Origin of the sequence: Rhizobium sophoriradicis (assembly GCF_003939025.1) — a bacterium.
In the GTDB taxonomy this organism is placed as follows: Bacteria; Pseudomonadota; Alphaproteobacteria; order Rhizobiales; family Rhizobiaceae; genus Rhizobium; species Rhizobium sophoriradicis.
In genome coordinates, this window is sequence record NZ_RQIH01000006.1 from 283,330 (window position 1) to 339,550 (window position 56,221).

Below are 56,221 nucleotides of genomic sequence, written 5' to 3' on the forward strand. Positions count from 1 at the left end.
GGCTGCTGGAAGCCTGTCCGATCGACCAAGTGAAGCAGTCGAAATCCGTGACGCTCTGCATCGGCTCGACTGCGATCTTTGATGCGGCCGGCTTCGAGACTGTGGCTAGGCGCAAGGACGGGCGGCCGCTCATGCGGCTGGAATTGCGCGACTGAGCGTGCCGGCGAGGAAATGCGCCTCGATCAGCTCAGCGGCATGCGCCCAGTCGATGGCGCGGGTAATGTCGTCGGCCGCTGCCGGCGCGAAACGATGGACCGGTGAGTCCGGCATCAGATGAATGAGCAGGCAATCGGCCACATGTTCCCTGACGGAATGCAGATTGTGCGCCATATCATCGATGAAGGCGACGGGAAAGGAGCGGCTGGCATGCAGCGCGTGAACGATCGGCCCCTTGGGCTGCTCGCAGGCAAGCAGCGGAAAGAGCAGCCCGGCGCTGTCCAGCAGGCGGCGGCGCTGATCCTGGAACCGTGGCGGCATCGCCGTCAGGAAAAGGATATCGGCCGCCTGCGAAAGCCGGTCGAGCGTTTCGATGACGTGGTCGACCGGCGTCTGCCACAGTTCCTGCGCTTCGAAAAACTCTTCGATCAGCCGGCTGACCTGGTTGCCCTCGATCTCCGCACCGTCCGCCGTGGAGACGATGTTGCCGTGCAGCCGGAACGATCGCGGCAGGAACTCATGACCCAGGCTTTGAAGAAAAAGCTGGAACGGATCGATGAACTGCAGCACCACATCGTCGACGTCACAGACGATCAGCGGCCGCTCGCCGAGGCGGATATGGGAAATATCGAGATCGGTCACGCTCAGTATTCCCCGGAATCGAGACCCGGCGAGGAGAAATGCCGCCAGGCTGCGGTCACCGTCTCCGGGCTGAGGCCGCTCGCCGCGCAGAAGGCCATCGCCGTCGGCTCGTGGTTCATCAGGAAATCCATCATGCCGGCGAGAAAGCCCGGATCGTTGACGGCGTTGCGCACCTGCCCAGGGGCCACGCCCGTGAGCGCGAGGAAGCGGCCGAACATCTCGGGATCGTCGGCAAGCCAGCCGAGCACGGCGATCGCCGTCTCGTGCGGGTCGGCCGCCAGTTGTTTCGAAGTCTTGAAGTTGCTTTGCATTTCGAGGGGTAAGTTACCTTTTCTTCAACCAAATACCGCTAGCGTGCGCTATCGGTTTCACGGAGCTCTTCATCCGCATGTGCCTTTCTCATGGGACGAACCGCTGCGCGAACGGACGTAGGGACAGCTTGTCATGCCCAAACAGGTGATGATTGTAGAAGATAACGAGCTCAACATGAAGCTCTTTCGCGACCTCATCGAGGCGTCCGGCTATACCACGATCCAGACGAGAAACGGCATGGAGGCGCTCGATCTGGCGCGCAAGCATCGCCCCGACCTCATCCTCATGGATATCCAGCTTCCCGAAGTCTCCGGCCTGGAAGTCACCAAATGGCTGAAGGAAGACGACGAACTGCACGTGATTCCCGTCATCGCCGTCACGGCTTTCGCAATGAAGGGCGACGAGGAACGGATCCGCCAGGGCGGATGCGAGGCCTATGTTTCCAAGCCGATCTCGGTTCCGAAATTCATCGAGACGATCAAGACCTATCTGGGCGATGCCTGACGCATCGGAAAGACGCTTATGACTGCGCGAATACTGGTGGTTGACGATATTCCGGCCAACGTGAAGCTGCTCGAAGCGCGGCTGCTCGCGGAGTATTTCGACGTGATGACAGCCGCCGATGGCCACGAGGCGCTGGCAATCTGCGAGCGCAACCAGGTCGATCTGATCCTGCTCGACATCATGATGCCCGGTATCGATGGTTTCGAGGTCTGCGAGCGGCTGAAGGCCAGCCAGAAGACCGCCCATATCCCCGTCGTCATGGTCACAGCGCTCGACCAGCCGGCCGATCGCGTGCGTGGCCTGAAGGCCGGCGCGGACGATTTCCTCACCAAACCGGTCAATGATCTGCAGCTGATCTCGCGGGTAAAGAGCCTGCTGCGGCTGAAAACATTGAGCGATGAGCTGCGCATCCGCGCCGACACCGCCCATACGATGGGCATGGGCGACCTGATGCGGGCAGGCGAGGGCCGCGCCGACGAGGCCGGCCAGGTGCTGCTGGTCGATGGCCGCGCCAATTCGCAGGAACGCATCGTCAGGGCGCTGAAGCCCGTCGCCGACGTGCTTGCCCTCTCCGATCCGCAGGCAGCCCTCTTCGAAGCAGCCGAGCACGCCTTCGACCTCGTCATCGTCAACGCCAATTTCGACGATTACGATCCGCTTCGCCTCTGCTCGCAATTGCGATCGCTGGAGCGCACACGCTTCCTGCCGATCCTGATCATCACCGAGCAGGGGGCTGACGAGATGGTCGTGCGTGCGCTTGATCTCGGCGTCAACGATTATATCATCCGTCCCGTCGATCCGAACGAGCTGGTCGCCCGCAGCCTGACGCAGATCCGCCGCAAGCGCTACAATGATCGGCTGCGCGCCAGCGTCAAGCAGACGATCGAGCTTGCCGTGACCGATCCGCTGACCGGACTTAACAACAGGCGTTATCTCGACAATCACCTCACCGTGCTCTTCAACCGGTCGATGGCGCGGGGGCGTCCGCTTTCGGTGCTGATCACCGATATCGACCGTTTCAAGCAGGTGAACGACACCTACGGCCATGACGGCGGCGACGAAGTCCTGCGCGAATTCGCAAACCGCGTCCGTTCGACCATCCGCGGCGCCGATCTCGCCTGCCGCTACGGCGGGGAGGAGTTCGTCGTAGCCATGCCGGACACGTCGCCGGAAGTGGCCGCCGCTGTCGCCGAGCGCCTGCGCGCGGCAGTCGAAAGCGCTCCCTTCATGCTGAAGCACTCCGGCGAAGCGCTCAACGTCACCGCCTCCTTCGGTATCGCCTCACGGATCGGCTCGGTGCTGACCCCCGACCAGCTGATGAAGCAGGCCGATCTTGCGCTTTACGAGGCCAAGAATACCGGCCGCAATCGCGTGGTTGCCGCAGCTGCCTGACGAATCACCCGGCCTCTTGCGGGGCTTTGTGGGTTTTTCCACTGTCGTAAGCCAATTATTACCGATTTTTAACGTTCGCCCATGCGACGCAGGGCGAAAAATCTGCAACTTGATAGCCCAAAAATGGACGCCAGGCGTTGCTGTGGATAACGGCGGCGTGCGACATTTTCTGGAATGCCGGACGGCGCGCGGAATGAAATGGGGACTATAAAAGAATGTCTGCTGACAACAGGGTCAAATAGAGTGCGGCGGCGTCACCTCACGTAAGGGGAGGGGCGGCTTAAGTTATTAAGTTATATTGTCGAATTTCTTCTAACCCTTCACCGCTAGGCTTTGGGTGCAAGCAGAGACGTCAAATCTTTGTGTGTGCCAATCCTGGACTTTTAACCATAAAATCAAGCTGAGAAAATTCATCATTAAGAATTTGTTGATTTTCTTTCATTTCTGCGCAAATTATCGGCTCATAAGAGAAGAGCTCCCGAAGAGGAGCTGTCCATACCCCATGATGCTCAGGTCCGCCGCATCTCCTGGGTCGTGGGGTTGGTCGGCTGGTAGGCAAGTCATAACGGTTCCTCGTGCCGTTTTGCATGCTGGCCGACCCCCTTTCAGGAAAACGCCGTCGCTTCCCGAAGATGGAAGGGCGGCGTTTCTTGTTTGCGCTATCATTTCTCAAAGGAGACCGTTCCGGACAATAAAAAACGCGCAACCCAAGGGCGCGCGCTTTTTTGAAATCCGTCAGGCCAAGTGATTACTTGATCTTGGTTTCCTTGAACTCGACATGCTTCTTAGCAATCGGGTCATACTTCGTCTTCGTCATCTTGTCCGTCATCGTACGGCTGTTCTTCGTCGTGACGTAGAAGAAACCGGTGTCGGCTGTCGACAGCAGCTTGATCTTGATTGTTGTAGCCTTGGCCATGGTCGTCCTGCCTTTAAGAAAATGAAAGCCGTGGAAGCCGGATGGGGCTCCACGGCAAATTCTGGCGCGAAACTACGAATCCCGCCCGAAAAGTCAAGTCCGTTTTCGAATGAACATCAATCTGATGCCGGAAAGTAGGGCGTAAAAGCCGAAGAAGGCGGCAATCGCCCAGGCGAAACCGCTATTTCCGGCGACATCGATCGCTGCGCCGATCGCCTGCGGCCCGGCCACGGTTCCCACCGCATAACAGAAGACGAAGGCGGCATTGGCCGCCGCAAGGTCGGAACCGGTCAGACGCGAGCCGAGATGGCTGAGGCCGACCGTATAGAGGCCGGAGACGCAGCCACCCCAGAACAGCAGGAGTCCGGCCATCAGCAGCCAGTTGTCGACCAACAACGGCAGCATCATCGAGCCGACGAAGCCCATCAGCGCCATGCCGGCGAGAAGCGGCCGCTTGTCGGAGATGCGGTCGGAAAGCAGGCCGAGCGGGATCTGAAAGATGACGTTGCCGACCCCCATCATAGTGAGCAGCAGTGCCGCCTGCGATTCGGTGAAATGGGCGCGCACGGCAAAGATCGGGAAAAGCGACAAGCCGCCGGCTTCGACGGCGCCGAAGATGAAGACCGCTGCCGTCGCCGTCGGCACCAGGAAGACGTAGCGCATGAAATGCAGCTCCGGCTTTTCCTCGAGCGCCGGGCTTTCGTAGCGGGCGATGAAGATCGGAATTGCGGCGAGCAGGATGGCGCCGGCGCCGACCAGGAAGGGGAAGATCCCGTCGCTGCCGAGCAGCGAAAACAGCAGCGGCCCGGCGGCAAAGCCCAGCGAAAGCACGGTCGCATAAATGCCGAGAACAAATCCGCGCTTGGACGGCGGCGAGGCGGCGTTGATCCAGAATTCGGAGAGGATGAACAGCGTCGTCGTTGCGCCGTGGAAGGCGAAACGCAGGGGAAACCACATCCAGAAATCCTGGGCATAGTAGAAACCGAGCGCGCTCAGCGCTGAAATCACCACAGCCCAGAGCATGGTCGGCGCCACACCGTATATGTGAGCGAGCTTGGTTGTAACGGGCGCGGCGGCCATCGCCGCAATGCCTGCCATCGCGGTATTGAGCCCGATCAGGGTCGATGAGATGCCGCGTTTTTCGAGGATGATGCTGAGCAGCGGAAGTCCGAGACCGATTGCGATGCCGACGGCTGATATCGACGAGATGGCTGCCACCAGAGAAGGCCAATGGATTTCTTCGAGATCGCCCGGTGTGCCGTTTCTCGGCTGAGACATTTATCCATCCTTAGAAAGCTTCGCGAGCGAATCGGCCGGTCGCTTCGCATAGAAAGACACGGACGTGCCAAATCCCGGTGACGAGCAGCGTTTCGCAGTATTTCCGATGTGAGTGACCGCCTGCGGAATGTAAAGCCTGTTCAGACAAGAAAAGCTTACCATGTCAACTCGTTGAGGATCGACGACGCCCGCGTCCGATAGTGGTCGGTGGATGGCAGCCACTACACGTTAAATATGTCTGGAAGGTGAAGGCATTCAATCCGGCCGCCGGGGAAGATCGTAATCATCGGGGCCATCGCTCTCCCCGCCGAAACCGTGCATGCGTAGCGCCCATTGCAGCCCGATGACGCCGCCTTTGATCGGCTGGATCGAGGCAAGGGCGGTGACGACGGTGATCGGGGCCCAGATGGCGAGATGAACCCATACCGGCAGAACGAAGGTCATGTCGGTCAACATGTAACCACCGACGAGGACATGGCCGAGGACGAGGATGACGATATAGGGCGGCAGGTCGTCGGCGCGGTGATGATGCATCGGCTCGCCGCAGGCAGCGCAGTGATCGACCGGTTTCAGGAAAGCGCGAAAGAGCTTGCCGTCGCCGCAGGCCGGACAGCGGTTCATCAGCCCGCGCAGGATCGAGCGCCGGAGCGGACGTTCGACCTCGGGCGTGCCCCCGTAGCGGACCGTCGGATCGGTCTGTGTGCCCATCGCATGTTCCTTTTCAGCCCGAAAGCGTAGGGCTCCTGAATCAGGCTCGATGTCGTGAGATGCTTTAGCGCCGCCCGCGCGGCGGCCTCGTCCCCGGTTTCTTGCGAACCTGGCCCTTGTCGCGGCGGCCGGCCTTATGGAAGGAGCGCACCGCCGTCGGCATCTCGCGCCCCTCGCTCAGCATTTCGAAACGCAGCGCGCCGGCAAGCGGAATCGCTTCGGCAAGTTTCACGGTGACGCTGTCGCCGAGGCGATAGCCGAGCCCCGTGCGTTCACCCGAGAGTGCCTGATGCGCCTCGTCATAGATGAAATAATCGCTGCCAAGCGTCGATATAGGGATGAAACCATCGGCGCCATAGTCCGGCAGAGCGATAAAAAGCCCGGATTTCGTCACCCCCGAGACCCGGCCGGCAAATTCCTCGCCGACCCGGGTGCTCAAGTGATGGGCGATCAGCCGATCGATGGTCTCGCGCTCGGCCGCCATTGCCCGGCGCTCGAATGTCGAGATTTCGGCGGCGATATCGTCGAGGGCGGCTTCTTCGTCCGGCGTGATGCCGCCTTCGCCGAAGCCGAGCGAGCCGACGAGCGCGCGATGCACGATGAGGTCGGCGTAGCGGCGAATCGGTGAGGTGAAGTGGGCGTACTTCATCAGGTTGAGACCGAAATGGCCGATATTCTCAGGGCTGTAGATCGCCTGGCTTTGCGAGCGCAGCACCATCTCGTTGACCATGGTCTGGTGCGCCGTGCCTTCCGCCTTGGCCAGAATGCCGTTGAAGCTATTGGCGCGCACATTGCCGCCCTTGGCGAGCGAGATGCCGAGGGTCGCCAGGAACTCGCGCAGGACTTCCTGCTTGGCAAGCGTCGGGCCGTCATGGATGCGGTAGACCAGGACCTGGCGCTTCTTTTCCAGCGTTTCGGCGGCGGCGACGTTCGCTTGGATCATCATCTCCTCGATCAGCTTGTGCGCGTCGAGCCGCGGCGGCACGAAGACACGATCGACCGTGCCGTCGGGCTTCAGCAGGATCTTGCGCTCCGGCATGTCGAGTTCCAGCGGCTGACGCCGGTCGCGGCCGCGTTTCATCACCGCATAGGCGTGCCAGAGCGGCTTCAGGATCGGCTCGAGCATCGGTCCGGTCTTGTCGTCGGCGTTGCCGTCGATCGCCGCCTGCGCCTGCTGGTAGGAAAGCTTGGCGGCGCTCTTCATCATGATGCGATGAAACGTATGGCCGATCTTGCGGCCTTCGCTGGAGAAGCTCATGCGCACCGCGAGCGCTGGACGGTCGAGGCCTTCCTTCAGCGAGCAGAGATCATTGGAGATGCGCTCCGGCAGCATCGGTACCACCCGATCCGGGAAATAGACGGAATTGCCGCGTTTCAGCGCCTCGCGGTCGAGCGGCGAATTGGGCCGGACATACCAGGAGACGTCGGCGATCGCGACGGTGACGATGACGCCGCCGGGATTGTCGGGGGAGGGGTCGAGCTCGGCATAGACGGCGTCGTCATGATCCTTGGCGTCGGCCGGATCGATGGTGATCAGCGGCACGTCGCGCCAGTCCTCACGATGCGACATCGTCGCCGGTTTCGCCGCCTCCGCCTCTGCCATGACGGCGGGCGGAAAGACATGCGGGATGCCATGGGCATGGATGGCGATCATCGAGATCGCCTTTTCCGAGCCGACGGAGCCGACGACGGACAGAACCTTGGCGCGTGGCAGGCCGAAGCGGCCGAGCCGGGCGACTTCGATCTCGACCAGGTCGCCATCCGCAGCGCCGCCGGTGAAGTCGGGATCGATCACCATCTCCTCGCCGCGCCGCTCGATCGGCAGCAGCCGGCCGCCGCCGCCGGGCGCGGTGCGGAAAACCCCCATGGCGGCGCCGCGGCGCCTGTCGATCACCTTGATGATCCGCGCCGTATAGGCCGGCCCGCCGCGGTCGACGGCCGGGAAGATCTTCGCCAGGATACGGTCGCCGAGGCCGGCAACGGGTGCCTTGCCCTTGCCCTGGCGGCCTGCCGGCGATTGCTGGCGGATAGCGACGGCAGGGGCGACACCCTGATCTTCCGGCCATTCCGCCGGTCGGCCGATCAGATCGCCGTCCTTGTCGCGCGTGGTGATATCGAGAACGGTGACGGGCGGAAGGGCGCCGGGACGGATGAGCGACTTGCGGCTCTTCTGCAGCATGCCTTCCTGTTCGAGCTCCTGCAGCAGATGCTTGAGCTCGACGCGGCTGTCGCCCTTCAGCCCGAAGGCCTTGGCGAGCTCACGCTTCGAGGCCTTCTGCGGATGATCGGCGATGAAGCGCAGGATCACCTCGCGCGAAGGCAGCGCGCCGTGGACGATGTTCAGCGGTTCGACGGCGGGAGCATCCTTGCCGGCACGGCCGATCTTGCCCGGGCGTTTGCCCGTGAGGTCCGTTCTGTCGCGCGGTGTCCTGCTCACTTCAGCCCTTTTTCGATTTCGCCGGCGCTTTCGCCTTCGTTGCCTTCGGCTTGGCGGCCGTCTTCGTGGTCTTGGCTTCGGTCGCAGCCGCCTTCGGCTTGGCTTTCGCCCTTGCCGGCTTTCCGGCGGGTGCCTTGCCGGCCTTTTCGGTGATCAGCGCCAGCGCTTCCTCGATGGTGATCGCCTGCGGATCCTTGCCCTTCGGCAGGGTGGCGTTGACCTTGCCCCAGTTGACATAGGGACCGTATTTTCCGTCACGAACGGTGATGGCGCCGCCGTCGGGATGATCGCCGAGCGACTTCAGCGCCGCCGGCGTGCCGCGCGCACCCCGGCCCGGCGCCTTGTTCGCCTTTTCGGCGATGACGGTCACGGCGCGGTTGAGGCCGACCGAGAACACGTCCTCGACGGTATCCAGATTGGCGTAGGAACCGTCATGTAAAAGGAAGGGGCCGTAGCGGCCGATGCCCGATGAAATCATCTTGCCGGTTTCGGGATGTTTGCCGATATCGCGCGGCAACGAGATCAAAGCCATCGCCTTTTCATAGTCGATGTCTTCGGGCTTCCAGCCTTTCGGCAGCGAAGCGCGTTTGGCTTCCTTGCCGTCGCCACGCTGGATATAGGGGCCGAAGCGGCCCGAGCGCAGCGTCAGTTCTTCTCCGGTCGTCGGATCGGTGCCGAGGTTCTTCGGCTCGTTGAGGGCGACACCTTCCGCTTCTCCGCCGTTTTCGGAGGAGAGCTGACGGGTGTAGTTGCATTCCGGATAATTCGAGCAGCCGACGAAGGCGCCGTATTTACCGAGCTTCAGCGACAGGTTGCCTGTGCCGCAGACCTGGCAGATCCTGGGGTCGCTGCCATCTTCGCGCTTCGGGAAGACCAGCGGCGCCAGCGCCTCGTTCAGCGAATCGAGCACGTTGGTGACGCGCAGTTCCTTGGTGTCCTCGATCTGCGCGAAGAAATCCTTCCAGAAATCGCGCAGCACCTGCTTCCAGTTCAACTCGCCTGCCGAAATCCGGTCGAGCTTTTCCTCGAGGTCGGCCGTGAAGTCGTATTCGACATATTTGGTGAAGAAGCTCTCGAGGAAGGCGGTCACCAGCCGGCCCTTGGCCTGCGGGATCAGCTTGCGCTTGTCGATCGTCACATAGTCGCGGTCGCGCAGCGTCGCCAGCGTCGCCGCATAGGTGGAGGGCCGACCGATGCCGAGCTCTTCCATCTTCTTGATCAGCGAGGCTTCCGAATAACGCGGCGGCGGTTCGGTGAAATGCTGCGTCGAATTGATCTTCTGCTTGGCGAGCGTCTCACGCGCATTGATCTCCGGCAGGCGGCCATCCTCGTCGCCGTCGTCGCTCTGCTCGCCGTCCTCTTTCTGGTCGGTATAGGCGGCGATGAAACCGTCGAAGCGGATGACCGAACCGACGGCGCGCAGGCCGGCCTTCTCGCCCTTGTTGTCGGCGGTGATTTCAGCCGTCGTGCGTTCGATCTCGGCCGACGCCATCTGGCTGGCGATGCCGCGCTTCCAGATCAGCTCGTAGAGCCGGATCTGATCGGCGTCGAGGAATTTGCGCAGACGATCGGGCGAGCGGTAGAAATCGGTCGGACGGATCGCCTCGTGTGCCTCCTGGGCGTTTTTCGCTTTGGTCGAATAGAAGCGCGCTTTTTCGGGCAGATAGCGTTCGCCGAACTGATCGAGGATGGCGCGCCGGGCCGCGTCAATCGCCTCGGGCGCCATCTGCACGCCGTCGGTTCGCATATAGGTGATGAGACCGACCGTCTCGCCGCCGATATCGACGCCTTCATAGAGTTTTTGGGCGATCTGCATGGTGCGCGAGGCGGAGAAACCGAGATTGGAGGAGGCGGCCTGTTGCAGTGTCGAGGTCGTAAACGGAGGTCCCGGATTGCGCTTGACCGGCTTCGCCTCGACCGTGTCGACGATATAGCTCGCGCCTTCGAGTAATGCCTTCAGGCGGCCGGCATCTTCGCCGTTGCCGATGGCGCGCGGCGGCAGCCGTTTGCCGTTCGCCGAAACCAGTCTTGCCTCGAACTCGTCGCCGCGCGGCGTCTTCAGAAGTGCGGAGAGATTCCAATATTCTTCCGAAATGAAGCGCTCGATCTCGGATTCACGGTCGCAGACCAGACGAAGCGCCACCGACTGGACACGTCCGGCCGAACGCGCGCCGGGCAGCTTGCGCCATAGGACAGGCGAAAGATTGAAGCCGACGAGATAGTCGAGCGCACGGCGCGCCAGATAGGCGTCGACCAGCGGCACGTCGATGTCGCGGGGATCGGCCATCGCGTCGAGCACCGCCTTCTTGGTGATCGCGTTGAAGACGACCCGCTTGACCGACTTGCCGTTCAGCACCCGCTTCTTGTTCAGCATGTCGAGGACGTGCCAGGAAATCGCTTCGCCTTCGCGATCCGGGTCGGTCGCCAGAAAAAGCCCGTCGGAGGATTTCACCGCCTCGGCAATATCCTTCATCCGCTTGGCCGAGGCCCCGTCGACCTCCCAGAGCATTTCGAAATCCTGATCGGGGAGGACCGAGCCATCCTTGGCAGGCAGATCGCGCACATGGCCGAAGGAGGCGAGCACTTTGTATCCCGAACCCAGATACTTATTGATCGTCTTGGCCTTGGCAGGCGATTCCACCACTACAACATTCATGATGATTCTCTAAAAAAGACTCCGCGCCGGCGTGGAAGCCAGCGCAACACGCAGCGCAACTTGGATACTGGCCCTCCGACATGGACAGGGAAATCGCTGCGGTCAAGGGGTTTGCTACAATTTTACTTCTTGCGTACGGTGCAATCGAGGGGAGATTGTGTGCTGAATACAATTTTAAGACGGCGCACCTATTGAATTCGACACGCGGCTCCTGCAACTCCCGAGGCGGCTCTCTTATATCGCGCAAAGCTCAAACGGAAAGCGAAACGAGGCCGCCCTGATGCCGATGCAGCCTGCCTGATATGTCGAGTTCCAGAAGAATGAGATAGACGGCCGAGGCCGAAAGGCCGGTGTGGCGGATGACGTCGTCGATCTCGACCGGCGTCGGCCCGAGCGCATCGATGATGCGCATCCGGTCTGAATCGCCGGGCGGCATCGTTATTGGCCTGCTCTCGCCTGCCGGTTCCTCTGCCCTCGACGAGGGGAACAGCTCGAACTGCGCCAGCGGCGCCAGCGCCTCGATAACATCGCCAGGTTCGGTAACGATCGAAGCGCCGTCCTTCAGCAGGCCGTTGGTGCCGTGACAGCGCGGATCGAGCGGCGAGCCGGGCACGGCAAACACCAGCCGGCCGAACTCGCCGGCAAGGCGGGCGGTGATCAGTGAGCCCGAGCGCGTCGCTGCTTCGACGACCACGAGACCGAGCGCGATGCCGGCAATCAGCCGGTTCCGGCGCGGAAAATCGCGGGCGCGGGGCTCCCAGCCGAAGGGCATTTCGCTCACGGCCAAGCCGTTGCCGCCAGCTATCTCCTCGATGAGGCCGAGATTCTCCGGCGGGTAGGGCTTGTCGAGGCCGCCGGCAAGGGCCGCGATCGTGCCCGTCTCGAGGCTTGCCCGGTGCGCGGCCGTGTCGATGCCGCGCGCCAGGCCGGAAACCACCGTGTAACCCGCCCGGCCGCAGTCGCGCGCCACCATCGCCGCAAATTTGGCGCCGGCGATCGAGGCGTTGCGCGAGCCGACGATGCCGACGGCCGGCCGCTTGGCGGCGGCAAGCGCGCCTTTGACGGCTAGAAGCGGCGGCGCGCCGTCGATCTGCTTCAGCGCCTGCGGATAGTCCGGCTCGCCGATGCCGACGAAGCGGGCGCCGAAACGATGCGCCGCCTCCAATTCCCGGTGCGCCTCGGCTTCGCTGGCAATGCGGATCGCCCGCGTTGCGCCGCCGCGCGCCGAAAGCTCCGGCAGCGCCGCAAGCGCTGCCTCGGCCGAACCGAAATGATTGATGAGGTCGCGAAAGGTCGCAGGGCCCACATTGTCGGAGCGGATCAGGCGCAGCCAGGCAATTCTCTGCCGTTCGCTCAGCACCGTACCTTTTGATCCCGCGCTCGGCGCGTCCATTATCCCTTCGCCCCGATCTTGTTTTCCGTCCCGCCCATCAGCCGGGAGATATTGGCCCTATGCTTCCAGTAGGAGATGACAGTCATGATCGCCATGACCGCCGCAACCTTTTCATTGCCGAGGATCAACAGGGCGACCGGAATGACGAGCATGGCGACGAGCGCCGACAGCGAGGAATAGCGGGTGGTGACGGCGACCGCCAGCCAGACGGCGGCGAAGAGCACGACCATGATCGGTGCGACGCCGAGAAGGGTGCCGATATAGGTGGCGACGCCCTTGCCGCCCTTGAAGCCGATCCAGACCGGGAAGAGATGGCCGATGAAGGCGAAGAAGCCGGCGATGATCGCGGCCTCTTCACCGAGGAAATAGCCGACGATCCAGGCTGCCGCCGATGCCTTCAGCGCGTCGAGCAACAGCGTCGCCGCGGCGAGCTTCCGGTTTCCGGTTCTCAGTACATTGGTGGCGCCGATATTGCCGGAGCCGATGCTGCGCACATCGCCGAGGCCGGCCGCGCGCGTGAGGATCAGACCAAAAGGAATGGAGCCGAGGAGATAGCCGATGACGGCGGCGGCAAGCGCGATCGGCAGCGTGATCTGCCATGACATGAGATTGGATAACATATGCCCCCTCGGCCCTCCGATGGCCCGTCCTCAGTCCAGCCGGTCCCTAAAGTGTGTGGACAAGCCTTCCCGAGACGTATGTCGCGACCGCCCGCCCGCTGAAGCGCGCATCCTCGAACGGCGTGTTCTTCGAGCGGGAGAGAAGCATGTCTTTGGCGACAAGCCAAGGCTCATCGAGATCGATCAGCGTGATATCGGCGGCAGCACCCGGCTTCAGCGTGCCGGCATCCAGGCCGAAAATCTCCGCCGGCCGGGTGGACATGGCGTCGATCAGGCGCATCAGGCTGACCTGGCCGCCATGGTGAAGCCTGAGGGCAGCCGCCAGCATGGTTTCGAGGCCGACCGCGCCGTCCGCCGCTTCGCCAAAGGGCAGGCGCTTCGTATCGACGTCCTGCGGGTCATGCGCGGAGACGATGATGTCGATGGCGCCGCGCGCCAGCGCGTCGACCATGGCGACCCGGTCGTCCTCCGGGCGCAGCGGCGGATAGAGCTTGAAGAAGGTGCGGTATTCGCCGATATCGTTCTCGTTGAGCGCCAGATTGTTGATCGAGATGCCGGAGGTCACCTTGGCGCCGCGGCTGCGGGCAAGCTCGATCGCCTCGACCGATTGCGGCACGGAAATCATCGCGGCATGATAACGGCCCCGCGTCAGCGCTGCGATCCGAAGATCGCGTTCGAGCGGGATGAGTTCGGCTTCTCGCGGAATGCCGGAGAGCCCAAGCCAGCTGGCGAAAAGCCCCTCATGCATGACGCCGTTGGCGCCGAGATATTTGTCGCGTGTTTCGCAGCAGATGACGGCGCCGAATTCACGTGCATAGGTCATGATCCGGCGCAGAACCTGCGTGTCGTGGACGCTGGAATGGGCATCGGTGAAGGCGACGGCGCCCGCCTGCATCAACAGGCCGATCTCGGTCATCTCCTCGCCGGAAAGACCTTTGGTGATGGCGGCGGCCGGATAGACGTTGACGGCGGCGGTATCGCGCGCCGTCTTCTTGACGAATTCGACGAGTGCGATGTCGTCGATGACGGGATCGGTGTCCGGCATGACGATAATCGAGGTGACGCCGCCGGCCGCCGCTGCCCGGCTTGCCGAGGCGATAGTCTCGCGGTGTTCGCCGCCGGGTTCGCCGATATGGACGCGCGCATCGACGAGGCCCGGTGTGGCCACGAGACCGGCGCAGTCGCGCACGACGGCGCCGTCCGGCGTGCCCTGGTTCTGAGCTGCGCTGCCGGCGGCAAGAATGACGCCGTTTTCGGCGACGATCGTGCCGATTTCGTCGAGATTGCGCGAGGGATCGACGATGCGGACGTTCTTAAGGACGATCGGGTTGCTCATGCCTTCATTCCGCCGGTTCGGGGGCCCTGGTTCTGAGAGACGAGCAGCGTCTCCATGACGGCCATGCGTACCGCGACCCCCATTTCCACCTGTTCGGCAATCACGCTCTGCGGGCCGTCTGCCACCTCGGAGGCGATTTCGACGCCGCGGTTCATCGGGCCTGGATGCATGACCAGCGCATCCTCTTTCGCCGCCTTCAGCGTTTCGGCGTCGAGTCCGTAGAAGCGATAATATTCCCGCACCGACGGCACGAAGGCGCCCGACATGCGCTCGCGCTGCAGCCGCAGCATCATCACCACGTCGGCGTCCTTCAACCCTTCCTTCATCGAGTGGAAGACCTCGACGCCCATCTCGGCGATGCCGGAGGGCAGGAGGGTGGCCGGCGCGACGACGCGCACGCGTGCGCCCATCGCATTGAGCAGCAGGATATTGGAGCGCGCCACCCGCGAATGCAGTACGTCACCGCAGATTGCCACGATGATGCGCGAGAGCTTGCCCTTGGCGCGGCGGATCGTCAGCGCGTCGAGCAGCGCCTGGGTCGGATGTTCGTGCTGGCCGTCGCCGGCATTGACCACCGAGCAGGAGACCTTCTGGGCGAGCAGCGCGGCCGCACCCGCGCTCGAATGGCGGATGACAAGAACGTCGGGGCGCATCGCATTCAGCGTCATCGCCGTATCGATCAGCGTTTCGCCCTTCTTCACCGAGGAATTGCCGACCGACATGTTCATGACGTCGGCGCCGAGCCGTTTGCCGGCAAGTTCGAAGGAGGCCTGCGTGCGGGTCGATGCCTCGAAGAAGAGGTTGATCTGCGTCAGCCCGCGGAGTGTCGACGTCTTCTTTTCTCTCTGGCGGCTGATCTTGACGGCTTCGTCGGCCTTGTCGAGAAGATAGGTGATATCCTGCTCGGTGAGGCCCTTGATGCCGATGAGGTGGCGGTGGGGGAAAAAGACCATGACCCTGCCTCTTGCTGTCTCTGGCGGGTCTATAAAGAGTGCGGCCCGCCGGGGCAAGCATGCGCTGTGGGCAAAGGCTTATGTCCCCATGCATTTTCGCCAGAATTCCGATAGAGCAGAATGAACCGAATCATAACTTCCGGTTTCCCTTTGCCGGGTTCTTACACTAGAAGCGAATTATGACCTCCGCCAACCGGACTGACGACAAACTCGCAGAACTCAACCAGCCGAGCCTGTGGTCCGGCATCAACGCCTACCGGTCCGATCCGCTGATCGTCGATCTGACGGCGGCCCTGCCGCGCGGCATCCGCGAGGATCTGGAAAACATGGGCCGCTACGTCACCTCGCCGGAGGCGCAGGAACTGGCGCGCATGGCCAATCAGGGCGCGCCGCAGCTGCGCACCCACGGTCCGCGCGGCGAGCGCCTCGACGTCGTCGAGTTCCATCCGGCCTGGCACGCGCTGATGCGCCGCTCCATGTCGGTCGGCCTGCATTCCTCCGTCTGGGATCCGCAGGCCGATACCGACGCCAAGGACGAGGCCCACAAGGTTCGCGCCGCCCGCTTCTATCTGACGGCACAGCTGGAATCCGGCCATCTCTGCCCGCTGACGATGACGAGCGCCTCCGTTGCCGCGCTCTCGGCCTCGCCCGCGGTGCAGAAGGACTGGGCGCCGAAGATTCTCTCGCGCAAATATGATTCGTCCAACCGCCCCGCCATGCAGAAGTCCGCGGTGACCATCGGCATGGGCATGACGGAAAAGCAGGGCGGCACCGATGTCAGGGCCAATCGAAGCGCCGCCGAAAAGGTCAGCGAAGGCATCTACCGGCTTTCCGGCCACAAATGGTTCATGTCCGCCCCGATGAGCGATGCTTTCATCATGCTGGCGCAGACCAAGGAAGGCATGGGCTGCTTCCTCGTGCCGCGCCTTCTGGAGGACGGTTCGGCCAACGGCCTGCAGTTCCAGCGGCTGAAGGACAAGGTCGGCAATCGCTCCAATGCCTCTTGCGAGGTCGAATTCACCGACACGTTCGGATTCCTGCTCGGCGGCTCCGATGCCGGCATCCGCACCATCCTCGACATGGTGACGTTGACCCGTCTCGATTGCGCGCTGGCCTCGTCGGGCATCATGCGCGCCTCGCTCGCCGAGGCCGTGCACCACACGCGCGGCCGCAGCGTTTTCGGCAAGATGCTCGTCAACCAGCCGATCATGACGCGCGTACTTGCCGACATGGCGCTCGACGTTGCCGCCGCCACCGCGCTGTCCTTCCGTCTTGCCGATGCCTTCGACAAGGCGCGTGGCAATGCCGAGGAGGCGGCCTATGCCCGCGTCATGACGCCGGTCGCCAAATACTGGTGCTGCAAGATAGCGCCCGCCTTGATCTATGAAGCGATGGAATGCATCGGCGGCAATGGCTACATCGAGGAACGTCCGATCGCCCGCCACTATCGCGAGGCTCCCGTCAATGCGATCTGGGAAGGCTCCGGCAACGTCATGGCGCTCGACGTTCTGCGTGTGCTCAACCGCGGCAAGGACCTGTTCGAGACGGTTTTTGCCGGCCTCGCCCGCGATCTCGGACCCGCCGGCAAGAAGACGATCGACGTGCTGCGCGCCGCAATCGCGCTCTGCGAACAGGATGAGGGTGCGGCGCGCCTGCTCGTCGAGCAGCTGGCGCTTGCGGCCGGTGCCGCCGAACTCTATCGGCTCGGGGCAGGGCGCATTGCCGATGCCTTCATCGAGACCCGCCTTGCCGGCGGCTGGCGCTCCACCTACGGCATGCTCGATTCCCGCTTCGACGCCAGCTACATCGTCGATCTTCTCTATCCGCCGGCGGGCTGACCGCAGGCGGGGACAGCTCGAGCCGGAGCACCGCCCCTCATCCGCCTGCCGGCACCTTCTCCCCGTAAAACGGGGCGAAGGGGACATGCCGCAAGCTCTCGGTCTCTCGCCAACGTCTCGCAGGGCACGTTCCCTCTTCCCGTCAGAACGGGGGTCCGCAGGACGGGTCGAGACCAGCGGCTTGACCCCGGCAAGGTTAGGGTGAGGGGCAGCCGTCGACGCACCGCATTGCTATCGCTCGGCTCGATTGGGCACCGCGACCACCTGGGACAATCACCGTCTGCCGTCCGGCTGGTCGCGACGTATCTCGTCCAGCTCGCCTTCCCAGCCTAATCCAGCGAGATCTGCGATCGCATTTTTCCGGCGGTACCTCTCGACGAGATTTCGTAAAGCCAGTTCTACCATGGTCTCTCTTGTCGCCAATCCCGTGGCGATCATTGCGGCGTCGAGCAAGCCATCATCGATATCGATCGTCATCCGCATGATCACCCCGCGTATACCAATATTGTCAAGGTACACGCCCAGCCTCCAGGGTTCAACTTTGCTAAACAAGCACCACAATAAACAAAAATCCGGCCGCGTCGCCGCGGCCGGATTTTCTCATTTACGTCCGAAAATCAGCGTTCAGAAGAAGCCACGGCGCTGCCACCAGCCGGCTTTCTTCGGCTTGCCGTCGTCGCTTTCGCCATTTTCGCTGCGGGTTGATTTCACCGTCGGCTCGGACGAGGCGATGTTGGATTCGCGGTTGGCGCGAACCGGCTTTGCCTCTTCCTGGGCAGGCGTTTGAAGGTCGGCGGAGGCCTCGGTCAACTCCGGCTCGGCTTCGGAGGCGGGTGCTGCTTCGGCTTCGACCACAAGCGCCTCGACCGGCGATGCGGCGGGCTTGCGGCGGCCGCGACCACGGGCGGGCTTCACTTCCTCGCTGACGACGGCCGCACCCTCGACGGCGGCCGCTGCGGCCTGGTCTTCGCCGGGCTGTTCGGGAACTGTCTCGACGATTGCAGCTTCGGCAGGAGCGACGTCGTTCGAAACATCGTCGCTTTCGTCCTCATCGCTGCCGTTGCCTTCGCCGGCTTCACCGGCGGTCAGTTCGGAACCGTCCTCGGCGCGGTTGCGGCGACCGCCACGCTTACCGCGACGACGGCGCTTGCGGCGCTGTGAGTCGTCGTTTTCGGCACGGTCCTCGGGCGCAGCGCCGGTGGTTTCATCGCCTTCGGCGCCTTCGTCGTCGCCGTCCTCGTCCTCATCGCCGGCTTCGCCCGCAGCCGATACAGGCTGTTCGGCATTGCCGTTGCGGCCGCGGCGGCGCCTGCGGCGCTTGCGCTTGCGATTGCCGTCACCATCGCCTTCCGAGCGTGCCGTGGCGGCGCGTTCGGCAGCAGCCGGCTTTTCCTCGAGTTCCTCGTCTTCGTCCTCATCCGCCTCGATGATGATATCGTCGTCGTCATCCTCGGGAATAGCTGCGAAGTTGAAGAGCGTTTCGATCTTGACCGGATTTTCTACGGCCTCGCCGCGATCGATGGCGAAATGCTGCGCGCCAACCGAGCCGTCCGCATCGATGACGATCGCCACGCCGAAGCGGCTCTCATAATCGACGATCGTCTGGCGCTTGTGGTTGAGCAGGTAGAGCGCGATGTCGGGGGTGGTCCGCACGGTGATGTTGTGCGTCGTATTCTTGAGCAGATACTCTTCGATGCCGCGCAGGACATGCAGCGCGACGGAGGACTGCGAACGGACGTGACCGGTGCCGGCGCAATGCGAGCAGACCTGCGTGGTCGATTCGAGAACCGAAGCGCGAATACGCTGGCGCGACATTTCGAGCAGGCCGAAATGCGAGATCCGGCCGACCTGGATGCGGGCACGGTCGTTCTTCAGGCATTCTTTCAGCTTCTTCTCGACGGCGCGATTGTTGCGCTTTTCTTCCATGTCGATGAAGTCGATGACGATCAGGCCGGCGAGGTCGCGCAGGCGAAGCTGACGGGCGATTTCTTCCGCCGCTTCGAGGTTCGTCTGCAGCGCCGTGTCCTCGATCGAGTGTTCGCGCGTCGAGCGGCCGGAGTTGACGTCGATCGAAACCAGCGCTTCCGTCTGGTTCATGATCAGATAGCCGCCGGAGCGCAACGTCACCTGCGGCTGCAGCATGCGGTCGAGCTGGGCTTCGATGCCCGAACGCGAGAAGATCGGGTGGATGTCGCGATAGGGCTGAACCACCTTGGCGTGGCTCGGCATCAGCATCTTCATGAAGTCTTTCGCTTCACGATAGCCTTCTTCGCCGGCAACGATGATCTCACCGATATCCTTATTGTAGAGATCGCGGATCGAACGCTTGATCAGCGAGCCTTCCTCATACACCAGGCAGGGAGCGGTGGAGGCGAGCGTCAGCGTGCGCACGTTCTCCCACAGGCGCATTAGATATTCGAAGTCGCGCTTGACCTCGACCTTGGTACGGTTGGCGCCGGCGGTGCGCAGAATGACGCCCATGCCCTGCGGCACTTCGAGCATGCGCGCGATTTCCTTCAGGCGCTTGCGGTCGGCAGGGTTGGTGATCTTGCGGGAAATGCCGCCGCCACGCGCCGTATTCGGCATCAGCACGGAATAGCGGCCGGCGAGCGAGAGATAAGTGGTCAGCGCCGCGCCCTTGTTGCCGCGCTCTTCCTTGGCGACCTGCACCAGCAGGATCTGCCGGCGCTTGATGACTTCCTGGATGCGATACTGCTTGCGCGGCTTGCGCTGCACGCGGTCTGGCACTTCTTCCATCGCGTCTTCGGCGCCGACGGATTCGATGACTTCCTCTTCGCCGTGATCGTCATCGTCATCGTCGTCATCGTGACGACGCTTGCTGGTATCGACGTCTTCGGAGATCGAGTCGGTTTCCACCATCGCGGCCATTGCTCCGCCGGTCGAGCCGTCATCCTCATTGTCAACGCTCGAAGCGCCTTCGGCCTCGACGTCTGTGGGAACGGCGTCCTCGGTCGCGGTCGTTTCAGCAGCTGCTTCGGTGACCTTCTTGCGGCTGCGGCGCGGCCTTGCCTTCTTGGCCGGCGCTTCCTCGGCGGCTTCGGGCGATGCCTCGGCCTCGGCAGGTGCGGCCGGCGCAATCTCGTCGGCTACGGCAACCGGTGCTTCCGCAGGCACGATGCCGACATCCGGCTGGTCCTGGGTCGAAAGGTCGACCATCGGCGCGGTTTCGACATGCTCGACGTCTTCGTCCCGGCGATGCTCTTCGGCCTCGGCCCGAAGCAGCGCCTGACGGTCGGCGAGCGGTATCTGGTAATAATCGGGGTGGATTTCGGCGAAGGCCAGGAAGCCGTGCCGGTTGCCGCCGTAATCGACGAAGGCGGCCTGCAGCGAGGGTTCGACCCTCGTTACCTTTGCGAGATAGATATTGCCGCGGATCTGCTTCTTGTGCTGCGACTCGAAGTCAAATTCTTCTATGCGGTTTCCGCGAACGACAACGACGCGCGTCTCTTCCTCGTGAGACGCATCGATAAGCATTTTGTCTGCCATGTAAGCTGTGCTCCTCGGCGTGGCCGCGAGAGCGCATTCCCGACTGCTGTAGAAACAGAAAGAATGCGGTCCACCGTGGCCGCGCCGGATAATGAAAGTCGCGCCTGGCGCGAAGAGGAGAGCAGCAGCCAGACCGCAGCCGGAACCGTTTCGGTCCGGGGCCTGTACACTTCAGATAAAACCTGCTGCGAAACCATCAACAACCAAGCGTGATCGACAAATACGAAGACCCTTTTCGGGTCCGATGAGGTTGCTCCCTGAGAGCGTGGTGGCTGATCCACCAATGAAGTTCCGACAAAAAGCCGGAAAATCAGGATCCAGTACTGGGGTTGAAACGCATGAGACGGCGGACGATGACCGATGTGGCGCCAGGTCCAGATCTGGCTGGCAGCCCTTGCGGCGACTCTATCCCGTCAACACTTCTACCCTAAAATGCGTTGTATGTTTTCTCTGTCACAATAGCAAGGGAAAAGCCAAATGTGCCATAATATTGATGGATTTCGGAACACATAGAAGCTGGGGGCCAGCGATTGCGATTCGGCAGGCGGCAAAGGCGTTTCGCTCTCGGGCGTCCGCTCCGGCCATGTCGGGTCCATCGCGCTATAAATAGGATGTGGCAGTTTATTGTTTAAGAGGGCTCGGATCGCGGCGCAGTCCGCAACGCGGCGATCGACATTCGCAAGGCGGCTCATGACGGCGGTGTTTGTCGCCGGCTGTATTCTGCCTGGGGTCGCGGGGTCGGCCGAGACGGGAGATCCGCTGCTTGCCTACGGCGCGCGCATCATCGGCGATGACGCCAGAACACGGATTGTCATCGATTTCGACCGCGAACCGCGGTTTTCAGTTCACTATATCGCCAATCCTGAGCGTATCGTCATCGACCTGCCGGCGACCGCCTTTGGCTTTCCGGGCAAGGATCTGGCCGCCAGCGGCCTCTTCAGAGACATTCGCTACGGCAAGATGGACGAGGAGAGCGCCCGCATCGTGTTGACAGCGGCAAGGCCGGCGAAGCTTTCCCTCGCCAAGGTGCAGGCCGATGAGGCCGGCAAGGGGCATCGGCTGGTGCTTGAGGCCGAGATGATCGACAAGCAGGCCTTTGCCGAACTGGTCAAGACGCAATCATGGGGCGACCGGACCTGGAATGATCGGAACGCCGCGGCCCAGACGACGAGTGCCATTCCCGCACCTGCGAAAACCGCCCCCGGGGATTTCGTCATCGCCGTGGACGCCGGCCATGGCGGCATCGATACCGGCGCGATCGGCGTCGATACCAAGACCGAGGAAAAGCAGGTGACGCTCGCCTTCGCCAAGGCTCTGGCCGACCGGCTGAACAAGGAGCCGGGCATCAAAGCCTTCCTGACCCGCAATGATGATGAGTTCCTCTCGCTTTCGCAGCGCGTGCTGATTGCCCGCCAGAACCATGCCGGCCTGTTTATTTCGCTGCATGCCGACACGCTGAAGCAGAAGGATATCCGCGGCGCGACCGTCTATACGATCTCGGACAAGGCCTCCGACAAGCTCGCCGCCGATCTTGCCGAACGCGAAAACCTCTCCGACCAGATCGCCGGCAAGGAAACGGTCGCCGAGCCTCCCGAAGTCGCCGACATCCTGCTCGACCTGACGCGGCGAGAGACGCAGGCTTTCTCGATCTCGCTGGCCGAGAGCGTGCTGAATTCCTTCAAGGATCAGGTCGGTACCATCAACAATCCGCACCGCCATGCCGGCTTCCGCGTTCTGCAGGCCCCCGACGTGCCTTCGATCCTGCTCGAGCTTGGATTTCTCTCGAATGCCGAGGATGAGAAACTGCTGCTCGATGAGAGCTGGCGCGGCAAGATGGCCGATCTGCTGAACGACGCCGTGAAGCGGTATCGCAGCGGCGTCGTTGCAAATGGCGGTTGATGCGTGCAGCAGCTCAGAGTGTTACAGTCTCCCTTGCGTCTTTGAGAGACGCGCGGCCCCGCCCTATCAGGGGGCCAGCCGGTTGAGTGAGGTCGATAACCATAAAAACAAGGAGTTGAGTGTGCCGCTTGAATCAATTTCGCAGGCACGCGCTGCGGATTGGCGGCGGGCAGGGCGTTGCTTGGATGTGACAGTCGCGATGAAACGGGGCCTCAGCGGTGAATGCGGCGGGGAGGGCCCTATTTTGCTCACATTCACGCCGTTACTCCGGCTTATGTTTCACCGCCTGAAGCGCGGAATCGGCTTGTAGCGGTAGCGCTCATGGAGTAAGCCGCGCGCAACGTGCAAATTGCCTTGATCTGTGCAATCGTTGCGTCTGTGCCGATTGACGATCGAAGAGACCGGTAGCTGAAAATATGGTTAGACTTGTTGGATATTTCTTCGGAATGGCCTGCGTCCTGTTTCTGGTCGCGGCGGCGGGTATTGCCATCTATCTCGCCAATGTCGCGAAGGATCTCCCGGACTATGCCGTTCTGAACAGCTACGCGCCGCCGGTCACGACCCGCGTGCATGCCGGCAACGGCGCTCTGATGGCTGAATATGCCAAGGAAAAGCGTCTCTTCCTGCCGATCCAGGCCGTCCCCGACCGCGTCAAGGCCGCTTTTCTGTCGGCTGAAGACAAGAATTTCTACAACCATCCGGGTGTCGACCTGACCGGCCTCGGCCGCGCAATCCTCGTTAATCTGCAGAATTTCGGTTCCGGCCGCCGCCCGGTCGGCGCCTCCACGATCACCCAGCAGGTGGCCAAGAACTTCCTTTTGAGCTCGGATCAGACGATCGACCGCAAGATCAAGGAAGCAATTCTCTCCTTCCGCATCGAGCAGGCCTACAGCAAGGACAAGATTCTCGAGCTCTACCTGAACGAGATTTTTTTCGGCATGAATTCCTATGGCATCGCCGGCGCCGCGCTCACCTATTTCAACAAATCCGTTACCGAACTGACCGTTGCCGAAGCCGCCTATCTGGCATCGCTGCCGAAAGGTCCGGCCAATTATCATCCTTTCCGCCATCCCGAGGCTGCGCTCGAGCGCCGCAACTGGGTAATCGACCGTATGGTCGAGAACGGCTATGTCAGCCAGAGCGACGGCGCGGAAGCCAAGAAGCAGCCGCTCGGCGTTACCGCCCGCAGCACAGGTCCATCGCTCTTCGCTTCCGACTTTTTCGCCGAAGCCGTGCGCCGTCAGTTGATCGATCAATATGGCGAGAAGGTCCTCTACGAGGGCGGCCTTTCCGTGCGTACCTCGCTCGATCCGCAGATGCAGCTTGCTGCCCGTAAGGCGCTGCAGGATGGCCTCGTGACCTATGACGAGCGCCGCGGTTTTCATGGGCCCATCAAGCAGATCGATGCAAGCGGCGACTGGGGCAAGGCGCTTGCCGATATTCCTGCGCTCTCCGACGTGCCGGAATGGCGTCTCGCCGTCGTGCTCGCCGCATCGGATAGCAATGTCGACATCGGCTTGCAGCCGGGCAAGGACGGCAGCGGCAAGGTCGCGGCCGACCGGCAACGCGGCACGATAGACGCCAAGAACATGCAATGGGCCTACCGTTCGGCGGACGGCTCGCGCAAGACCGCAAAAACGCCGGCCGGCGTCTTGAACCCGGGCGACGTCGTCTATGTCGAGAAGCTCGGCGATCAGTCGTCGACCTCCTATCGTCTGCGCCAGCCCCCGAAAGTGCAGGGCGGCCTGGTCGCCATGGATCCGAAGACCGGCCGCGTCCTCGCCATGGTCGGCGGTTTCTCCTATGCCCAGTCCGAATTCAACCGCGCCACCCAGGCGATGCGTCAGCCGGGCTCCTCCTTCAAGCCCTTCGTCTATGCGGCGGCGATGGACAATGGTTATACGCCGGCCTCCGTCATCATGGACGCGCCGATCGAAATCGTCTCGGGCGGCCAGGTCTGGAGGCCGGAAAACTACGGCGGCGAATCCGGCGGTCCGTCGACGCTGCGTTCGGGCATCGAGCATTCGCGCAACCTGATGACGGTGCGCCTCGCCAACGATCTCGGCATGAATATCGTTGCCGAATATGCCGAACGCTTCGGCATCTACGATCACATGCTGCCGGTTCTCTCGATGTCGCTCGGCGCCGGCGATACAACGGTGCTGCGCATGGTTTCGGCCTATTCGGTGATCGCCAATGGCGGCAAGCAGATCAAGCCGACCCTGATCGACCGTATCCAGGATCGCTACGGCAAGACGATCTTCAAGCATGAGGAGCGTCTGTGCGAGGGCTGCAATGCCGGCGACTGGCAGAACCAGGAAGAGCCGAATGTCGTCGACAACCGCGAAACTGTTCTCGACCCGATGACCGCCTATCAGATCACCTCGATGATGCAGGGCGTCATTCAGCGCGGCACCGCGGCCGGCAAGATCGATCTCGGCGGCCGCGACGTCGCCGGCAAGACCGGGACCACCAACGACGAGAAGGATGCCTGGTTCGTCGGCTTCACGCCGGATCTGGTCGCCGGCCTCTATATGGGCTTCGATACGCCGGGTCCGCTCGGCCGCGGCGGCACCGGGGGCGGTCTCTCCGCCCCGATCTTCAACGAATTCATGCAGGCCGCCGTTAAGGACACGCCGGAATCGAAGTTCGTCATTCCGCCGGGCATGAACCTGATCCCGATCGACCGCAAGACCGGCATGGCCGCCGTCGACGGCGATCCGAACACCATCATCGAGGCCTTCAAGCCCGGCACCGGCCCGGCCGACAGCTTCAACGTCATCGGCATGGACAGCACCATGGCGCCGGAAGAAATCCTGAAGACCTCGCCGCAGGCCAACCAGGCCGTCCAGACCGGCACACCCGGTCTCTTCTGACCGTCGCCCTAATTTTTGAAGCCTGCCGCGGGCCTTTACATCCGCGGCGGGCGTCTCTATGTCACCAGCACTTGAAAGACCGAGACAGAGAAGCAGGAAAATGCGAGCCGAAATCGAAAACGTGGTCGATGAAACCAAGCAGGCTATCACCCTGCTGAGGAGGCATCTTTGACTGGGACCAGGCGATAAGACGACTGGACTGGTTGAACAACAAGGCAGAGGATCCGAACCTCTGGAACGACACATCCGAAGCGCAGAAGCTGATGCGCGAGCGCCAGCAGCTGGATGACGGCATCAACGGCGTCAAGCAGCTCGAACAGCAGCTCAACGACAACATCGAGCTGATCGAGCTTGGCGAGGAAGAGGGCGACCAGAGTGTCGTCAAGGAAGCCGAAGACACGCTGAAGGCCCTCAAGGCCGAGGCCGCGCGCCGCCAAGTGGAAGCCATGCTTTCCGGCGAGGCCGACGGCAACGACACCTATCTCGAAGTTCATTCCGGCGCCGGCGGCACCGAAAGCCAGGACTGGGCGAACATGCTGCTGCGCATGTATACCCGCTGGGCCGAACGCCAGCGCTTCAAGGTCGAGCTTCTCGAAGTTCACGACGGCGAAGAGGCGGGCATCAAGTCCGCAACCCTGCTCGTCAAGGGACACAACGCCTATGGCTGGCTGAAGACGGAATCGGGCGTCCACCGTCTGGTGCGCATCTCACCTTACGATAGCAACGCGCGTCGCCACACCTCCTTCTCGTCGATCTGGGTCTATCCCGTCGTTGACGACTCGATCCAGATCGAGATCAACGAAAGCGATTGCCGCATCGACACCTATCGTTCGTCGGGCGCCGGCGGCCAGCACGTCAACACGACGGATTCGGCCGTGCGCATCACCCATATCCCGACCGGAATCGTCGTGCAGTGCCAGCAGGAGCGTTCCCAGCACAAGAACCGGGCCAAGGCCTGGGACATGCTGCGCGCCCGCATGTATGAAGCCGAGCTGAAGAAGCGGGAGGACGCCGCCAACGCCGAAGCCGCTTCCAAGACGGATATCGGCTGGGGCCATCAGATCCGCTCCTACGTGCTGCAACCCTACCAGCTGGTCAAGGACCTGCGCACCGGCGTCGCCAGCACCGCTCCTGATGACGTGCTCGACGGCGATCTGAACGAATTCATGGAAGCGGCCCTTGCCCACCGCATCAGTGGCGCCGCCGACGCGGTCGTCGAGGATGTCGACTGACAGGTAGTTGCGAGATCGAATGACGAGAAGGCCCCGGAGACGGGGCCTTCTTCGTTCAGGCGATGGCGCGGATGTCGCCGTGCTGAAACAGCGCTGCCGACAGATCGGCGGTCTCGTCATGAATGGCGGCGCGCTCGATATCAGGGGGATCGGTGAAGAGCTCGGCCGCAAAGGCAAAGCCTAATCCCGTGCCCTCCGGTACGAAGACATAATGCCCGAGGCCGCCGCCGAAAATCTTCAGCGCGCTGCGCGCCAGTCGCGCATGCAGCCATGTTGAACATTCTTCGGCCGGTGCCGCCCTGTCCGCGTCGCCAACCAGGATAAGGGCGGGTGCCGCGACCGTTTTCAGACTTTCCTCGCTGAAAGCGAAAATGGAGCGACCCGGCGCGCAGAGCAGCGCGGCCGTGATCCTGTCGTCACGATAGGACTGCGACATGCGGGACCATGACTGGCGAAACACATCGCTCTCACGCAGCAACGAGGGGATATGATCGGCAAGGTCGGGAAACTCCCTTGGGCCGCGCGGCCCACCCGGTTTCAGTCTTGACGGTTCGAACTGCGAGAACTGGGCGACGGCGCCGAGAAGCAGCATGACGCTATAGGCTCCGGCCGAAAATCCGGCCGCAAACGCACGGGCTGTATCAATCCGGCCGGCGAGATCGCCGAGCCAGTCGCGGCTGCGGTCCAGCATCAGGCTTAGATCCGGCGCTCGTTCCCAGAGACAGGCAAACCCTTCGGCTCGATAGGGCTCGATCCCGGTATTGCCGTGATGGTTAACGCCGAGCGCAACAAATCCGCGATCGACCAGGCGCCGCGCCAGCCATTCCAGCCCCGCCGCAGATCCGCCGGTGCCGTGCGACAGCAGGACCAGGGGATAAGGCCTGCTTGCCGGCCGAATCGGCGCGTCGCGGGCGACTGCCGCCTTGCGAAACCAGCTTCGTTCCCGAATATCGCTTTCCAGCGCGTCATCGGCAGCCGGGTACCACAGAGCCCAGCTGACGGGCCTCGGGCCGGCTGCGTCCCAGTCCGGTCTTTGGTCGTCGTAAAGAACGCCGTCACGAAAGCCGAGTTTCATCGTCCAAGCCTGTGCAAACAGTGCCCGTTGTTCAATTGGTCGCTTTCTCGACGGTGATGTCACCGAATTCGTCGATCAGCACCGTCCAGCCATCCGGCTCGGCCGCAGGGTCGGTCTTCAGATAGATGGTGGCGAAGAGGCCTGGTTGCTTGCTGATGCCGCTCGAATTCTCCGGGCGTATATCGGTCACGTAGGGCTTCAGATCGCTGATCTCCTGCAACTCGACGGTCGAGGCGATCGCCGGGCCGCTCTCCGTCTGGGCAATCTGCTGAAGATAGACCTTCGAGGTCCGATCCGGCTGGCGCACGGCAAAGAGCTTGTAATAGCCATGGCGCTTTCCCTGAGGGGCGGAAACATTCTCGGCGGCGGAAGGCGCCCGCTCGATATCAGGTGCGTTGCCGTCGTCCTCCCAGTAGCCGGTGCTGGTGGCAAAGATCACCGAAGCCGGCAGGATGGCGTCCTGAGCGGGAGCGGCGATTGCGGCCGAGCATCCGACGAGGAACATCGTGGTCATCAATATCCGTCGCATTGCCATCGTCTCAATCCTTGAACTGCTCGGCGAGGATACGGTCGGACCAGGAGCGGTCGGGATCGGAGAGGATGCGCGCCGTCATATGCTCCGACTGGGCGATGCGGACATGCAGCACCGACTTGACCTCGGTATTGTCGGCCACCGCATTCACCGGCCGCTTCACCGGCTCGAGCACGTCGATATCGACGGTCACCTTGTTGGGAAGCAGAGCCCCCCGCCAGCGCCGCGGCCTGAAAGCGCTGACCGGTGTCATGGCGAGCAGCGGCGCCTCGAGCGGCAGGATCGGGCCATGGGCGGAAAGATTGTAGGCCGTCGATCCGGCTGGGGTCGCCACCATCAGCCCGTCGCAGATCAGCTCCTCCAGGCGCACGTGCCCGTCGACCACGACCCTGAGATTGGCGGCCTGATAAGACTGGCGGAACAGATAGACCTCGTTGATGGCAAGAGCCGTTGAATTGGTGCCGTCGGCATTGGCCGTCGTCATCTTCAGCGGCCGGAAGGCGTTTTCGACGGCGACGCAGATGCGCTCCTGAAGCCGTTCGGTGCTGTAATCGTTCATCAGGAAACCGACCGAGCCGCGATTCATCCCGTAGACCAGCTTGCCGGAGTTCATGGTGCTGTGCAGCGTCTGCAGCATGAACCCGTCGCCGCCGAGCGCGACAATAACGTCGGCCTTATCCTGCGGCACGTCGCCATAGATGCGAATCAGCTCTTCGCGCGCGGCGAGCGCCTCCATCGTTGGCGAGGCGATAAACGAAAGCGTCTGAAATGAACGGCCCATGCAATGCCCTTTGTGAAGCTGCTCTAGCTAAAGGATAAAAGGCCGCTGCGACAAGGCCGTTTTGCACGGCCCCGGCGTTTTGGCGCCAAGCCGGACTGTCCGCAGAATCGGATTTTCCTTTACAGGATCGCAGAATCTGTTAGTTGGGCAGCTATTGCCCTTGTAGCTCAGTTGGTAGAGCACCTGATTTGTAATCAGGGGGTCCCGGGTTCGAACCCTGGCGGGGGCACCATCCCTATTCTCCGATATGCTGTGACTCGATGAACCTTGCCTGAAGGGCTGCTTCAGCGGCAGTTCAGCCGCTCTGGGGCATTGTCTCCTCATCATCAATGAGGAAGCAGCGCCATGAAGCTCGCACACATTATTCTCACCGTAACCATTGCCGCCGGTGCGGCTTTTGCCTCCGTCGCACCTGCTTCCGCTATGCCCGCTGAACGGCCCGCGATGACGGCGCAGGGAGATGTCGTCAAAATTCGCGACAGCTGGCGAGGTGATCGTTGGCGTGATGACGGTGACTGGCGTGGCGACCGTGGCTGGCGCGATCGGCGCGATTGGCGCCGCTCCGACTGGCGCGATGATGACCGCCGCTGGCGGCGGTGGCGCGCGGAGCGGTGGCAGGAACGCCGGGAGTGGCGCCATCGCGATCGCGATCTCCCCTTCTGGCTCTACCGCGGTTGAGCGCGGTTGCGAATCGCCCGGGCCGTCAGCTCAATGCGCGACCGGTTCGTTGACGCTTGCCTCGATCCTGTCGCTCTGGCCTGCGCCGGAAGGCGACAGGATTGCAATGCTGAGAACGGAGGCGACCATGAAGGCGACGACGGCGATCATTATGCGCATGAGCGTACAATCCTCATTCGGTTGGGGATCAACGCGCAATCGCCGGCTGCGTTCCTCGCGGCCTATTGCACCGGTCCCGGCGTCGCCGGGCCGGGTGCCATCGGCGATAGAGGATCGGGCTGGTGGACCGGGTGCGAGGTGTCCACCCAGATGATGCTGAGGATGATTCCCACAAAGGCCGCGATGAACAGGATACCGAAAATCAGCGGTCGAATGGCCATGATGGGGATCACTCCTTCTTGCTTGTGACCGGTCGCTACGATCGATCGCCGCCCGATCATAGTGCTCCAGAAGGTCATTCCAAGGCAAAAGTGGATTTCTCCTGTCTAATGCCTGTCGCCCGGAAGTGTACACCCGGTCCCGGGATAACGACATGCATAAAGAAGAGCTAGACCGCGTCGCGGCGGACGAGCGAAAGCGGCTGCCGCCTTCTTCCTTGACTTGTGGAAATGCAGTCGGCGCGCATGTGGAAGCCAAGCGACGCACTGTCATGGCTCATCAGCGTCAGGCTGAGACCGTCGATATGCAGGCGGCGAGTTTCAGTCGGGCGACATTGGCCATCCCCTTTGCCGCGGCCCGTAAGCCGGCCTAGCAAGTCCAGCCTATGCCTTCAAGTAAAGCCGCGCTGCATAAAGCGCGATCGCCGCCGCGTTCGAAACGTTCAGCGATTTGATCGCGCCCGGCATATCGAGGCGGGCAAGCGCGGTCACGGTCTCGCGGGTTTTCTGCCTGAGCCCCTTGCCCTCCGAGCCGAGCACCAGCGCCACCTTGTCGCCCGAAAACGTGCCTTCGAGCGGCGCCGGCCCTTCCGAATCGAGGCCGATGGTGGAGAAACCGAGCTTGTGCAATTCGCCAAGCGCATCGGCGAGATTGGTGATCTGTATATAAGGGATCAGTTCCAGCGCGCCGGAGGCGGATTTGGCGAGCACGCCCGACTCGGTCGGGCTATGTCTCTGGGTGGTGATCACCGCCCCGGCATTGAAGGCGACCGCCGAGCGCATGATCGCGCCGACATTATGCGGATCCGTCACCTGGTCGAGGACGAGCAGAAGAGGGCTGTCCTTCAGCGCTTCGAGCCGGCGCACCGGCAGCGGCAGTGTCTCCAGCATGACTCCCTGATGGATCGCCTCGGGGCCGAGCACCTTGTCGATCTCGTGCGGCGAGACGATCTCGAAGGCAATGCCGAGCGTCTCGACGTCGATTTCAAGCCGCGCGAGTGCGTTCTGTGTCACGGAGAGCTTGATCTTCTTGCGCTCGGGATTGTCGAGGGCCGCGCGGACCGTATGCAGGCCGTAGAGATAGACCTGATCGGGCGCCAGCGCCGGCGGCTTCCAATCCTCAGGCCCACGCTTGCGCTTCTGCGGCAGTGGTGTCGGGATCTCGCCGCGTTCGCGTTTGGCGTCACGGTGCGCACGCCTGAGATTGGCGTAATGCGTATCCTTGGCGGATGGGTCTGCTGCGGCCTTGCCGCCGGATTTCTTGTCTTTGCTCATGCGGCTTTATAGCTATGGCCTTGGCTGCCGCATAGGCTTTCTTTCATATGCCGGCTTTCGGCGGCGAATGAAATTTTTCGTGTTTTTTCCGTTGTCATCGTGTTGACAGACGGAAATGCTCCGGTCATATACGCGGCGCAGACGACGGGCGGCAACGCTTCGAAGTCTGACGAACTTGGTCTAACGATCCGGACGAAAACTGGAGAGATGCCCGAGTGGTTAAAGGGGACGGACTGTAAATCCGTTGGCTCAGCCTACGTTGGTTCAAATCCAACTCTCTCCACCATTCGTCATCGGATCGGACCATCCCGCGGGTATAGCTCAATGGTAGAGCAGCAGCCTTCCAAGCTGAATACGCGGGTTCGATTCCCGCTACCCGCTCCAGTTTTCCCGAAGTCCGTTGATACGACCGCTGCCGCGGCGATGCCGATGATGTTTCGGACGCCGGCAATGGCGGCGATCGTCTGGCAGGTGAGGGCGCTCGACGCCCAGCGTCCAGTGCTCTTCTCCTGTTGGGCAGGCAATTTTCTCTGGGATTTCAGCGGTTTTTGAGGGGGCTGCGGCGAATCGCCTTGCAGGCGGCGAATTGTCTCCCATATGCGCCTTCACGCCAAGAATGGCGTCTGCAATTAAGTCTTGCGCAATTTCGCCGAAAGCCTTAAACGGCGGCACTAAACCGGTTCGCCGGGGCCACCATTTCGTTCACAGGAAGCATTCAAATGGCAAAGAGTAAGTTTGAGCGCAACAAGCCGCACGTCAACATTGGCACGATCGGCCACGTTGACCACGGCAAGACGTCTCTGACGGCAGCGATCACGAAGTACTTCGGTGAGTTCAAGGCGTACGACCAGATCGACGCGGCTCCGGAAGAGAAGGCGCGCGGCATCACGATTTCGACCGCGCACGTCGAATATGAGACGCCGGCCCGCCACTACGCGCACGTCGACTGCCCCGGCCATGCCGACTACGTCAAGAACATGATCACCGGTGCTGCCCAGATGGACGGCGCGATCCTGGTGTGCTCGGCTGCTGACGGCCCGATGCCGCAGACGCGCGAACACATTCTGCTGGCCCGCCAGGTTGGCGTTCCGGCGATCGTGGTGTTCCTGAACAAGGTCGACCAGGTTGACGACGCCGAGCTGCTCGAACTGGTTGAGCTCGAAGTTCGCGAACTGCTGTCGTCCTACGACTTCCCGGGCGACGACATCCCGGTTGTCAAGGGTTCGGCGCTTGCCGCTCTTGAAGATAGCGACAAGAAGATCGGCGAAGACGCGATCCGCGAGCTGATGGCAGCGGTCGACTCCTACATCCCGACGCCTGAGCGTCCGATCGACCAGCCGTTCCTGATGCCGATCGAAGACGTGTTCTCGATCTCCGGCCGCGGCACTGTCGTAACCGGCCGCGTCGAGCGTGGCATTGTCAAGGTTGGCGAAGAAGTCGAGATCGTCGGCATCCGTCCGACCTCGAAGACGACGGTGACCGGCGTTGAAATGTTCCGCAAGCTGCTCGACCAGGGCCAGGCCGGCGACAACATCGGCGCGCTGGTTCGCGGTGTTAACCGTGACGGCGTCGAGCGTGGCCAGATCCTGTGCAAGCCGGGTTCGGTCAAGCCGCACAAGAAGTTCATGGCTGAAGCCTACATCCTGACGAAGGAAGAGGGCGGCCGTCATACGCCGTTCTTCACCAACTACCGTCCGCAGTTCTACTTCCGCACGACCGACGTGACCGGCATCGTCACGCTGCCGGAAGGCACGGAAATGGTCATGCCGGGCGACAACGTCACGGTTGCCGTCGAGCTGATCGTTCCGATCGCGATGGAAGAAAAGCTGCGCTTCGCCATCCGCGAAGGCGGCCGCACCGTCGGCGCCGGTATCGTCGCCTCGATCGTCGAGTAATCCTGGGATTACCTGCAATTCAGGAAAAACCCCGCTGGCGACAGCGGGGTTTTTTCGTTTTGATGCCTGATCGACGGATTAACACGTGTTGTAAAAATATCGTTAATTAGGCCCGTCACAGTATTTTGTTCATCTCACGTTCAGAAACCGGTTTGTGATTGGCGCATTTTAGTTCAGACTCCTTCTTGTAGAGAGGAGAGTTCGCATGATTCCAAAGGCCACATTTGTTGCGACGATATTCGCAATGTATGTTTTCACGATGTTTTTCATCGCTGCGATCCCGCAAGAGGTTGTTCAGTCGGCCGGCGTACAGGTCGATGAGGTCAGTATCGTCAAGTGACGGCGCTGCAAATCATCGCCGGATTCGGCGGTGATTGGAAGTGAATGATCAGGCGCTTGACGCAGGCGGCCTGATGAGGCGGGAGTGAACTCTCGCAGGACGCTCGCTTGCTCTTCGCGCGGAAGCGTCTAACTATGCCTCCGATCTCATGACGCGGAGGATATTCCATGAAAAAGCGGATCCTGTTCACGGGTGGTTCGGGCAAGGCGGGTCGTCATGCCGTGCCATGGCTCGTTAAATCAGGTTACGAGGTGCACAACCTCGATCTCGTGCCGCTGGACAGCCCCGGCGTCACCAATCTCATCGCCGACATCACCGATAGCGGTCAGGTCTTCAACGCGCTCTCCATGCATCGCGATTTTCCCGATCTCGACGCGGGCAGGGGCGTCCAGTCCTTCGATGCGGTCGTGCATTTCGCCGCCATCCCCCGCATCCTGATCAAGCCCGACAACGAGACCTTCCGCATCAATACGATGGGCACCTACAATGTCATCGAGGCGGCGGTGAAGCTCGGTATCCGGAAGATCATCGTCGCGTCGAGCGAGACGACCTACGGCGTCTGCTTCGCCGAAGGTCATCGCGATTTTCACCAGTTCCCGCTGGAAGAGGACTACGACGTCAATCCGATGGATTCCTACGGCCTGTCGAAGGTGGTCAACGAAAAGACCGCGCGCGCCTTTGCCGAGCGTTCGGGCTTCGACATTTATGCGCTGCGCATCGGCAACGTCATCGAGCCGCACGAATATGAGAGGTTCTCGACTTATTTCGCCAATCCCGAGATGCGCAAGCGAATCGCCTGGAGTTATATCGACGCCCGCGATCTCGGCCAGATCTGCCATCTCTGCATCGAGAAGGACGGTCTCGGCTATCAGGTCTTCAATGCCGCCAATGACACGGTTTCGGCCAATACGCCGTCGAAGGAACTGGCGAAGCGATTCTACCCGAACGTGCCCTTCACCCGCGAAATCGGCGAATATGAAGGGCTGCTTTCCAACCGCAAGATTCGCGAAGTGCTGGGCTTCAAGGAAGAGCACGACTGGCGGAAATATGTGAAGGTCTGAACGCTTGCGGGCAGCACGATGGGAAAGCCCGGTCGCCTGCAAATGAGCAGAACGGCTCTGAAAATCGAAAATCGTGCTTGCCAATCCGCCGCTGCCGTCTTAAAGGGAGCGCCATGCATTTCGGCAGTGATTTGCGGGCCTTGGCCCGGGCGCTGAAGGAGAGGCATGAAGGGGTATAGCTCAGTTGGTAGAGCGGCGGTCTCCAAAACCGCAGGTCGGGGGTTCGAGCCCCTCTGCCCCTGCCATCTTCCCTGATACGGACAGCGCGGCCATGCTCGCGGCATTCCGGCCGGGGTTGATCGGTGGTAACTTATTTCGTTAAACTTCGGTTTCCCTCTTGTGTAATCGGAAATCGGTGTTTATTTAGGGTTCAACAGACACGCGGTGCGTGGGGCTGATAGTTTCAGCTTTACGCGCCGTAATTGCGTGGGCAGTCGATGGCATCCAAATCCAATCCATTCGCGTTTCTGCAGCAGGTTCGCTCCGAGACGTCCAAGGTCACATGGCCGTCGCGCCGCGAGACGATGATCTCGACGGTCATGGTGCTGGTGATGGTGGTGTTCGCCGCGCTGTTTTTCTTTGCCGCTGACCAGCTGATCGGCTGGGTTCTGAGCTTCGTGCTCAATACCGGCAACTGATACGGGTGGAGATGAAAATGGCGGCACGTTGGTACATCGTCCACGCGTATTCCAATTTTGAAAAGAAGGTGGCTGAGGACATCGAGAACAAGGCTCGCCAGAAGGGGCTCGAGCACCTGTTCGAAAAGATCCTCGTGCCGACCGAAAAGGTGGTGGAAGTGCGTCGCGGCCGCAAGGTCGACAGTGAGCGCAAGTTCTTCCCGGGTTATGTCCTCGTCCGCGCCAATCTGACGGATGAAGCCTATCACCTGATCAAGAATACGCCGAAGGTCACCGGCTTCCTCGGCTCCGACAATAAGCCCGTTCCGATTCCGGATTATGAAGCCGAGCGCATTCTCGGCCAGGTCCAGGAAGGTGTTGAGCGGCCGAAGGCGTCGATCACCTTCGAGATCGGCGAACAGGTTCGCGTTTCGGACGGCCCGTTCGCTTCGTTCAACGGCACGGTTCAGGATGTGGACGAAGAACGTTCGCGCCTGAAAGTTGAGGTGTCGATCTTCGGCCGCGCAACGCCGGTCGAGCTGGAATACGCTCAGGTCGAGAAGGTCTGATTGTAGGAGATTGGAAGCTGGCCCGTGCGGCCTGTTTCCCGCGGACCTTGTCCGCATTCGCGTGGAAGGTGAGGGGTCTTAGCCGGACCCTAATGATCCGCACCACGCAACCGCAGCCGCCGGAGAGATCCGGCATCACGGGCCGGGCGACCGGTCGTTCATGAAAGGCAGAGAGATATGGCTAAGAAAGTTGCAGGCCAGCTCAAGCTTCAGGTCAAGGCAGGATCGGCAAACCCGTCCCCGCCGATTGGTCCGGCGCTTGGTCAGCGTGGCATTAACATTATGGAATTCTGCAAGGCGTTCAATGCCGCCACGCAGGAAATGGAAAAGGGTATGCCGATTCCGGTCGTCATCACCTATTACCAGGACAAGTCCTTCACCTTCGCGATGAAGCAGCCTCCGGTCAGCTACTGGCTGAAGAAGGAAGCGAAGATCACGTCCGGTTCCAAGACGCCCGGCAAGGGCGCAAAGGCCGGTACCCTCACCAAGGCTCAGATCAAGACGATCGCCGAAGCCAAGATGAAGGACCTGAACGCAGCGGATATCGAAGGTGCAATGGCGATGATCGAGGGCTCTGCCCGCGCCATGGGCCTGGAAGTGGTGGGTTAAGATCATGGCTGGCAAGCGCACTCGCAAGATCAACGAAGGTGTTGATCCCACCAAGCTCTACGCTCTGACCCAGGCCATCGGCATGGTCAAGGAACGGGCTGTCGCCAAGTTCGACGAAACCATCGAAGTCTCGATGAACCTCGGTGTTGACCCGCGCCATGCGGACCAGATGGTTCGCGGCGTCGTCAACCTGCCGAACGGCACGGGCCGCACGGTTCGCGTCGCCGTCTTCGCTCGTGGCGCCAAGGCTGACGAAGCCAAGGCCGCTGGTGCCGATGTCGTCGGCGCCGAAGACCTTGTCGAGATCGTCCAGGGCGGCAAGATCGAATTCGATCGCTGCATCGCCACCCCCGACATGATGCCGCTCGTCGGCCGTCTCGGTAAGGTTCTCGGCCCGCGCGGCATGATGCCGAACCCGAAGGTCGGCACGGTTACCATGGATGTCGCCGGAGCCGTCAAGGCTTCCAAGGGCGGCGCTGTCGAGTTCCGCGTCGAGAAGGCTGGTATCGTCCATGCCGGCATCGGCAAGGCCTCTTTCGACGCCAAGGCTCTGGAAGAAAACATCCGCGCCTTCGCCGACGCCGTCATCAAGGCGAAGCCGGCCGGCGCCAAGGGCAACTACGTCAAGCGCGTGGCGATTTCCTCGACCATGGGCCCGGGCGTCAAGATCGAAGTCGGCTCGGTCACCGCACCGACTGCATAAGTTGATTGCCGGACCTCGGTCCGGTCACTGAATTTCCGGCCTCGCAAGGGGCCGGAATATTCCGGAGAAATCCGGAATCCTGTCCGAGATTGCAGGTGGTTTTCCCTTAATCACGTTGCCTGCATGAGACGGGTAAGACCCGAATTCATGAAGTTCGCTTCTAGAAACTCGGTTCGAGCCTTGGATGCCTTGTGCCTTCTTAGCCTTGATTGGCGCGGAAGCGCGGGGGGACAGGATCCTCAAGCGTCGCTTGGGATCTCGCATGATCCCGGGAGGCAAAAGGCAACCCGGCGGGCCCGTTTTCGGTCCCGTCAACTGGAGATAGGCAGTGGAAAGAGCGGAAAAACGCGAATTCGTCACGGAACTGAACGAAGTCTTCAAGGCTTCGGGCTCGGTTGTCGTGGCCCACTATGCTGGTGCCACAGTCGCGCAGATGAACGATTTTCGTTCGAAGATGCGTGCAGCTGGCGGTACCGTCAAAGTCGCGAAGAACCGCCTGGCCAAAATTGCCCTTCAGGGTACGGAAGCGGAAGGGATGTCGAATCTCTTCAAGGGTCAGACGCTGATTGCATACAGCACCGATCCGATCACCGCTCCGAAGGTCGTCATGGATTTCGCCAAGACCAACGACAAGATCGTTGTTCTGGGCGGCGCCATGGGAACAACCACGCTCAACGCCGATGCAGTCAAGTCGCTTGCGACCCTGCCTTCGCTCGATGAGCTGCGTGCGAAGCTGCTGGGCATGATCCAGACACCGGCTACCCGCATCGCTGGGGTTGTTGCAGCACCGGCAAGCCAGCTTGCCCGCGTGTTTGCGGCCTACGCCAAGAAGGACGAAGCCGCTTAAGGCGGTTTTTCGCTGTTTATAAACAACCGGTTCGAACCGAACAAAAGGAACTAGTAAAATGGCTGATCTCGCAAAGATCGTTGACGACCTCTCCTCGCTGACCGTTCTGGAAGCTGCAGAACTGTCGAAGCTTCTCGAAGAAAAGTGGGGCGTTTCCGCTGCTGCTCCGGTAGCTGTTGCTGCCGCTGCTGGCGGTGCTGGCGCTGCTGCTCCGGTCGAAGAAGAAAAGACCGAGTTCGACGTCATCCTCACGGATGCCGGCGCCAACAAGATCAACGTCATCAAGGAAGTCCGCGCCATCACCGGTCTCGGCCTCAAGGAAGCCAAGGACCTCGTCGAAGGCGCTCCGAAGGCTGTCAAGGAAGGCGTTTCCAAGGCTGAAGCCGCTGACATCAAGAAGAAGCTCGAAGACGCCGGCGCCAAGGCCGACGTCAAGTAAGCTTGTACTGCTTTTGGGAGGTGGCCTTTGCTGCCTCCCATTTGCCGTTTTTCTGAACGAATTACCCAAAAGCCGTGTCAAAACGGCTTTTGGGTAATGGGTTCTTCAAAAGGATAGTCTCGCACCGAGGGCAGCACAGCAATCCGAGCTGGGCGTTTTCGGGAGTCGGACGAGATTGAACTACCCATTGATTGACGGGGTCGACTGGCCATCGGTTCCCGTCCGTTGCAGGCCCGGGTGCAAGATTTTGAAGGAGCGACGATGGCTCAGACCCTTTCGTTCAACGGTCGCAGGCGCGTACGCAAGTTTTTTGGTAAGATCCCCGAAGTCGCAGAAATGCCGAACCTCATTGAGGTTCAGAAGGCGTCCTACGACCAGTTTCTGATGGTGGAAGAGCCGAAGGGCGGCCGGCCCGACGAGGGTCTTCAGGCCGTCTTCAAGTCGGTTTTCCCGATCACTGATTTCTCCGGCGCCTCTATGCTGGAATTCGTATCTTACGAGTTCGAGCCGCCGAAGTTCGACGTCGACGAATGCCGCCAGCGCGACCTGACCTATGCCGCGCCGCTGAAGGTGACGCTGCGCCTCATCGTGTTCGATATCGACGAGGATACCGGCGCGAAGTCGATCAAGGACATCAAGGAACAGTCCGTCTACATGGGCGATATGCCGCTCATGACCAACAACGGCACGTTCATCGTCAATGGCACCGAGCGCGTCATCGTCTCCCAGATGCACCGTTCGCCGGGCGTCTTCTTCGACCATGACAAGGGCAAGAGCCATTCTTCCGGCAAGCTGCTCTTTGCTGCCCGCGTCATTCCCTATCGCGGCTCCTGGCTCGATATCGAATTTGACGCCAAGGACATCGTCTACGCCCGTATCGACCGCCGCCGCAAGATTCCGGTGACCTCGCTGCTGATGGCGCTCGGCATGGACGGCGAAGAAATCCTCGACACCTTCTACACGAAGTCGCTCTACAAGCGCGACGGCGAAGGCTGGCGCATTCCCTTCAAGCCGGAAACGCTGAAGGGCGCCAAGGCGATCACCGAGATGGTCGACGCCGATACCGGCGAAGTCGTCGTCGAAGCCGGCAAGAAGCTGACCCCGCGCCTGTTGCGCCAGCTGTCTGACAAGGGCCTGAAGGCGCTGAAGGCCGGCGACGACGACCTCTACGGCAATTACCTCGCCGAGGACATCGTCAACTACTCCACAGGTGAAATCTATCTCGAGGCCGGCGACGAGATCGATGAGAAGACGCTCGGCGTCATCCTGGCGAACGGTTTCGACGAGATCCCGGTTCTCGGCATCGACCACATCAATGTCGGCGCCTATATCCGCAACACGCTGTCGGCCGACAAGAACGAGAACCGTCAGGACGCTCTGTTCGACATCTACCGCGTCATGCGTCCGGGTGAACCGCCGACCATGGAATCGGCCGAAGCCATGTTCAACTCGCTGTTCTTCGATGCGGAGCGTTACGACCTCTCCGCCGTCGGCCGCGTCAAGATGAACATGCGTCTCGACCTGACCGTCGAAGACACCGTCCGCATCCTGCGCAAGGACGACATCCTGGCCGTGGTCAAGATGCTGGTCGAACTGCGCGACGGCAAGGGCGAGATCGACGACATCGACAACCTCGGCAACCGCCGCGTCCGCTCGGTCGGCGAGCTGATGGAGAACCAGTACCGTCTCGGCCTCTTGCGCATGGAGCGCGCGATCAAGGAACGCATGTCCTCGATCGAAATCGATACGGTCATGCCGCAGGATCTGATCAACGCCAAGCCGGCTGCCGCAGCTGTGCGCGAATTCTTCGGTTCCTCGCAGCTCTCGCAGTTCATGGACCAGGTCAATCCGCTCTCGGAAATCACCCACAAGCGCCGTCTTTCGGCTCTTGGCCCGGGCGGTCTGACCCGCGAGCGCGCCGGCTTCGAAGTCCGCGACGTGCATCCGACCCACTACGGCCGCATCTGCCCGATCGAAACGCCGGAAGGCCCGAACATCGGTCTGATCAACTCGCTTGCGACCTTTGCCCGCGTCAACAAGTACGGCTTCATCGAAAGCCCGTACCGCCGCATCGTCGACGGCAAGGTGACGAATGACGTGCTCTACCTCTCCGCCATGGAAGAGGCGAAGTACTATGTCGCCCAGGCCAACGCCGAAATGAACCCGGACGGCTCCTTCGTCGACGAATTCGTCGTCTGCCGTCACGCCGGCGAAGTTATGCTCGCCCCGCGCGACAGCATGAACCTGATGGACGTTTCGCCGAAGCAGGTCGTTTCGGTTGCTGCGGCACTCATCCCGTTCCTGGAAAACGACGACGCCAACCGCGCCCTCATGGGCTCGAACATGCAGCGTCAGGCCGTGCCGCTGCTGCGTGCCGAAGCCCCGTTCGTCGGCACCGGCATGGAGCCGGTCGTCGCCCGTGACTCCGGCGCCGCCATCGGCGCCCGCCGCGGCGGCGTGGTCGACCAGGTCGACGCGACGCGTATCGTTATCCGCGCCACGGAAGACCTCGAAGCCGGCAAGTCCGGCGTCGATATCTATCGCCTGCAGAAGTTCCAGCGTTCGAACCAGAACACCTGCGTCAACCAGCGTCCGCTGGTCACCGTCGGTGACGTCGTCAACCGCGGCGACATTCTCGCCGACGGTCCGTCGACCGATCTCGGCGACCTGGCGCTCGGCCGCAACGCGCTCGTCGCGTTCATGCCGTGGAACGGCTACAACTACGAAGACTCGATCCTGCTCTCCGAGCGTATCGTCGCCGACGACGTGTTCACCTCCATCCACATCGAGGAATTCGAAGTGATGGCGCGCGACACCAAGCTCGGTCCTGAGGAAATCACCCGCGACATTCCGAACGTTTCGGAAGAAGCGCTGAAGAACCTCGACGAAGCCGGCATCGTCTACATCGGCGCCGAAGTTCAGCCGGGCGATATCCTCGTCGGCAAGATCACGCCGAAGGGCGAAAGCCCGATGACGCCGGAAGAAAAGCTGCTGCGCGCCATCTTCGGCGAAAAGGCCTCCGACGTGCGCGACACCTCCATGCGCATGCCACCCGGAACCTACGGCACGATCGTCGAAGTTCGCGTCTTCAACCGCCATGGCGTCGAAAAGGACGAGCGCGCGATGGCGATCGAGCGCGAAGAGATCGAGCGTCTTGCCAAGGACCGTGACGACGAGCAGGCGATCCTCGACCGTAACGTCTACGGCCGTCTGATCGACATGCTGCGCGGGCAGGTCTCGATTGCCGGCCCGAAGGGCTTCAAGAAGGGCACCGAGCTTTCGAACGCTGTCGTCTCCGAATATCCCCGCTCGCAGTGGTGGATGTTCGCAGTCGAGGACGAGAAGGTCCAGAGCGAGCTCGAAGCACTCCGCGGCCAGTACGACGAATCCAAGTCGCGCCTTGAGCAGCGCTTCATGGACAAGGTCGAGAAGGTCCAGCGCGGCGATGAAATGCCTCCTGGTGTCATGAAGATGGTCAAGGTCTTCGTCGCCGTGAAGCGCAAGATCCAGCCGGGCGACAAGATGGCCGGCCGTCACGGGAACAAGGGCGTGGTCTCGCGCATTGTGCCTGTCGAGGACATGCCGTTCCTTGAAGACGGCACGCATGTCGACGTCGTTCTGAACCCGCTCGGCGTGCCTTCGCGCATGAACGTCGGCCAGATCCTGGAAACGCATCTGGGCTGGGCTTGTGCCGGCATGGGTCGCCAGATCGGCGAATTGATCGAAGCCTACAAGGCGAACGGCAACATCGAGCCGCTGCGCAAGACCATCGGCGATGTCGTCGGTGCCGGTCCGAAGGCCGAGCAGGTGCACGAATTCGACGATGACTCGGTTCTGCGCCTCGCCGACCAGTGGAAGCGCGGCGTTTCGATTGCAACGCCAGTCTTCGACGGTGCCAACGAAGGCGACGTCAACGACATGCTGCGTCTGGCGGGTCTCAAGGACACCGGCCAGTCGACGCTCTATGACGGCCGTACCGGCGAGCAGTTCGACCGCCAGGTCACGGTGGGCTACATCTACATGCTGAAGCTCAACCACCTGGTCGACGACAAGATCCATGCCCGCTCGATCGGTCCTTACTCGCTCGTCACCCAGCAGCCGTTGGGCGGCAAGGCGCAGTTCGGCGGTCAGCGCTTCGGCGAAATGGAAGTCTGGGCGCTCGAAGCTTACGGCGCGGCCTACACGCTGCAGGAAATGCTGACGGTGAAGTCGGACGACGTCGCCGGCCGCACCAAGGTCTACGAAGCCATCGTCCGCGGAGACGACACGTTCGAAGCCGGTATTCCGGAAAGCTTCAACGTTCTCGTCAAGGAAATGCGCTCGCTGGGCCTCAGCGTCGAGCTGGAGAACACCAAGCTTGACGAAGCGCAGGCAAACCAGCTGCCCGACGCGGCCGAGTAAGCATTGATAGGGCGTGCGCTGCCATGCGGCGCACGCCGGTCCCGCCGGACGCCGCATCCATGTCGGCCCGGAAGGGAGGTTTCGCCGCATCTTGCGGTTATTCTCGTTTAAGCGAGGGAGGCGGCTCCCGGGAAATTGCCGCTGACCATCGCATTTTGAGGGCGCTTTAGCCCATGAAGGAGACAGGCATGAACCAAGAGGTCATGAATCTTTTCAATCCGCAGGTGCCTGCACAGAATTTCGATTCCATTCGGATTTCGATCGCGTCTCCGGAGAAGATCCTCTCCTGGTCCTACGGTGAGATCAAGAAGCCGGAAACCATCAACTACCGCACGTTCAAGCCGGAACGCGACGGTCTGTTCTGCGCGCGCATCTTCGGGCCGATCAAGGACTACGAATGCCTGTGCGGCAAGTACAAGCGCATGAAGTACAAGGGCATCATCTGCGAAAAGTGCGGCGTCGAAGTCACGCTGTCGCGCGTTCGCCGTGAGCGCATGGGCCATATCGAGCTCGCCGCTCCCGTCGCCCATATCTGGTTCCTGAAGTCGCTGCCGTCACGCATTTCGACGCTGCTCGATATGACGCTGAAGGATGTCGAGCGCGTCCTCTATTTCGAAAATTACATCGTCACCGAGCCGGGTCTGACCGCTCTGAAGGAGCACCAGCTTCTCTCGGAAGAAGAATACATGCTCGCCGTCGATGAATACGGCGAAGACCAGTTCACCGCGATGATCGGCGCCGAGGCGATCTACGAGATGCTGGCCTCGATGAACCTCGAGAAGATTGCCGGCGACCTGCGCTCCGAGCTTGCCGACACGACGTCGGATCTCAAGCAGAAGAAGCTGATGAAGCGCCTGAAGATCGTCGAGAACTTCATGGAGTCGGGCAACCGTCCGGAATGGATGATCATGAAGGTCGTCCCGGTCATTCCGCCGGATCTGCGTCCGCTCGTTCCGCTCGACGGCGGCCGTTTCGCGACGTCGGATCTGAACGATCTCTATCGCCGCGTCATCAACCGTAACAACCGCCTGAAGCGCCTGATCGAGCTTCGCGCGCCGGGCATCATCATCCGCAACGAAAAGCGCATGCTGCAGGAATCGGTTGACGCGCTGTTCGACAACGGCCGCCGCGGCCGCGTCATCACCGGCGCCAACAAGCGTCCGCTGAAGTCGCTGTCCGACATGCTGAAGGGCAAGCAGGGCCGCTTCCGCCAGAACCTGCTCGGCAAGCGCGTCGACTATTCCGGCCGTTCGGTCATCGTCACCGGTCCGGAACTGAAGCTGCACCAGTGCGGCCTGCCGAAGAAGATGGCGCTCGAGCTCTTCAAGCCGTTCATCTATGCCCGCCTCGACGCCAAGGGTTACTCCTCGACCGTCAAGCAGGCCAAGAAGCTGGTCGAGAAGGAAAAGCCCGAGGTCTGGGATATCCTCGACGAGGTCATCCGCGAGCATCCGGTTCTCCTGAACCGCGCGCCGACGCTGCACCGCCTGGGCATCCAGGCCTTCGAACCCACCCTGGTCGAAGGCAAGGCGATCCAGCTGCACCCGCTCGTCTGCACGGCCTTCAACGCCGACTTCGACGGCGACCAGATGGCCGTTCACGTGCCGCTGTCGCTCGAAGCCCAGCTCGAAGCCCGCGTGCTGATGATGTCGACCAACAACATCCTGCATCCGGCCAACGGCGCGCCGATCATCGTTCCCTCGCAGGACATGGTTCTCGGCCTCTATTATCTGTCGATCCTCAATCAGAACGAGCCGGGCGAAGGCATGGCCTTCTCCGATCTCGGCGAACTCCATCACGCCCTCGAGAGCAAGGTCGTGACGCTGCACACCAAGATCCGCGGCCGCTTCAAGTCGGTCGACGAGGATGGCAAGCCCTACTCGAAGATCTATGAGACGACGCCTGGCCGCCTGCTCATCGGCGAACTGCTGCCGAAGAACGGCAAGGTGCCCTTCGACATCTGCAACCAGGAAATGACCAAGAAGAACATCTCCAAGATGATCGACACGGTCTACCGCCACTGCGGCCAGAAGGACACGGTCATTTTCTGCGACCGCATCATGCAGCTCGGCTTTAGCCATGCCTGCCGCGCCGGCATTTCGTTCGGCAAGGACGACATGGTCATTCCGGATGCCAAGGCCAAGATCGTTGCCGACACCGAAAGCCTGGTGAAGGAATACGAGCAGCAGTATAATGACGGTCTGATCACCCAGGGCGAAAAGTACAACAAGGTTGTCGACGCCTGGGGCAAGGCCACCGAAAAGGTCGCCGAAGAGATGATGGCCCGCATCAAGGCGGTCGAATTCGACGAGAACACCGGCCGTCAGAAGCCGATGAACTCGATCTACATGATGAGCCATTCCGGTGCCCGCGGTTCTCCGAACCAGATGCGTCAGCTGGGCGGCATGCGCGGCCTGATGGCCAAGCCGTCGGGTGAAATCATCGAGACGCCGATCATCTCGAACTTCAAGGAAGGCCTGACCGTCAACGAGTACTTCAACTCGACCCACGGCGCCCGCAAGGGTCTGGCAGACACCGCCTTGAAGACCGCAAACTCCGGTTACCTAACCCGCCGTCTCGTCGACGTCGCGCAGGATTGCATCGTCACGCATGTCGATTGCGGTACCGAAACCGGCCTTACCATGACCGCCATTGTCGATGCCGGTCAGGTCGTCGCCTCGCTCGGCGCCCGCATCCTCGGCCGTACGGCGCTCGACGATATCGATCATCCGATCACCGGCGAGCGTATCGTCGATGCCGGCAAGATGATCCTTGAGCCTGATGTCATCGAGATCGAGAAGGCCGGTATCCAGTCGATCCGGATCCGCTCGGCGCTGACCTGCGAAATCCAGACGGGCGTCTGCTCGGTCTGCTACGGCCGCGACCTGGCCCGTGGTACGCCGGTCAACATGGGCGAAGCCGTCGGCGTTATCGCCGCTCAGTCGATCGGTGAGCCGGGCACCCAGCTCACCATGCGTACCTTCCACCTTGGCGGTACGGCGACCGTGGTCGACCAGTCGTTCCTGGAAGCGTCGTACGAAGGTACGGTGCAGATCAAGAACCGCAACCTGCTGCGCAACTCGGAAGGCAGCCTCGTTGCCATGGGCCGCAACATGACCGTTCAGATTCTGGACGAGCGTGGCGTGGAGCGCTCCTCGCAGCGCGTCGCCTACGGTTCGAAACTGCACGTCGACGAAGGGGACAAGGTCAAGCGCGGCCAGCGTCTGGCGGAGTGGGATCCTTACACCCGTCCGATGATGACGGAAGTGGCCGGTACGGTTCAGTTCGAGGATCTCGTCGACGGTCTCTCCGTTCTCGAAGCGACCGACGAATCCACCGGCATCACCAAGCGTCAGGTCATCGACTGGCGTTCGACCCCGCGCGGTTCGGACCTCAAGCCGGCGATCGTCATCAAGGACGCCAGCGGCAATGTCGCCAAGCTGTCCCGCGGCGGCGACGCCCGCTTCATGCTCTCGGTCGACGCCATCCTGTCGGTCGAGCCGGGCACGAAGGTCTCCCAGGGTGACGTTCTCGCCCGTTCGCCGCTCGAAAGCGCCAAGACCAAGGACATCACCGGCGGTCTGCCTCGTGTTGCCGAACTGTTCGAAGCGCGCCGTCCGAAGGATCACGCCATCATCGCAGAGATTGATGGTACGATCCGCCTCGGCCGCGACTACAAGAACAAGCGTCGAGTCATCATCGAGCCGGCGGAAGACGGTGTCGAGCCGGTCGAATACCTGATCCCGAAGGGCAAGCCCTTCCACCTTCAGGACGGCGACTATATCGAAAAGGGTGATTACATCCTCGACGGTAACCCGGCTCCGCACGACATCCTGGCGATCAAGGGCGTTGAGGCTCTGGCTTCCTACCTCGTCAACGAAATCCAGGAAGTCTACCGTCTGCAGGGCGTCGTCATCAACGACAAGCATATCGAGGTGATCGTCCGTCAGATGCTGCAGAAGGTGGAAATCACCGACGCAGGCGACTCGACCTACATCGTCGGCGACAATGTCGACCGGATCGAGCTCGAGGACGTCAACGACCACCTGATCGAGCAGGGCAAGAAGCCCGCCCATGGCGATCCGGTTCTGCTCGGCATCACCAAGGCGTCGCTGCAGACCCCGTCCTTCATCTCGGCCGCTTCCTTCCAGGAAACGACCAAGGTGCTGACGGAAGCGGCAATCGCCGGAAAGACGGACGGCCTGCAGGGTCTCAAGGAAAACGTCATCGTCGGCCGCCTCATCCCGGCCGGTACCGGCGGCACCATGACCCAGATCCGCCGTATCGCCACCTCGCGCGACGAGCTGATCCTCGAAGAGCGTCGCAAGGGCACCGGTGCAGCCGTTGCCACTCCGATGCTGCAGGACATGGCTGAAAAGGCCCCGGCGGCGGAATAATTCCGCGGCTGAAGTCCCGACACTTAAGATACGAATTGAAAAACCGCCCAGAGCGATCCGGGCGGTTTCATTTTTGCTGTGCGCTATCTATTCGGCGGGAGGGTAGGGGCTTTGCCTGTCAGCCAGCTCTCTTCGAAGCAGCGCTCGCTGATGCGGCTGCGGTCAGTTGAACCGAATGATCGCGACCTCGCCGTCGACCGCGCCCTGGTACGCTGAGGCATGCGGCTCTTCCGCCGGAACTTCGGTCAGCATGCCGATCTGGTCGAGATCGGCCTCGATGAAGCCCTCTTCGGCAAGGGCGTTCAGGGCCTCGCGTACAGCCGTGTCGTCGTCGGGCGCCTTCAGCATGATATGCAGGTCGATGCCTTCGCTGGAGTCGGACTCATAGCCCTTGCCGATGATGATGAAGATCATCGGCCCATCGAAATTGTTGTCGTTATCAGGTGTCGTGATCATCGCCTGTCCTTCGGCTTCCGTGACGATTCGATCGCTCGAATCCTGCTGTGAGGGCTTAACGCCGCAATTGCTGATTCCTTAACTGCTTTTGCTGCGATGCCCAAGTTTTTATCTTGGATCACGCCCGTGGATTCGTCTACAAGGGTGAAAACAGGGCATCCGCCCCGCATATCAAGGCGATAGGGCGAGTTTATTTCTTAACCGGCCTTGACGAGAGGGGTGGAAACCAGTAGTACCCCGCCCATCAGATCCCATGTGAGGCTTGGCTGTTCGGGGCGACGCGCCCTGAAGTTCACCTCAAACAAGGTTCTAAACGCACGTTGAAGTCATGATGCTGCACGCATGACGCATAATTTCATGCGTCCTCTGCTCCTTGTGGTCCATCTGCGGAAGCGGATCGGGCCATATTTTGCGCATTGAACCGAAAGCATGCGTCATTGCCGGAGACGGCGCGAGTTCAAGCCCGCAAGGGTACTGAGATAAACGTAAGGGATGGTTGAATGCCTACCGTAAACCAGCTGATCCGCAAGCCTCGCCAGGCGAACGTAAAGCGTAATAAGGTTCCCGCTCTCCAGGAGAACCCGCAGAAGCGCGGCGTTTGCACGCGCGTCTACACGACGACGCCGAAGAAGCCGAACTCGGCTCTGCGTAAGGTCGCCAAGATCCGCCTGACCAACGGCTTCGAAGTCATTGGTTACATCCCCGGTGAAGGCCACAACCTTCAGGAACACTCCGTCGTGATGATCCGCGGCGGCCGCGTCAAGGACCTTCCGGGTGTCCGTTACCACATCATCCGCGGCGTTCTCGATACCCAGGGTGTCAAGAACCGCAAGCAGCGCCGCTCCAAGTACGGCGCGAAGCGTCCGAAGTAATTCGGTTTTGAATAGTCCGGCGCTGCGCGAGGTCCTCCGCGTGATGAAGCGCCTTAACGGTTGAAGAGACGAAAAGTATGTCCAGACGTCATAAAGCAGAAAAGCGCGAGATCAATCCGGATCCGAAGTTCGGCGATCTCGTTGTCACCAAGTTCATGAATGCCATCATGCTCGATGGTAAGAAGTCCGTTGCTGAAAACATCGTCTACGGTGCGTTCGACGCCGTTCAGGGTAAGTCCAAGCAGGAGCCGCTTTCGGTTTTCCATTCTGCGCTCGACAACATTGCCCCGCACGTTGAAGTCCGCTCGCGCCGCGTCGGTGGTGCGACCTATCAGGTTCCGGTCGACGTTCGTCCGGAGCGCCGCCAGGCCCTCGCCATTCGCTGGCTGATCGCCGCTGCCCGCAAGCGCAACGAAACGACCATGATCGATCGTCTTTCCGGCGAACTGCTCGATGCGTCCAACAACCGCGGCTCCGCCGTCAAGAAGCGCGAAGACACGCACAAGATGGCTGACGCCAACCGCGCGTTCTCGCACTATCGCTGGTAATTCCGAACGGTATCGAAAGGCAGTCCACAATGGCTCGCGAATATAAGATCGAAGACTACCGTAATTTCGGTATCATGGCGCATATCGACGCCGGCAAGACCACGACCACCGAGCGTATCCTTTATTACACCGGCAAGTCGCACAAGATCGGCGAAGTCCACGACGGCGCAGCCACCATGGACTGGATGGAGCAGGAGCAGGAGCGTGGCATCACGATCACGTCCGCTGCCACCACGACCTTCTGGAAGGGCCGTGACGGCAAGATGCGCCGCTTCAACATCATCGACACTCCCGGCCACGTCGACTTCACCATCGAAGTCGAACGTTCGTTGCGCGTTCTCGACGGTGCGATTGCTCTTCTCGATGCCAACGCCGGCGTAGAGCCGCAGACGGAAACCGTCTGGCGTCAGGCCGAGAAGTACAATGTTCCGCGTATGATCTTCTGCAACAAGATGGACAAGACCGGTGCGGACTTCTACCGTTCGGTCGAGATGATCAAGACCCGTCTGGGCGCGATCGCTGTCGTCATGCAGCTGCCGATCGGCGCTGAAAGCGACTTCAAGGGCGTTATCGACCTGGTCGAGATGAACGCTCTGATCTGGCGCGACGAATCTCTCGGCGCCCAGTGGGACGTCGTCGAAATTCCGGAAGACATGAAGGCCAAGGCTGAAGAATATCGCGAAAAGCTGATCGAGACGGTTGTCGAGATCGACGAAGCGGCGATGGAAGCCTACCTCGAAGGCAACATGCCCGACAACGACAAGATCCGCGAACTCGTTCGTCGCGGCACGATCGACGTCAAGTTCCATCCGATGTTCTGCGGCACCGCTTTCAAGAACAAGGGTGTTCAGCCACTGCTCGACGCCGTTGTCGATTACCTGCCGTCGCCGCTCGACATTCCGGCAATCAAGGGCATCGACTTCAAGACGGAAGCTGAAATCGAGCGTCATGCAGACGACGCTGAGCCGCTTTCCATGCTCGCATTCAAGATCATGAACGACCCCTTCGTCGGTTCGCTCACCTTCGCCCGTATCTACTCCGGCAAGCTCGAAAAGGGTTCGTCGGTCATGAACACGGTCAAGGACAAGCGCGAGCGTGTCGGCCGCATGCTGCAGATGCACTCCAACTCGCGTGAAGACATCGAAGAAGCCTTTGCCGGCGACATCGTTGCTCTCGCCGGCCTCAAGGAAACCACCACTGGCGATACGCTCTGCGACCCGCTGAAGCCGGTTATCCTCGAGCGCATGGAATTCCCGGAGCCGGTCATCCAGATCGCTATCGAGCCGAAGTCCAAGGGCGACCAGGAAAAGATGGGCCTCGCGCTCAACCGCTTGGCTGCCGAAGATCCGTCCTTCCGCGTGAAGACGGATCAGGAATCCGGCCAGACGATCATTGCCGGCATGGGCGAACTGCACCTCGACATCATCGTCGACCGCATGCGCCGCGAGTTCAAGGTTGAAGCAAACGTCGGCGCGCCGCAGGTTGCTTACCGCGAAACCATCACGCGCCAGCACGAAGAAGACTACACGCACAAGAAGCAGTCCGGTGGTACCGGCCAGTTCGCGCGCGTCAAGATTGTCTTCGAACCGAATCCTGAAGGCGATGACTTCAAGTTCGAATCCAAGATCGTCGGTGGTGCTGTTCCGAAGGAATACATCCCGGGCGTTCAGAAGGGTATCGAGAGCGTTCTGTCTTCGGGTCCGCTCGCTGGCTTCCCGATGCTGGGCGTCAAGGCGACCCTCATCGACGGCGCCTTCCACGACGTTGACTCCTCGGTTCTGGCGTTCGAAATCGCTTCCCGCGCCTGCTTCCGTGAAGCTGCGAAGAAGGCCGGCGCTCAGCTGCTCGAGCCGATGATGAAGGTCGAAGTCGTTACCCCGGAAGATTACGTCGGCGACGTTATCGGCGACCTCAACTCCCGCCGTGGTCAGATCCAGGGTCAGGAAAGCCGCGGTGTGGCCGTTGTCATCAACGCCAACGTCCCGCTGGCGAACATGTTCAAGTACGTCGATAACCTGCGCTCCATGTCGCAGGGCCGTGCTCAGTACACGATGACCTTCGATCATTACTCGCCGGTCCCGTCGAACGTCGCAACCGAAATCCAGGCAAAGTATTCCGGTCAGAAGTGACCGGAATACCAATTGACCGATAACAAGAATTAGCTCCCCTCGGGGACTAGCAAAACGGAGAGCCGAAAATGGCAAAGAGTAAGTTTGAGCGCAACAAGCCGCACGTCAACATTGGCACGATCGGCCACGTTGACCACGGCAAGACGTCTCTGACGGCAGCGATCACGAAGTACTTCGGTGAGTTCAAGGCGTACGACCAGATCGACGCGGCTCCGGAAGAGAAGGCGCGCGGCATCACGATTTCGACCGCGCACGTCGAATATGAGACGCCGGCCCGCCACTACGCGCACGTCGACTGCCCCGGCCATGCCGACTACGTCAAGAACATGATCACCGGTGCTGCCCAGATGGACGGCGCGATCCTGGTGTGCTCGGCTGCTGACGGCCCGATGCCGCAGACGCGCGAACACATTCTGCTGGCCCGCCAGGTTGGCGTTCCGGCGATCGTGGTGTTCCTGAACAAGGTCGACCAGGTTGACGACGCCGAGCTGCTCGAACTGGTTGAGCTCGAAGTTCGCGAACTGCTGTCGTCCTACGACTTCCCGGGCGACGACATCCCGGTTGTCAAGGGTTCGGCGCTTGCCGCTCTTGAAGATAGCGACAAGAAGATCGGCGAAGACGCGATCCGCGAGCTGATGGCAGCGGTCGACTCCTACATCCCGACGCCTGAGCGTCCGATCGACCAGCCGTTCCTGATGCCGATCGAAGACGTGTTCTCGATCTCCGGCCGCGGCACTGTCGTAACCGGCCGCGTCGAGCGTGGCATTGTCAAGGTTGGCGAAGAAGTCGAGATCGTCGGCATCCGTCCGACCTCGAAGACGACGGTGACCGGCGTTGAAATGTTCCGCAAGCTGCTCGACCAGGGCCAGGCCGGCGACAACATCGGCGCGCTGGTTCGCGGTGTTAACCGTGACGGCGTCGAGCGTGGCCAGATCCTGTGCAAGCCGGGTTCGGTCAAGCCGCACAAGAAGTTCATGGCTGAAGCCTACATCCTGACGAAGGAAGAGGGCGGCCGTCATACGCCGTTCTTCACCAACTACCGTCCGCAGTTCTACTTCCGCACGACCGACGTGACCGGCATCGTCACGCTGCCGGAAGGCACGGAAATGGTCATGCCGGGCGACAACGTCACGGTTGCCGTCGAGCTGATCGTTCCGATCGCGATGGAAGAAAAGCTGCGCTTCGCCATCCGCGAAGGCGGCCGCACCGTCGGCGCCGGTATCGTCGCCTCGATCGTCGAGTAATTCCTCGGCCGCTCCGGCGGAGTGGCCGATTCGATGACATTATTATGAAGCAGGCGGCGGAAGCCGCTTGCTTATTACACAGAAATATAGCAAATGGCGCGCGAGCGCGATTTGCGTACTGCTTTGGATAACGAAGCGGTGACTAAACAACCAATTAAGGTGGGCTAGAAGGCCCTGAAGACAGGATAGGGTTCCGTTTCGGCGCCCTCTCGATCTTTGAAACCGGTGGTCCGCCTTAGGAAGAAAGAACAACCCGTGTCTTGTCCAGAGACATGTGGGAAACAAACACAAGGATAACGTCGAATGAACGGCCAAAATATCCGCATTCGCCTGAAGGCGTTCGATCACCGGATTCTCGATGCTTCTACGCGCGAGATCGTGTCGACGGCGAAGCGCACCGGTGCAAGCGTCCGGGGCCCCGTTCCGCTTCCGACCCGCATCGAGAAGTTTACGGTCAACCGGTCCCCGCACATCGACAAGAAGAGCCGCGAACAGTTCGAGATGCGCACGCATAAGCGCCTTCTCGACATCGTAGACCCGACCCCGCAGACGGTGGACGCGCTGATGAAGCTCGATCTCGCCGCCGGTGTCGATGTTGAGATCAAGCTCTGAGCTTGCTCGAGCTGAGTTGGAAGGATTGAACCGATGCGTTCAGGTGTGATTGCACAGAAGGTGGGAATGACCCGCGTCTACAACGACGCCGGCGAGCATGTCCCGGTAACGGTACTGCGTATGGACGGCTGCCAGGTCGTTGCCACGCGCACTGTCGAAAAGAATGGCTATACCGCAGTTCAGCTCGGTGCAGGCCAGGCGAAGGTGAAGAACACGTCGAAGGCGATGCGCGGCAACTTTGCTGTCGCCAACGTCGAGCCGAAGGCCAAGCTCGCAGAATTCCGCGTCTCGGAAGACAATCTGCTCGAGATCGGCACCGAGATCAAGGCAGGTCACTTTGCCGCCGGTCAACTCGTCGACGTGACGGGCACGACGATCGGTAAGGGTTTTGCCGGTGCCATGAAGCGCCACGGTTTCGGCGGTCTGCGCGCCACGCACGGTGTGTCGGTTTCGCACCGCTCGCACGGTTCGACCGGCTCGCGCCAGGATCCGGGCAAAGTTTTCAAGAATAAGAAGATGGCTGGTCACATGGGCCAGACGCGCGTCACGACGCAGAACCTGGAAGTGGTTTCGACCGACGAAGATCGTGGTCTGATCCTGATCAAGGGTGCTGTTCCCGGTTCCAAGGGTGCCTGGATCATCGTGCGCGACGCCGTCAAGTCGGCCGCGAAGTAAGGGAGCCAGATCAATGGAATTGAACGTCAAGACCCTCGAGGGAAAAGACGCCGGGAAGGTTTCCCTTTCGGACGAAATTTTCGGCCTCGAGCCCCGCGAAGACATTCTCGCCCGCGTCATCCGCTGGCAGCTTGCCAAGAAGCAGCAGGGCACGCACAAGGCAAAGGGCCGCGCTGAAGTTTCGCGCACCGGCGCCAAGATGTACAAGCAGAAGGGTACGGGCCGCGCCCGTCACCATTCGGCTCGCGCTCCGCAGTTCCGCGGCGGCGGCAAGGCCCACGGCCCGGTCGTCCGCAGCCACGAGCACGACCTTCCGAAGAAGGTTCGCGCGCTTGGCCTTCGCCACGCCCTTTCGGCCAAGATCAAGGCCGATGACGTCATCGTCATCGACAACCTGATTGCTGCCGAAGCCAAGACCAAGGCTCTCGCGTCCGCTTTCGAGACGCTCGGCCTGACAAACGCCCTCTTCATCGGCGGCGCAGAGCTTGACGGCAACTTCAAGCTCGCAGCTCAGAACATCCCGAACATCGATGTTCTGCCGATCCAGGGCATCAATGTTTACGACATCGTGCGCCGCGGCAAGCTTGTGCTTTCCAAGGCTGCGGTTGAAGCGCTAGAGGAGCGATTCAAGTGACCGATCTCCGCCACTACGATGTGATCGTCTCCCCGGCGATCACCGAAAAGTCCACGCTGGTATCCGAGAACAACCAGGTTGTTTTCAATGTCGCCAAGCAGGCGACGAAGCCGGAAATCAAGGCTGCGGTCGAGGCGCTCTTCGGCGTCAAGGTCACGGCCGTCAACACTCTGCTGCGCAAGGGCAAGACCAAGCGGTTCCGCGGTTTTGTCGGCAAGCAGAAGGACGTGAAGAAGGCTGTCGTGACGTTGGCTGAAGGCCAGACGATCGACGTCTCCACCGGTCTCTGAGGAACAAGAAAATGGCATTGAAAACATTCAATCCGACGACCCCGAGCCAGCGTCAGCTGGTCATCGTGGACCGCTCCTCGCTCTACAAGGGCAAGCCGGTCAAGGCGCTGACGGAAGGTCTGAGCAAGAGCGGCGGTCGTAACAACCTCGGCCGCATCACTGCCCGCTTCATCGGCGGCGGTCACAAGCGTAGCTACCGTCTGGTCGACTTCAAGCGTCGCAAGTTCGATGTCGAAGGCACCGTCGAGCGTATCGAATACGACCCGAACCGTACGGCTTTCATCGCGCTGGTGAGCTATGCCGACGGCGAGCAGGCCTACATCATCGCTCCGCAGCGTCTTGCTGCCGGCGACAAGGTCATCGCTTCGGAAAAGGCCGTCGACGTCAAGCCCGGCAACACCATGCCGCTGCAGTACATCCCGGTCGGCTCCATCATCCACAACGTGGAAATGAAGCCGGGCAAGGGCGGTCAGATCGCCCGTTCCGCCGGTTCCTACGCGCAGCTCGTCGGTCGTGACCAGGGCATGGCGATCCTTCGTCTGAACTCCGGCGAACAGCGTCTGGTCAGTGGCATCTGCCTCGCTTCGATCGGCGCCGTCTCGAACCCGGACCACGCCAACATCAACGACGGCAAGGCCGGTCGTACTGTCTGGCGCGGCAAGCGTCCGCATAACCGCGGTGTCGTCATGAACCCGGTCGACCATCCGCACGGCGGTGGTGAAGGCCGCACCTCCGGTGGTCGCCATCCGGTGACACCATGGGGCAAGCCGACCAAGGGCAAGCGCACCCGGTCGAACAAGTCGACCGACAAGATGATCATGCGCTCGCGTCATCAGCGTAAGAAGTAAGAGAGGAAGTCTCCAATGGCTCGTTCAGTATGGAAAGGTCCGTTCGTTGACGGCTATCTTCTCAAGAAAGCTGAGAAGGTTCGTGAAGGCGGACGTGCAGAAGTGATCAAGATCTGGAGCCGTCGCTCCACGATCCTGCCGCAGTTCGTCGGTCTTACCTTCGGCGTCTACAACGGCAGCAAGCATATCCCGGTCAGCGTCAATGAAGACATGGTCGGCCACAAATTCGGTGAATTCTCTCCGACCCGCACCTACTACGGTCACGGCGCGGACAAGAAGGCGAAGAGGAAGTAACAATGGGCAAGGCAAAAGCCGAACGCCGGCTGAAGGACAACGAGGCGCAAGCAGTCGCCCGCACGCTCCGCGTCAGCCCCCAGAAGCTCAACCTGGTTGCTGCGGCCATCCGCGGCAAGAAGGTCGAGCGTGCACTCGCTGAGCTGGAGTTCTCCCGCAAGCGCATCGCGGGCGCCGTCAAGAAGACGCTCGAATCCGCGATCGCCAATGCCGAGAACAACCACGATCTCGACGTCGACGCTCTTGTCGTCGCAGAGGCTTATGTCGGCAAGTCGATCGTCATGAAGCGCTTCCACGCTCGTGGCCGCGGTCGCGCGTCGCGCATCGAAAAGCCCTTCGCGCACCTGACGATCGTCGTTCGTGAAGTG

The 56,221-nt window shown here is 61.3% G+C and carries 52 protein-coding genes and 4 tRNA genes (2 of these 56 running past the window's edge); 36 read left to right on the top strand and 20 right to left on the bottom strand.

What is annotated here, in order from left to right:
• Positions 1 to 155, top strand: partial view of a GNAT family N-acetyltransferase gene (locus tag EFR00_RS12335; protein ID WP_077993369.1) — the 3' end only. The gene continues 433 nt to the left of window position 1, outside the view; only the last 155 of its 588 coding nucleotides appear in the window; its start codon lies beyond the left edge, outside the window; the stop codon is at positions 153 to 155.
• Here the strand turns inward: EFR00_RS12335 and EFR00_RS12340 are convergent.
• Both EFR00_RS12340 and EFR00_RS12345 read right to left on the bottom strand, forming a co-directional pair.
• A complete protein-coding gene (locus EFR00_RS12340; protein WP_077993373.1) occupies positions 130 to 798 on the bottom strand; it encodes a hypothetical protein in 669 nt (222 codons plus the stop codon). The two genes, EFR00_RS12335 and EFR00_RS12340, sit on opposite strands and share 26 nt — an antisense overlap.
• Positions 799 to 800: 2 nt before the next feature.
• Positions 801 to 1,109, bottom strand: coding sequence for a DUF3572 domain-containing protein (locus EFR00_RS12345; RefSeq protein ID WP_009990435.1), 309 nt, complete (start codon positions 1,107 to 1,109; stop codon positions 801 to 803).
• Between the two features lie 133 nt (positions 1,110 to 1,242).
• On the opposite strand from EFR00_RS12345, the gene EFR00_RS12350 reads away from it, so the two are divergent.
• Together EFR00_RS12350 and EFR00_RS12355 are read left to right on the top strand one after the other, a co-directional pair.
• Positions 1,243 to 1,614, top strand: coding sequence for a response regulator (locus EFR00_RS12350; protein WP_003547430.1), 372 nt, complete (start codon positions 1,243 to 1,245; stop codon positions 1,612 to 1,614).
• 18 nt (positions 1,615 to 1,632) lie between these two features.
• On the top strand, positions 1,633 to 3,006 hold the full coding sequence (locus EFR00_RS12355; RefSeq protein ID WP_077993375.1) for a PleD family two-component system response regulator: 1,374 nt from the start codon (positions 1,633 to 1,635) through the stop codon (positions 3,004 to 3,006).
• Between the two features lie 748 nt (positions 3,007 to 3,754).
• Here the strand turns inward: EFR00_RS12355 and rpmG are convergent.
• The 9 genes from rpmG to EFR00_RS12400 all read right to left on the bottom strand — a co-directional run bounded on the left by rpmG (position 3,755) and on the right by EFR00_RS12400 (position 15,303).
• Positions 3,755 to 3,922: a 50S ribosomal protein L33 gene (gene rpmG / locus EFR00_RS12360; RefSeq protein ID WP_003587245.1), complete on the bottom strand. Its 168-nt coding sequence runs from the start codon at positions 3,920 to 3,922 to the stop codon at positions 3,755 to 3,757.
• Positions 3,923 to 4,015: 93 nt separating this feature from the next.
• A complete protein-coding gene (locus EFR00_RS12365) occupies positions 4,016 to 5,200 on the bottom strand; it encodes an MFS transporter (RefSeq protein ID WP_077993378.1) in 1,185 nt (394 codons plus the stop codon).
• 255 nt (positions 5,201 to 5,455) lie between these two features.
• Complete coding sequence (locus EFR00_RS12370; RefSeq protein WP_077993380.1) at positions 5,456 to 5,908, bottom strand: DUF983 domain-containing protein; 453 nt, start codon at positions 5,906 to 5,908, stop codon at positions 5,456 to 5,458.
• Positions 5,909 to 5,972: 64 nt separating this feature from the next.
• Positions 5,973 to 8,345, bottom strand: a complete 2,373-nt coding sequence (gene rnr, locus EFR00_RS12375; protein ID WP_077993384.1) for a ribonuclease R — start codon at positions 8,343 to 8,345, stop codon at positions 5,973 to 5,975.
• A 1-nt stretch (position 8,346) separates the two neighbouring features.
• Complete coding sequence (gene topA / locus EFR00_RS12380; protein WP_077993386.1) at positions 8,347 to 11,001, bottom strand: type I DNA topoisomerase; 2,655 nt, start codon at positions 10,999 to 11,001, stop codon at positions 8,347 to 8,349.
• Between the two features lie 250 nt (positions 11,002 to 11,251).
• Positions 11,252 to 12,394 carry a DNA-processing protein DprA gene (gene dprA / locus EFR00_RS12385; protein WP_077993388.1) on the bottom strand — a complete coding sequence of 381 codons (1,143 nt, stop codon included), beginning with the start codon at positions 12,392 to 12,394 and terminating at the stop codon, positions 11,252 to 11,254.
• The gene (gene plsY / locus EFR00_RS12390) at positions 12,394 to 13,014 is read right to left on the bottom strand and encodes a glycerol-3-phosphate 1-O-acyltransferase PlsY (RefSeq protein ID WP_009993607.1); all 621 of its coding nucleotides are present in this window, start codon (positions 13,012 to 13,014) and stop codon (positions 12,394 to 12,396) included. Before plsY ends, dprA begins: the two co-directional genes overlap by 1 nt.
• 46 nt (positions 13,015 to 13,060) lie before the next feature.
• Entirely contained in the window at positions 13,061 to 14,350 is a 1,290-nt protein-coding gene (locus EFR00_RS12395) for a dihydroorotase (protein ID WP_077993390.1), read from the bottom strand.
• On the bottom strand, positions 14,347 to 15,303 hold the full coding sequence (locus tag EFR00_RS12400) for an aspartate carbamoyltransferase catalytic subunit (protein ID WP_077993392.1): 957 nt from the start codon (positions 15,301 to 15,303) through the stop codon (positions 14,347 to 14,349). Before EFR00_RS12400 ends, EFR00_RS12395 begins: the two co-directional genes overlap by 4 nt.
• Before the next feature lie 179 nt (positions 15,304 to 15,482).
• Here EFR00_RS12400 and EFR00_RS12405 point away from each other — a divergent pair, with 179 nt between their 5' ends.
• Positions 15,483 to 17,141 carry an acyl-CoA dehydrogenase family protein gene (locus EFR00_RS12405; protein WP_077993394.1) on the top strand — a complete coding sequence of 553 codons (1,659 nt, stop codon included), beginning with the start codon at positions 15,483 to 15,485 and terminating at the stop codon, positions 17,139 to 17,141.
• A 273-nt stretch (positions 17,142 to 17,414) separates the two neighbouring features.
• On the opposite strand, the gene EFR00_RS12410 is transcribed toward EFR00_RS12405, so the two are convergent.
• Together EFR00_RS12410 and EFR00_RS12415 are read right to left on the bottom strand one after the other, a co-directional pair.
• A complete protein-coding gene (locus EFR00_RS12410) occupies positions 17,415 to 17,624 on the bottom strand; it encodes a type II toxin-antitoxin system VapB family antitoxin (protein WP_077993441.1) in 210 nt (69 codons plus the stop codon).
• Positions 17,625 to 17,765: 141 nt separating this feature from the next.
• Positions 17,766 to 20,648 (bottom strand): Rne/Rng family ribonuclease, encoded by a 2,883-nt coding sequence (locus tag EFR00_RS12415; protein WP_077993396.1) that lies wholly within the window; start codon positions 20,646 to 20,648, stop codon positions 17,766 to 17,768.
• A gap of 624 nt (positions 20,649 to 21,272) precedes the next feature.
• On the opposite strand from EFR00_RS12415, the gene EFR00_RS12420 reads away from it, so the two are divergent.
• The 3 genes from EFR00_RS12420 (at position 21,273) to prfB (ending at position 26,655) form a co-directional block, all read left to right on the top strand.
• On the top strand, positions 21,273 to 22,547 hold the full coding sequence (locus tag EFR00_RS12420; RefSeq protein ID WP_077993397.1) for an N-acetylmuramoyl-L-alanine amidase: 1,275 nt from the start codon (positions 21,273 to 21,275) through the stop codon (positions 22,545 to 22,547).
• A gap of 416 nt (positions 22,548 to 22,963) precedes the next feature.
• Positions 22,964 to 25,423, top strand: a complete 2,460-nt coding sequence (locus EFR00_RS12425) for a penicillin-binding protein 1A (RefSeq protein ID WP_038688258.1) — start codon at positions 22,964 to 22,966, stop codon at positions 25,421 to 25,423.
• Between the two features lie 100 nt (positions 25,424 to 25,523).
• Positions 25,524 to 26,655 (top strand): peptide chain release factor 2 gene (gene prfB / locus EFR00_RS12430; RefSeq protein ID WP_164519029.1). Its coding sequence is split into 2 segments (ribosomal slippage): positions 25,524 to 25,592 and positions 25,594 to 26,655, totalling 1,131 coding nucleotides; the frame shifts between segments, so codons are not numbered across the junction.
• Positions 26,656 to 26,710: 55 nt separating this feature from the next.
• Here the strand turns inward: prfB and EFR00_RS12435 are convergent.
• From EFR00_RS12435 to EFR00_RS12445, 3 genes are read right to left on the bottom strand one after another with little or no spacing between them, the layout of a single operon-like run.
• The gene (locus tag EFR00_RS12435; protein ID WP_077993403.1) at positions 26,711 to 27,730 is read right to left on the bottom strand and encodes an alpha/beta hydrolase family protein; all 1,020 of its coding nucleotides are present in this window, start codon (positions 27,728 to 27,730) and stop codon (positions 26,711 to 26,713) included.
• Between the two features lie 31 nt (positions 27,731 to 27,761).
• Positions 27,762 to 28,265 carry a hypothetical protein gene (locus EFR00_RS12440; protein ID WP_077993405.1) on the bottom strand — a complete coding sequence of 168 codons (504 nt, stop codon included), beginning with the start codon at positions 28,263 to 28,265 and terminating at the stop codon, positions 27,762 to 27,764.
• 4 nt (positions 28,266 to 28,269) lie between these two features.
• The gene (locus EFR00_RS12445; RefSeq protein ID WP_010059525.1) at positions 28,270 to 29,043 is read right to left on the bottom strand and encodes an NAD kinase; all 774 of its coding nucleotides are present in this window, start codon (positions 29,041 to 29,043) and stop codon (positions 28,270 to 28,272) included.
• A 156-nt stretch (positions 29,044 to 29,199) separates the two neighbouring features.
• Here EFR00_RS12445 and EFR00_RS12450 point away from each other — a divergent pair.
• Positions 29,200 to 29,275: transfer RNA gene (locus EFR00_RS12450), tRNA-Thr, on the top strand.
• Positions 29,276 to 29,388: 113 nt separating this feature from the next.
• Positions 29,389 to 29,721, top strand: coding sequence for a hypothetical protein (locus EFR00_RS12455; RefSeq protein WP_077993407.1), 333 nt, complete (start codon positions 29,389 to 29,391; stop codon positions 29,719 to 29,721).
• A 30-nt stretch (positions 29,722 to 29,751) separates the two neighbouring features.
• Here EFR00_RS12455 and EFR00_RS33880 read toward each other — a convergent pair whose 3' ends face one another.
• Both EFR00_RS33880 and EFR00_RS33000 read right to left on the bottom strand, forming a co-directional pair.
• Positions 29,752 to 29,880, bottom strand: coding sequence for a hypothetical protein (locus tag EFR00_RS33880; protein WP_280950801.1), 129 nt, complete (start codon positions 29,878 to 29,880; stop codon positions 29,752 to 29,754).
• Between the two features lie 62 nt (positions 29,881 to 29,942).
• The gene (locus tag EFR00_RS33000) at positions 29,943 to 30,101 is read right to left on the bottom strand and encodes a hypothetical protein (protein ID WP_164519030.1); all 159 of its coding nucleotides are present in this window, start codon (positions 30,099 to 30,101) and stop codon (positions 29,943 to 29,945) included.
• A 152-nt stretch (positions 30,102 to 30,253) separates the two neighbouring features.
• Here EFR00_RS33000 and EFR00_RS12460 point away from each other — a divergent pair, with 152 nt between their 5' ends.
• Positions 30,254 to 30,472 (top strand): hypothetical protein, encoded by a 219-nt coding sequence (locus tag EFR00_RS12460; RefSeq protein ID WP_077993409.1) that lies wholly within the window; start codon positions 30,254 to 30,256, stop codon positions 30,470 to 30,472.
• Between the two features lie 10 nt (positions 30,473 to 30,482).
• On the opposite strand, the gene rlmB is transcribed toward EFR00_RS12460, so the two are convergent.
• Positions 30,483 to 31,373, bottom strand: coding sequence for a 23S rRNA (guanosine(2251)-2'-O)-methyltransferase RlmB (rlmB, locus tag EFR00_RS12465; RefSeq protein ID WP_077993411.1), 891 nt, complete (start codon positions 31,371 to 31,373; stop codon positions 30,483 to 30,485).
• A gap of 201 nt (positions 31,374 to 31,574) precedes the next feature.
• Here rlmB and EFR00_RS12470 point away from each other — a divergent pair.
• From EFR00_RS12470 to rpoC, 15 genes are all read left to right on the top strand, one after another.
• Positions 31,575 to 31,659: transfer RNA gene (locus EFR00_RS12470), tRNA-Tyr, on the top strand.
• A gap of 24 nt (positions 31,660 to 31,683) precedes the next feature.
• Positions 31,684 to 31,757, top strand: a tRNA-Gly gene (locus tag EFR00_RS12475).
• 45 nt (positions 31,758 to 31,802) lie between these two features.
• Positions 31,803 to 31,925, top strand: a complete 123-nt coding sequence (locus EFR00_RS33885) for a hypothetical protein (RefSeq protein ID WP_009996412.1) — start codon at positions 31,803 to 31,805, stop codon at positions 31,923 to 31,925.
• A 167-nt stretch (positions 31,926 to 32,092) separates the two neighbouring features.
• Complete coding sequence (gene tuf, locus EFR00_RS12480) at positions 32,093 to 33,268, top strand: elongation factor Tu (protein ID WP_009996414.1); 1,176 nt, start codon at positions 32,093 to 32,095, stop codon at positions 33,266 to 33,268.
• 205 nt (positions 33,269 to 33,473) lie between these two features.
• A complete protein-coding gene (locus tag EFR00_RS33890; protein WP_009996098.1) occupies positions 33,474 to 33,608 on the top strand; it encodes a hypothetical protein in 135 nt (44 codons plus the stop codon).
• A gap of 167 nt (positions 33,609 to 33,775) precedes the next feature.
• A complete protein-coding gene (locus EFR00_RS12485) occupies positions 33,776 to 34,669 on the top strand; it encodes an NAD-dependent epimerase/dehydratase family protein (RefSeq protein ID WP_009996096.1) in 894 nt (297 codons plus the stop codon).
• 169 nt (positions 34,670 to 34,838) lie between these two features.
• Positions 34,839 to 34,914: transfer RNA gene (locus EFR00_RS12490), tRNA-Trp, on the top strand.
• 192 nt (positions 34,915 to 35,106) lie between these two features.
• Positions 35,107 to 35,307, top strand: coding sequence for a preprotein translocase subunit SecE (gene secE, locus EFR00_RS12495; RefSeq protein ID WP_003573826.1), 201 nt, complete (start codon positions 35,107 to 35,109; stop codon positions 35,305 to 35,307).
• A gap of 17 nt (positions 35,308 to 35,324) precedes the next feature.
• Entirely contained in the window at positions 35,325 to 35,855 is a 531-nt protein-coding gene (gene nusG / locus EFR00_RS12500; RefSeq protein WP_004669067.1) for a transcription termination/antitermination protein NusG, read from the top strand.
• A 177-nt stretch (positions 35,856 to 36,032) separates the two neighbouring features.
• Entirely contained in the window at positions 36,033 to 36,464 is a 432-nt protein-coding gene (gene rplK, locus EFR00_RS12505) for a 50S ribosomal protein L11 (protein WP_009985507.1), read from the top strand.
• Positions 36,465 to 36,468: 4 nt separating this feature from the next.
• A complete protein-coding gene (gene rplA, locus EFR00_RS12510) occupies positions 36,469 to 37,167 on the top strand; it encodes a 50S ribosomal protein L1 (protein WP_038688272.1) in 699 nt (232 codons plus the stop codon).
• 328 nt (positions 37,168 to 37,495) lie between these two features.
• Entirely contained in the window at positions 37,496 to 38,014 is a 519-nt protein-coding gene (gene rplJ, locus EFR00_RS12515) for a 50S ribosomal protein L10 (RefSeq protein ID WP_009994537.1), read from the top strand.
• A gap of 58 nt (positions 38,015 to 38,072) precedes the next feature.
• Positions 38,073 to 38,453 carry a 50S ribosomal protein L7/L12 gene (gene rplL, locus EFR00_RS12520; RefSeq protein ID WP_009994538.1) on the top strand — a complete coding sequence of 127 codons (381 nt, stop codon included), beginning with the start codon at positions 38,073 to 38,075 and terminating at the stop codon, positions 38,451 to 38,453.
• A gap of 261 nt (positions 38,454 to 38,714) precedes the next feature.
• Positions 38,715 to 42,854 (top strand): DNA-directed RNA polymerase subunit beta, encoded by a 4,140-nt coding sequence (gene rpoB / locus EFR00_RS12525; RefSeq protein ID WP_039619182.1) that lies wholly within the window; start codon positions 38,715 to 38,717, stop codon positions 42,852 to 42,854.
• A 188-nt stretch (positions 42,855 to 43,042) separates the two neighbouring features.
• On the top strand, positions 43,043 to 47,251 hold the full coding sequence (gene rpoC, locus EFR00_RS12530) for a DNA-directed RNA polymerase subunit beta' (protein ID WP_038688278.1): 4,209 nt from the start codon (positions 43,043 to 43,045) through the stop codon (positions 47,249 to 47,251).
• Positions 47,252 to 47,413: 162 nt separating this feature from the next.
• On the opposite strand, the gene EFR00_RS12535 is transcribed toward rpoC, so the two are convergent.
• Positions 47,414 to 47,707: a hypothetical protein gene (locus EFR00_RS12535; RefSeq protein WP_009992164.1), complete on the bottom strand. Its 294-nt coding sequence runs from the start codon at positions 47,705 to 47,707 to the stop codon at positions 47,414 to 47,416.
• A 500-nt stretch (positions 47,708 to 48,207) separates the two neighbouring features.
• Between EFR00_RS12535 and rpsL the strand changes: the two genes are divergently transcribed.
• From rpsL to rplV, 11 genes are all read left to right on the top strand, one after another.
• Positions 48,208 to 48,579 (top strand): 30S ribosomal protein S12, encoded by a 372-nt coding sequence (rpsL, locus tag EFR00_RS12540; protein ID WP_003547537.1) that lies wholly within the window; start codon positions 48,208 to 48,210, stop codon positions 48,577 to 48,579.
• 77 nt (positions 48,580 to 48,656) lie between these two features.
• Complete coding sequence (gene rpsG / locus EFR00_RS12545; protein ID WP_004669085.1) at positions 48,657 to 49,127, top strand: 30S ribosomal protein S7; 471 nt, start codon at positions 48,657 to 48,659, stop codon at positions 49,125 to 49,127.
• A 29-nt stretch (positions 49,128 to 49,156) separates the two neighbouring features.
• Positions 49,157 to 51,256 (top strand): elongation factor G, encoded by a 2,100-nt coding sequence (gene fusA, locus EFR00_RS12550; protein ID WP_038688280.1) that lies wholly within the window; start codon positions 49,157 to 49,159, stop codon positions 51,254 to 51,256.
• Between the two features lie 68 nt (positions 51,257 to 51,324).
• On the top strand, positions 51,325 to 52,500 hold the full coding sequence (gene tuf, locus EFR00_RS12555) for an elongation factor Tu (RefSeq protein ID WP_009996414.1): 1,176 nt from the start codon (positions 51,325 to 51,327) through the stop codon (positions 52,498 to 52,500).
• A gap of 303 nt (positions 52,501 to 52,803) precedes the next feature.
• Positions 52,804 to 53,112, top strand: coding sequence for a 30S ribosomal protein S10 (rpsJ, locus tag EFR00_RS12560; RefSeq protein ID WP_003547547.1), 309 nt, complete (start codon positions 52,804 to 52,806; stop codon positions 53,110 to 53,112).
• 33 nt (positions 53,113 to 53,145) lie between these two features.
• Positions 53,146 to 53,787 carry a 50S ribosomal protein L3 gene (rplC, locus tag EFR00_RS12565; protein ID WP_016734008.1) on the top strand — a complete coding sequence of 214 codons (642 nt, stop codon included), beginning with the start codon at positions 53,146 to 53,148 and terminating at the stop codon, positions 53,785 to 53,787.
• A gap of 13 nt (positions 53,788 to 53,800) precedes the next feature.
• Positions 53,801 to 54,421: a 50S ribosomal protein L4 gene (rplD, locus tag EFR00_RS12570; protein WP_009989533.1), complete on the top strand. Its 621-nt coding sequence runs from the start codon at positions 53,801 to 53,803 to the stop codon at positions 54,419 to 54,421.
• Entirely contained in the window at positions 54,418 to 54,711 is a 294-nt protein-coding gene (locus EFR00_RS12575; RefSeq protein WP_003547550.1) for a 50S ribosomal protein L23, read from the top strand. Before rplD ends, EFR00_RS12575 begins: the two co-directional genes overlap by 4 nt.
• Positions 54,712 to 54,722: 11 nt before the next feature.
• On the top strand, positions 54,723 to 55,559 hold the full coding sequence (gene rplB, locus EFR00_RS12580; RefSeq protein WP_009986456.1) for a 50S ribosomal protein L2: 837 nt from the start codon (positions 54,723 to 54,725) through the stop codon (positions 55,557 to 55,559).
• 15 nt (positions 55,560 to 55,574) lie between these two features.
• A complete protein-coding gene (rpsS, locus tag EFR00_RS12585) occupies positions 55,575 to 55,853 on the top strand; it encodes a 30S ribosomal protein S19 (RefSeq protein WP_003573797.1) in 279 nt (92 codons plus the stop codon).
• Between the two features lie 2 nt (positions 55,854 to 55,855).
• Positions 55,856 to 56,221: the 5' portion of a 50S ribosomal protein L22 gene (gene rplV / locus EFR00_RS12590; protein WP_004674922.1), read on the top strand. 24 nt of this gene lie beyond the right edge of the window; only the first 366 of its 390 coding nucleotides appear in the window; it begins with the start codon at positions 55,856 to 55,858; its stop codon lies off the right edge, out of view.

Excerpts from the sequence above, each read along its gene's own strand:
- EFR00_RS12345 (WP_009990435.1), bottom strand. The coding sequence starts at position 1,109 with ATGCAAAGCAACTTCAAGACTTCGAAACAACTGGCGGCCGACCCGCAC.
- EFR00_RS12350 (WP_003547430.1), top strand. The coding sequence starts at position 1,243 with ATGCCCAAACAGGTGATGATTGTAGAAGATAACGAGCTCAACATGAAG.
- EFR00_RS12355 (WP_077993375.1), top strand. The coding sequence starts at position 1,633 with ATGACTGCGCGAATACTGGTGGTTGACGATATTCCGGCCAACGTGAAG.
- rpmG (WP_003587245.1), bottom strand. The coding sequence starts at position 3,922 with ATGGCCAAGGCTACAACAATCAAGATCAAGCTGCTGTCGACAGCCGAC.
- EFR00_RS12365 (WP_077993378.1), bottom strand. The coding sequence starts at position 5,200 with ATGTCTCAGCCGAGAAACGGCACACCGGGCGATCTCGAAGAAATCCAT.
- EFR00_RS12370 (WP_077993380.1), bottom strand. The coding sequence starts at position 5,908 with ATGGGCACACAGACCGATCCGACGGTCCGCTACGGGGGCACGCCCGAG.
- topA (WP_077993386.1), bottom strand. The coding sequence starts at position 11,001 with ATGAATGTTGTAGTGGTGGAATCGCCTGCCAAGGCCAAGACGATCAAT.
- dprA (WP_077993388.1), bottom strand. The coding sequence starts at position 12,394 with ATGGACGCGCCGAGCGCGGGATCAAAAGGTACGGTGCTGAGCGAACGG.
- plsY (WP_009993607.1), bottom strand. The coding sequence starts at position 13,014 with ATGTTATCCAATCTCATGTCATGGCAGATCACGCTGCCGATCGCGCTT.
- EFR00_RS12395 (WP_077993390.1), bottom strand. The coding sequence starts at position 14,350 with ATGAGCAACCCGATCGTCCTTAAGAACGTCCGCATCGTCGATCCCTCG.
- EFR00_RS12400 (WP_077993392.1), bottom strand. The coding sequence starts at position 15,303 with ATGGTCTTTTTCCCCCACCGCCACCTCATCGGCATCAAGGGCCTCACC.
- EFR00_RS12405 (WP_077993394.1), top strand. The coding sequence starts at position 15,483 with ATGACCTCCGCCAACCGGACTGACGACAAACTCGCAGAACTCAACCAG.
- EFR00_RS12410 (WP_077993441.1), bottom strand. The coding sequence starts at position 17,624 with ATGCGGATGACGATCGATATCGATGATGGCTTGCTCGACGCCGCAATG.
- EFR00_RS12415 (WP_077993396.1), bottom strand. The coding sequence starts at position 20,648 with ATGGCAGACAAAATGCTTATCGATGCGTCTCACGAGGAAGAGACGCGC.
- EFR00_RS12425 (WP_038688258.1), top strand. The coding sequence starts at position 22,964 with ATGGTTAGACTTGTTGGATATTTCTTCGGAATGGCCTGCGTCCTGTTT.
- EFR00_RS12435 (WP_077993403.1), bottom strand. The coding sequence starts at position 27,730 with ATGAAACTCGGCTTTCGTGACGGCGTTCTTTACGACGACCAAAGACCG.
- EFR00_RS12440 (WP_077993405.1), bottom strand. The coding sequence starts at position 28,265 with ATGGCAATGCGACGGATATTGATGACCACGATGTTCCTCGTCGGATGC.
- EFR00_RS12445 (WP_010059525.1), bottom strand. The coding sequence starts at position 29,043 with ATGGGCCGTTCATTTCAGACGCTTTCGTTTATCGCCTCGCCAACGATG.
- EFR00_RS12455 (WP_077993407.1), top strand. The coding sequence starts at position 29,389 with ATGAAGCTCGCACACATTATTCTCACCGTAACCATTGCCGCCGGTGCG.
- EFR00_RS33880 (WP_280950801.1), bottom strand. The coding sequence starts at position 29,880 with ATGCGCATAATGATCGCCGTCGTCGCCTTCATGGTCGCCTCCGTTCTC.
- EFR00_RS33000 (WP_164519030.1), bottom strand. The coding sequence starts at position 30,101 with ATGGCCATTCGACCGCTGATTTTCGGTATCCTGTTCATCGCGGCCTTT.
- EFR00_RS12460 (WP_077993409.1), top strand. The coding sequence starts at position 30,254 with ATGCATAAAGAAGAGCTAGACCGCGTCGCGGCGGACGAGCGAAAGCGG.
- rlmB (WP_077993411.1), bottom strand. The coding sequence starts at position 31,373 with ATGAGCAAAGACAAGAAATCCGGCGGCAAGGCCGCAGCAGACCCATCC.
- EFR00_RS33885 (WP_009996412.1), top strand. The coding sequence starts at position 31,803 with ATGATGTTTCGGACGCCGGCAATGGCGGCGATCGTCTGGCAGGTGAGG.
- tuf (WP_009996414.1), top strand. The coding sequence starts at position 32,093 with ATGGCAAAGAGTAAGTTTGAGCGCAACAAGCCGCACGTCAACATTGGC.
- EFR00_RS33890 (WP_009996098.1), top strand. The coding sequence starts at position 33,474 with ATGATTCCAAAGGCCACATTTGTTGCGACGATATTCGCAATGTATGTT.
- EFR00_RS12485 (WP_009996096.1), top strand. The coding sequence starts at position 33,776 with ATGAAAAAGCGGATCCTGTTCACGGGTGGTTCGGGCAAGGCGGGTCGT.
- secE (WP_003573826.1), top strand. The coding sequence starts at position 35,107 with ATGGCATCCAAATCCAATCCATTCGCGTTTCTGCAGCAGGTTCGCTCC.
- nusG (WP_004669067.1), top strand. The coding sequence starts at position 35,325 with ATGGCGGCACGTTGGTACATCGTCCACGCGTATTCCAATTTTGAAAAG.
- rplK (WP_009985507.1), top strand. The coding sequence starts at position 36,033 with ATGGCTAAGAAAGTTGCAGGCCAGCTCAAGCTTCAGGTCAAGGCAGGA.
- rplA (WP_038688272.1), top strand. The coding sequence starts at position 36,469 with ATGGCTGGCAAGCGCACTCGCAAGATCAACGAAGGTGTTGATCCCACC.
- rplL (WP_009994538.1), top strand. The coding sequence starts at position 38,073 with ATGGCTGATCTCGCAAAGATCGTTGACGACCTCTCCTCGCTGACCGTT.
- rpoB (WP_039619182.1), top strand. The coding sequence starts at position 38,715 with ATGGCTCAGACCCTTTCGTTCAACGGTCGCAGGCGCGTACGCAAGTTT.
- rpoC (WP_038688278.1), top strand. The coding sequence starts at position 43,043 with ATGAACCAAGAGGTCATGAATCTTTTCAATCCGCAGGTGCCTGCACAG.
- EFR00_RS12535 (WP_009992164.1), bottom strand. The coding sequence starts at position 47,707 with ATGATCACGACACCTGATAACGACAACAATTTCGATGGGCCGATGATC.
- rpsL (WP_003547537.1), top strand. The coding sequence starts at position 48,208 with ATGCCTACCGTAAACCAGCTGATCCGCAAGCCTCGCCAGGCGAACGTA.
- rpsG (WP_004669085.1), top strand. The coding sequence starts at position 48,657 with ATGTCCAGACGTCATAAAGCAGAAAAGCGCGAGATCAATCCGGATCCG.
- fusA (WP_038688280.1), top strand. The coding sequence starts at position 49,157 with ATGGCTCGCGAATATAAGATCGAAGACTACCGTAATTTCGGTATCATG.
- tuf (WP_009996414.1), top strand. The coding sequence starts at position 51,325 with ATGGCAAAGAGTAAGTTTGAGCGCAACAAGCCGCACGTCAACATTGGC.
- rpsJ (WP_003547547.1), top strand. The coding sequence starts at position 52,804 with ATGAACGGCCAAAATATCCGCATTCGCCTGAAGGCGTTCGATCACCGG.
- rplC (WP_016734008.1), top strand. The coding sequence starts at position 53,146 with ATGCGTTCAGGTGTGATTGCACAGAAGGTGGGAATGACCCGCGTCTAC.
- rplD (WP_009989533.1), top strand. The coding sequence starts at position 53,801 with ATGGAATTGAACGTCAAGACCCTCGAGGGAAAAGACGCCGGGAAGGTT.
- rplB (WP_009986456.1), top strand. The coding sequence starts at position 54,723 with ATGGCATTGAAAACATTCAATCCGACGACCCCGAGCCAGCGTCAGCTG.
- rpsS (WP_003573797.1), top strand. The coding sequence starts at position 55,575 with ATGGCTCGTTCAGTATGGAAAGGTCCGTTCGTTGACGGCTATCTTCTC.